The sequence below is a fragment of the Paenibacillus sp. N3.4 genome (assembly GCF_008017805.1).
Classification (GTDB): domain Bacteria; phylum Bacillota; class Bacilli; order Paenibacillales; family NBRC-103111; genus Paenibacillus_E.
Genome location: NZ_VRTT01000022.1, coordinates 1 through 57,671, shown reverse-complemented (window position 1 = coordinate 57,671; position 57,671 = coordinate 1). Strand labels below are relative to the sequence as shown.

General features: G+C 42.0%; 41 protein-coding genes and 2 pseudogenes (1 of these 43 running past the window's edge). 35 read left to right on the top strand and 8 right to left on the bottom strand.

Features of this window, described 5'->3' with window-relative positions; translation table 11 throughout:
- Window positions 1–408: the 3' end of a hypothetical protein gene (locus tag FU659_RS13375; RefSeq protein WP_147948033.1), read on the top strand. The gene continues 423 nt to the left of window position 1, outside the view; 408 of the gene's 831 nt are visible here — the last part of the coding sequence; the start codon falls outside the window, past its left edge; it ends in the stop codon at window positions 406–408.
- Window positions 409–1,053: 645 nt separating this feature from the next.
- On the opposite strand, the gene FU659_RS13370 is transcribed toward FU659_RS13375, so the two are convergent.
- A complete protein-coding gene (locus FU659_RS13370) occupies window positions 1,054–1,293 on the bottom strand; it encodes a hypothetical protein (RefSeq protein WP_147948032.1) in 240 nt (79 codons plus the stop codon).
- 74 nt (window positions 1,294–1,367) lie between these two features.
- Complete coding sequence (locus FU659_RS36355) at window positions 1,368–1,553, bottom strand: hypothetical protein (protein WP_222708542.1); 186 nt, start codon at window positions 1,551–1,553, stop codon at window positions 1,368–1,370.
- Window positions 1,554–1,561: 8 nt separating this feature from the next.
- Between FU659_RS36355 and FU659_RS13365 the strand changes: the two genes are divergently transcribed.
- From FU659_RS13365 to FU659_RS13345, 5 genes are all read left to right on the top strand, one after another.
- Window positions 1,562–1,840: a hypothetical protein gene (locus FU659_RS13365; RefSeq protein ID WP_147948031.1), complete on the top strand. Its 279-nt coding sequence runs from the start codon at window positions 1,562–1,564 to the stop codon at window positions 1,838–1,840.
- A 723-nt stretch (window positions 1,841–2,563) separates the two neighbouring features.
- The gene (locus FU659_RS13360) at window positions 2,564–3,970 is read left to right on the top strand and encodes an Eco57I restriction-modification methylase domain-containing protein (protein WP_147948030.1); all 1,407 of its coding nucleotides are present in this window, start codon (window positions 2,564–2,566) and stop codon (window positions 3,968–3,970) included.
- A gap of 144 nt (window positions 3,971–4,114) precedes the next feature.
- Complete coding sequence (locus tag FU659_RS13355) at window positions 4,115–6,265, top strand: sensor histidine kinase (protein ID WP_147948029.1); 2,151 nt, start codon at window positions 4,115–4,117, stop codon at window positions 6,263–6,265.
- The gene (locus tag FU659_RS13350; RefSeq protein WP_147948028.1) at window positions 6,258–6,857 is read left to right on the top strand and encodes a hypothetical protein; all 600 of its coding nucleotides are present in this window, start codon (window positions 6,258–6,260) and stop codon (window positions 6,855–6,857) included. Before FU659_RS13355 ends, FU659_RS13350 begins: the two co-directional genes overlap by 8 nt.
- Window positions 6,847–7,506, top strand: coding sequence for an HNH endonuclease (locus FU659_RS13345; protein WP_147948027.1), 660 nt, complete (start codon window positions 6,847–6,849; stop codon window positions 7,504–7,506). The genes FU659_RS13350 and FU659_RS13345 overlap by 11 nt, the downstream gene beginning before the upstream one ends.
- Before the next feature lie 242 nt (window positions 7,507–7,748).
- Here the strand turns inward: FU659_RS13345 and FU659_RS13340 are convergent.
- Window positions 7,749–8,025 (bottom strand): annotated as a pseudogene (locus tag FU659_RS13340) (transposase); the annotation flags it as partial.
- A gap of 613 nt (window positions 8,026–8,638) precedes the next feature.
- Between FU659_RS13340 and FU659_RS13335 the strand changes: the two are divergent.
- From FU659_RS13335 to FU659_RS35450, 5 genes are all read left to right on the top strand, one after another.
- Window positions 8,639–11,302: an MrcB family domain-containing protein gene (locus FU659_RS13335; protein ID WP_187274131.1), complete on the top strand. Its 2,664-nt coding sequence runs from the start codon at window positions 8,639–8,641 to the stop codon at window positions 11,300–11,302.
- Window positions 11,274–13,679, top strand: coding sequence for a restriction endonuclease-like protein (locus tag FU659_RS13330; protein ID WP_147948025.1), 2,406 nt, complete (start codon window positions 11,274–11,276; stop codon window positions 13,677–13,679). The genes FU659_RS13335 and FU659_RS13330 overlap by 29 nt, the downstream gene beginning before the upstream one ends.
- Window positions 13,680–13,981: 302 nt before the next feature.
- The gene (locus FU659_RS13325) at window positions 13,982–14,368 is read left to right on the top strand and encodes a GIY-YIG nuclease family protein (RefSeq protein WP_147948024.1); all 387 of its coding nucleotides are present in this window, start codon (window positions 13,982–13,984) and stop codon (window positions 14,366–14,368) included.
- 528 nt (window positions 14,369–14,896) lie between these two features.
- Window positions 14,897–17,476, top strand: coding sequence for a lipase/acyltransferase domain-containing protein (locus FU659_RS13320; RefSeq protein WP_147948023.1), 2,580 nt, complete (start codon window positions 14,897–14,899; stop codon window positions 17,474–17,476).
- Window positions 17,477–17,766: 290 nt separating this feature from the next.
- Window positions 17,767–18,066, top strand: a complete 300-nt coding sequence (locus FU659_RS35450) for a hypothetical protein (RefSeq protein ID WP_187274130.1) — start codon at window positions 17,767–17,769, stop codon at window positions 18,064–18,066.
- Between the two features lie 275 nt (window positions 18,067–18,341).
- Here the strand turns inward: FU659_RS35450 and FU659_RS13310 are convergent, their stop codons facing one another.
- Window positions 18,342–18,689, bottom strand: coding sequence for a helix-turn-helix domain-containing protein (locus FU659_RS13310; protein WP_261807811.1), 348 nt, complete (start codon window positions 18,687–18,689; stop codon window positions 18,342–18,344).
- Between the two features lie 260 nt (window positions 18,690–18,949).
- On the opposite strand from FU659_RS13310, the gene FU659_RS13305 reads away from it, so the two are divergent.
- From FU659_RS13305 to FU659_RS13290, 4 genes are all read left to right on the top strand, one after another.
- Window positions 18,950–19,207 carry a hypothetical protein gene (locus FU659_RS13305; protein ID WP_147948021.1) on the top strand — a complete coding sequence of 86 codons (258 nt, stop codon included), beginning with the start codon at window positions 18,950–18,952 and terminating at the stop codon, window positions 19,205–19,207.
- A 408-nt stretch (window positions 19,208–19,615) separates the two neighbouring features.
- Entirely contained in the window at window positions 19,616–21,298 is a 1,683-nt protein-coding gene (locus tag FU659_RS13300) for a leucine-rich repeat domain-containing protein (protein WP_222708541.1), read from the top strand.
- 21 nt (window positions 21,299–21,319) lie between these two features.
- Window positions 21,320–21,964, top strand: coding sequence for a DUF7986 domain-containing protein (locus FU659_RS13295; RefSeq protein WP_147948019.1), 645 nt, complete (start codon window positions 21,320–21,322; stop codon window positions 21,962–21,964).
- A 219-nt stretch (window positions 21,965–22,183) separates the two neighbouring features.
- A complete protein-coding gene (locus FU659_RS13290) occupies window positions 22,184–23,320 on the top strand; it encodes an MORN repeat-containing protein (protein WP_147948018.1) in 1,137 nt (378 codons plus the stop codon).
- Between the two features lie 132 nt (window positions 23,321–23,452).
- Here the strand turns inward: FU659_RS13290 and FU659_RS13285 are convergent, their stop codons facing one another.
- A complete protein-coding gene (locus FU659_RS13285) occupies window positions 23,453–23,791 on the bottom strand; it encodes a hypothetical protein (RefSeq protein WP_147948017.1) in 339 nt (112 codons plus the stop codon).
- Between the two features lie 334 nt (window positions 23,792–24,125).
- Here FU659_RS13285 and FU659_RS13280 point away from each other — a divergent pair, with 334 nt between their 5' ends.
- The 5 genes and pseudogenes from FU659_RS13280 (at window position 24,126) to FU659_RS13260 (ending at window position 29,084) form a co-directional block, all read left to right on the top strand.
- Window positions 24,126–24,305, top strand: coding sequence for a hypothetical protein (locus FU659_RS13280; protein WP_147948016.1), 180 nt, complete (start codon window positions 24,126–24,128; stop codon window positions 24,303–24,305).
- Window positions 24,306–24,666: 361 nt separating this feature from the next.
- Window positions 24,667–26,743: pseudogene (locus FU659_RS13275) on the top strand (TerD family protein).
- 602 nt (window positions 26,744–27,345) lie between these two features.
- Window positions 27,346–27,441, top strand: a complete 96-nt coding sequence (locus FU659_RS13270) for a topoisomerase DNA-binding C4 zinc finger domain-containing protein (protein WP_261807810.1) — start codon at window positions 27,346–27,348, stop codon at window positions 27,439–27,441.
- A gap of 48 nt (window positions 27,442–27,489) precedes the next feature.
- The gene (locus FU659_RS13265; RefSeq protein ID WP_147948015.1) at window positions 27,490–28,407 is read left to right on the top strand and encodes a DoxX-like family protein; all 918 of its coding nucleotides are present in this window, start codon (window positions 27,490–27,492) and stop codon (window positions 28,405–28,407) included.
- Between the two features lie 2 nt (window positions 28,408–28,409).
- A complete protein-coding gene (locus FU659_RS13260; protein ID WP_147948014.1) occupies window positions 28,410–29,084 on the top strand; it encodes a DUF4166 domain-containing protein in 675 nt (224 codons plus the stop codon).
- A gap of 47 nt (window positions 29,085–29,131) precedes the next feature.
- Here the strand turns inward: FU659_RS13260 and FU659_RS13255 are convergent, their stop codons facing one another.
- Window positions 29,132–29,368: a hypothetical protein gene (locus FU659_RS13255; RefSeq protein ID WP_147948013.1), complete on the bottom strand. Its 237-nt coding sequence runs from the start codon at window positions 29,366–29,368 to the stop codon at window positions 29,132–29,134.
- 335 nt (window positions 29,369–29,703) lie between these two features.
- Here FU659_RS13255 and FU659_RS13250 point away from each other — a divergent pair, with 335 nt between their 5' ends.
- The 13 genes from FU659_RS13250 (at window position 29,704) to phnD (ending at window position 54,620) form a co-directional block, all read left to right on the top strand.
- Window positions 29,704–36,027, top strand: coding sequence for an S-layer homology domain-containing protein (locus tag FU659_RS13250; RefSeq protein WP_147948012.1), 6,324 nt, complete (start codon window positions 29,704–29,706; stop codon window positions 36,025–36,027).
- A 984-nt stretch (window positions 36,028–37,011) separates the two neighbouring features.
- Window positions 37,012–40,113, top strand: a complete 3,102-nt coding sequence (locus tag FU659_RS13240; protein WP_222708540.1) for a hybrid sensor histidine kinase/response regulator — start codon at window positions 37,012–37,014, stop codon at window positions 40,111–40,113.
- A gap of 2 nt (window positions 40,114–40,115) precedes the next feature.
- Complete coding sequence (locus FU659_RS13235) at window positions 40,116–40,373, top strand: LytR/AlgR family response regulator transcription factor (RefSeq protein WP_187274127.1); 258 nt, start codon at window positions 40,116–40,118, stop codon at window positions 40,371–40,373.
- Window positions 40,300–41,235, top strand: coding sequence for a BTAD domain-containing putative transcriptional regulator (locus FU659_RS13230; protein ID WP_147948008.1), 936 nt, complete (start codon window positions 40,300–40,302; stop codon window positions 41,233–41,235). Before FU659_RS13235 ends, FU659_RS13230 begins: the two co-directional genes overlap by 74 nt.
- Before the next feature lie 251 nt (window positions 41,236–41,486).
- Window positions 41,487–43,646: an ABC transporter transmembrane domain-containing protein gene (locus FU659_RS13225; RefSeq protein ID WP_147948007.1), complete on the top strand. Its 2,160-nt coding sequence runs from the start codon at window positions 41,487–41,489 to the stop codon at window positions 43,644–43,646.
- A gap of 27 nt (window positions 43,647–43,673) precedes the next feature.
- On the top strand, window positions 43,674–43,850 hold the full coding sequence (locus FU659_RS35445; RefSeq protein ID WP_187274126.1) for a hypothetical protein: 177 nt from the start codon (window positions 43,674–43,676) through the stop codon (window positions 43,848–43,850).
- Between the two features lie 412 nt (window positions 43,851–44,262).
- Window positions 44,263–44,634 carry a hypothetical protein gene (locus FU659_RS13220; RefSeq protein WP_261807809.1) on the top strand — a complete coding sequence of 124 codons (372 nt, stop codon included), beginning with the start codon at window positions 44,263–44,265 and terminating at the stop codon, window positions 44,632–44,634.
- A 14-nt stretch (window positions 44,635–44,648) separates the two neighbouring features.
- Entirely contained in the window at window positions 44,649–49,526 is a 4,878-nt protein-coding gene (locus FU659_RS13215) for a DUF4132 domain-containing protein (RefSeq protein ID WP_147948005.1), read from the top strand.
- A 144-nt stretch (window positions 49,527–49,670) separates the two neighbouring features.
- The gene (locus FU659_RS13210) at window positions 49,671–50,147 is read left to right on the top strand and encodes a GNAT family protein (RefSeq protein WP_147948004.1); all 477 of its coding nucleotides are present in this window, start codon (window positions 49,671–49,673) and stop codon (window positions 50,145–50,147) included.
- Window positions 50,148–50,157: 10 nt separating this feature from the next.
- A complete protein-coding gene (locus FU659_RS13205; protein ID WP_147948003.1) occupies window positions 50,158–50,505 on the top strand; it encodes a VOC family protein in 348 nt (115 codons plus the stop codon).
- A gap of 319 nt (window positions 50,506–50,824) precedes the next feature.
- Window positions 50,825–52,075, top strand: coding sequence for an MFS transporter (locus FU659_RS13200; protein ID WP_147948002.1), 1,251 nt, complete (start codon window positions 50,825–50,827; stop codon window positions 52,073–52,075).
- A gap of 118 nt (window positions 52,076–52,193) precedes the next feature.
- The gene (locus FU659_RS13195; RefSeq protein WP_147948001.1) at window positions 52,194–53,066 is read left to right on the top strand and encodes an aminoglycoside phosphotransferase family protein; all 873 of its coding nucleotides are present in this window, start codon (window positions 52,194–52,196) and stop codon (window positions 53,064–53,066) included.
- A gap of 237 nt (window positions 53,067–53,303) precedes the next feature.
- A complete protein-coding gene (phnD, locus tag FU659_RS13190; protein WP_147948000.1) occupies window positions 53,304–54,620 on the top strand; it encodes a phosphate/phosphite/phosphonate ABC transporter substrate-binding protein in 1,317 nt (438 codons plus the stop codon).
- A 358-nt stretch (window positions 54,621–54,978) separates the two neighbouring features.
- On the opposite strand, the gene FU659_RS35440 is transcribed toward phnD, so the two are convergent.
- Complete coding sequence (locus tag FU659_RS35440; RefSeq protein ID WP_187274125.1) at window positions 54,979–55,125, bottom strand: hypothetical protein; 147 nt, start codon at window positions 55,123–55,125, stop codon at window positions 54,979–54,981.
- A gap of 280 nt (window positions 55,126–55,405) precedes the next feature.
- Between FU659_RS35440 and FU659_RS13185 the strand changes: the two genes are divergently transcribed.
- Complete coding sequence (locus FU659_RS13185; RefSeq protein WP_147947999.1) at window positions 55,406–56,758, top strand: DJ-1/PfpI family protein; 1,353 nt, start codon at window positions 55,406–55,408, stop codon at window positions 56,756–56,758.
- A gap of 321 nt (window positions 56,759–57,079) precedes the next feature.
- Here FU659_RS13185 and FU659_RS13180 read toward each other — a convergent pair whose 3' ends face one another.
- Window positions 57,080–57,280, bottom strand: coding sequence for an SGNH/GDSL hydrolase N-terminal domain-containing protein (locus FU659_RS13180; protein ID WP_147947998.1), 201 nt, complete (start codon window positions 57,278–57,280; stop codon window positions 57,080–57,082).
- Between the two features lie 72 nt (window positions 57,281–57,352).
- Here FU659_RS13180 and FU659_RS13175 point away from each other — a divergent pair.
- A partial coding sequence (locus FU659_RS13175) for a YgjP-like metallopeptidase domain-containing protein (RefSeq protein WP_261807808.1) occupies window positions 57,353–57,671 on the top strand: 319 nt, incomplete at its 3' end.

The window sequence follows — 57,671 nt, the reverse complement described above, 5'->3', positions numbered from 1 at the left end:
GAGTTCGTTTTCAATGCAATGAAAATAGCAGATAATTTAACATTCCAGCAGATGTGCTTGTTGATGCTATTCTCCACAGATAAATATAGAAATTCTCTTAGAGCAGAAGAACACGAAGGCAAATATGAATATTCTGATGCACAATATAATGTTTATAATGAAATTTTAGAATTGGTTCGATTAGGATTATTGTGCTGTGCAACAGATGAGGCTATAGATAATTGGAATAATATGGACCATTGGGATGTAGATCAAGTACATACAATTGATGATATTATTCCACATCGTATGGTTCCTACCTACTTTGGATCATCATTCAATTTTTTATTAGGTTTGCATGATATTAGCGACGATGAAATTAAGAAAGTCATTACGAACGGTGATCTTACTACTATTTTGTTTGAGTAATTTGGGAACGGGCGTTTCATTTCTTCTATTTAGTCATGTTCATAATAACTGTGATGATGAAGGCAAAGTTATCTGATTCAAATATATCCAATAAGACAGGAGAAATTAAATGACCGAGTGGCATATTGAAAAGTATCCCTACAATACGCTTCTTTCGTATTTTGGATGTTTGTGACCTTTTCATGGCATTTCATCTCTGTTATTGAAAATAATAGTGACAAAGTAATAGGAAATCAATCGCTTTATCTATCTAATGAGGATATGGAGTTCTACTCCTAATGGAGAGACTCTACTGAAAAGGGGATTAGCCAAACTATTAAAAACTCGTGAAAGCACATTTGCTTCTAAATCAGACCCAAGTGGTCTATATATCATTGGATGACTCCCTTAACATTTGATTTCTCCTTTATATTTGTCCACTCAGTTCCTACTATGTAGAAAACAAAATTAGTTCGCTCCTGTCCCACAAAGTCTGCCACTGAGCAAAATAAGTTAGCGGAGCCGAGCGAAAATCAGGCATTTGTCCTGATTTTCGCTTTTCTTTGCCCAATCGATCTCCCAATCTGATCCTTAATCCGCAGCCCCTGGAACGGATCTCCTTGATTTAGCCACTGTTGTCCAGCTCAACCACTGGCATTGCTCAATTCATGTCCCTATCAAAATCTTGCTACGTCTGGATTTCTCCCTTGTAGAAAACAAATTTAGTTCATCTCTGTTCCACAAAATTTTCCATTGAGCAACATCGCTTGGCTCTGTCTCTAGTGCGATATTTTTTATATTTAATGCTAACTTCCTTGCAGACCCTGTGATTTTAGATGACGTTTCTTTAGGCTCATTTCTAATCAAGATTTGTAAGAGAGATTTAAAAACATCTAAAACAACCATCCGAAAGTTCTCATATGATTTATTGTTTACAAGTCCTTCCCTTTGATCAAAAAGGTATGGCAAACGATTAGAGTTTATTGAAATATATGCTGCCCAATTATGCTAGTTTTACCCTTTCTAAATCTCTGTTTGTTAAGTTCCAACCAGTCATTGCTTACTTCACCATAAGGAAATCCATCTCTAAAAATCATTGGCCCACCAGTATAGAGATCTAATATTTCCCTAATCCCATTCATGTTTTCAAATCCGTTGATTTCCATTAAGATTTGTGAAACTACTAGAGGCTAATTGGTCTGGGCTTTCTGATAGGATAGCAAAAGGAGAGTGGCCTGTATTTGGCGCTGTGTTATTAGTCTACCTTCGCAAAGAGAATTTTTATTCCAAATTTTTCGAGTTGACTATTTCCGAACTTATGGAGTTCACCAAGTCTGATTTTGATAAAAGCAAACTGTCGGATTTGGCAGGAGCAGCCGCAACGCAAGGCTTGTTAGATTTTGGTGGCGAAACTGTCCGTTTAAAGGACACTCCAACTTTGGAGTTTTACTAGGTTTCAGCGGCAAACTTATTTTGCTCAAGGAAATAGTGGATTGGGAGGGAGAAGGCTTGGATGTCTGGTGGGGTAAGACAGTCTGTAAGAAATTATCACCACAGTGGTTACAATCGTTCGTTGATGTGAAAAAGCTAAATAAACGCCAGTTAGCAAATGGTAATAATTGAACATCAAGAATACTTGAAGATTCCTATGGGACTATAATCCATATATGACATCGAGTAATTCAGGGGATTTGCCGAATTTTGTAAATAAAAGTGCGATTTTGTTGCATTTTTTAGTGATTCGGATATAATATTTATAGAGAAGTAAACTCAATTGCTAGGGTAAGAGAAGGAGCGGAAGGACATAGTCCTTCCGCTTTCGTTTTATGGGAGTGGAATTATGATCGTATTCAGATTAAATAACCCCAGATATAAAGTTTGATTTTGTTTCTGTGATTATTCCTACTAAATATGATTAAACTTCTTTATCTCCTAAGTCTCAAATTAGTCTGTGATCTTATAAAATTTATCGTTTGGATTAATTGAAAATGATATTGTTCGGTAGAGTCTCTAAAATAACTATGAAAAGAAAATATAAAGATATATGAAGATATATGAAGATTGCTAGAATATACATCTTTGTTAAGAGTTCAGAAATATATCAAACCTTTGGTAGAGATGTTGGTATGATATTAAATTGATTTAGAAACTTTATGAAAGTCAGGAGCAGAATACAATGATAGAGAAATGTCAGGTTTTTACTCCTGCACAAATTGTAATAGAGCTTTTAGATGCTGTAGGGTACACAAAAGATTTGTATGGGAAAAAAGTTGTTGAAAATGCATGTGGCGATGGCAATATCTTAAAAGAAATAGTTAGAAGATATATTGACGATTCGCTATGCAACAAGAAGAGTATTGATGAAATTAAACAAGGTTTAGAGCGTGATGTGTATGGTGCAGAAATTGATGAAGTGCATTACGCTAGGTGTTTAAGCAATCTGGATGAAATATCAGCTTCTTTTGGAATTAACAATGTTAAATGGAACATTTTAAATATGGATTTCTTAAAGCAGAATTTAAAAAATAAATTTGATTATGTAATTGGGAATCCTCCATATATCACCTATCGAGATTTGGATGATGAAACAAGAATTTATTTAAAAGAACATTTTGCTTCCTGCAAACAAGGGAAATTTGATTATTGCTATGCGTTTATTGAGGCAAGTCTTTCGTGTCTAAACTCCTATGGGAAGTTGGCCTATTTGATACCAAATAGTATTTTTAAGAACGTCTTTGCGCAAGAGTTAAGAAATATGATTTTACCGAAAGCTATAAAGATTATAGATTATACTACGCAAAAATTATTTGAACAAGCACTTACTTCATCGGCCATTTTGGTATGTGATAAAGGTGAAGTTTCCAAGAATATAGAGTATCAAGATGTTGCAAACAGTACAAGTTTTACGATACCGAAGACTAATTTAGATAGGAAATGGATATTCGCTGATAACAAGCTAGAAAGCAAACCCAAAAGAAGATTTGGAGACTATTTCTCAGCAGCTATCAGCATTGCAACCTTGTTGAATAAGGCATATCTTTTAAAAGAATTTAAAGAGGAAGGAGATTATATTATTGTTAATAATTTTAAGATAGAGCGTAACGTAATAAGAGAAGGCGTTAGTCCTAGATCATTAAACTACAAAAAATCAGAGCTTATTCTATTCCCATATAGGTATAATGAAAATACTTTAGTAAGATATAGAAGTGATGAATTCGAGAAAAACTGCCCGGAAGCCACTAAGTATTTAAAATCTTTTGCAAAAGAGTTACATGAGCGAAAATCAGACAAGAGTATTGAGTGGTTTGAATATGGCCGTACTCAAGCTTTGGCACATTTGAATCAGCCTAAGCTTCTTCTTTCGACTGTAGTGACAAAAGAAGTGAAAGTATATGAGTTATCCAAAGAATGTATACCATATTCCGGAATATACATATTACCTAAAAAAGATTTTTCTTTAGCGAAAGCAAAAGAAATTTTAGAAAGTGAATCTTTTTACAAATATGTTCAGGGAATTGGAATTAATGCGAATGGTAGTTCCCTGCGTATCACTGCTGTTGATATTAAAAACTACGAATTTTAATTAACACATAGTAATATTGTTTATTGTAATAATTCCCGAATTTTGTTCGGTTATTTAATAGTACATATTATATAAGTTAGGGATAACGCCTCTATATAGCAAAATGTTTTTGATTTTTAAAATCAATTAAAGAGGAGGATCTACATGGAAGAACTTAAATATGTAATTGATGATAGTACAATTGTCGAGCTGCTTGGTGTTCAAAACTTTACAAATCAAGAATCTGCTATTCTTGAACTAGTAAAGAATGCTTTTGATGCACATGCTACGAAGTTAGACATCATATTTAATAATAACAAGCTTGTCATTAAAGATAATGGGATTGGTATGAATTACAATGATTTTAAACAACAATGGATGCATATTGGAAAAAGTGATAAGGACTATGAGATCATAGATAAAAATAACAAAAAAAGAGTTCTCGCTGGTTCAAAAGGAATTGGAAGGTTTGCTTTATCACGTCTAGGATTAGATGTACGACTATACTCTCAAAAAAGTATTGAGCATAAATCTGTGTTATGGACTACCAATTGGAATCGAAGCACATTGGAAGAAATGGACGCTTTAGATTCTTCTGGAACAACGATAGTTATTAATGGACTAAGAGATAGATGGAACAAATCCAACGTGGTAAAATTGTCAAATTATTTATCCAGAACTTATAATGATAATCTGATGAAGATCAGTATCACTTTTGATGATGACACTACATTGGTTCAAAAATATTTTGTTGAACCTAAATTAGCTTATAACTGCACAAGCAAAATAAATATACAATTTTTGTCCGAAAAATGCCATTTAGTTTGCAATGTTTATTCGGATGAATTCAAAAGTGAGGCAAAGAAATATTGCGACGATATTGATTTATACAGTAATGAAAGTACAATAAATTGTTTAAGTGTATTAGAAAATGATAAAGATATATCCTTATCAAAAGATGAATTAAAACAGGCGTTGAAAACACTTGGGGACTTTTCGGCTGAATTTTATTTTAGCCTTAAAGAACCTAACCGAAAAGATGTGGAAAAATTTCTGTATAAATACAGTATCCTTCCTGAAAGGTATGAAAGTGGAATAATTCTTTATAGAAATTCATTTAGTATTTCTTCATATGATGGCACTAAGGATTGGCTCGGTTTAGGAAAAAGATCTAGATTATCACCTGCTGCAGCTACTCACCCAACTGGATCATGGAGAGTTAGAGAAAATCAGTTGGCTGGAAAAGTGCAAATTGATAAAAAAGCTAACAATATGTTAAAGGATTTATCAAATAGACAAGGGCTGGATGAAAATACATATTATCAAATATTTGTTAAAATTTTAGATGAAGGTATTGCTGAATTTGAGCGATATCGTCAATCAATTATACGCAGAGTAAATAAAAAAAATAATATTGTTAAAGACGATAAAATGGTAGTGGATAAGGTAATCAAAAATCCAGCTACAATAAAAAGTCTGTCAAAAGAGGAAGTTAACAAATTTATTGTAGAAATAAAAGATTATAAGAAAGAAAATTCAGATTACAAAAAAGAAATTCATAATACTGAAGAACGGTATAAATATGATATTAGAATTTTGAATGTGTTGGCAACTTCTGGCTTGAAAGCTACTGCAATTGCTCATGAAATGCATAATGATAGGAACAGTGTTGCTCAAAATTGTGATAGTATTATTGAAGCTATGGAGGAATATGGAATATGGGGGTTTGTTAATGAGAGTGAGCGAACTAAATATGCTTATTCCAATATTCCAGAATTACTTGATAAAAATAAAAGAGTAAATTCTAAGATAGTGTCATTTATGGACACTATGTTAGCAGAAGTGGAAAAAAGCAATTTTTTTGCAGAAGAACATATTATCCTGGAATTGCTAGAGGATGTTAAGAGAGTGTGGGAGAGGGACTACGCATGGGTTAAAATAGAATTAGATTTATCGTCCACAATTCATTATGTTTTAGCGGAAGATGTTTTGAAAGTTATATTTGATAATTTAATATTAAATAGTATACAGCATAATGAGGATAGAAATCATTTATCGATTTATATTCAAGCTGTTCCTAACAATGGTGGGTTAGAATTCTTATATACGGATGATGGAAAAGGATTGAATCATAAATATATCGATAATCCTATGAAAATACTTGAAGTTCATGAAACTTCTAGAAAACAAGGTCATGGTTTAGGAATGTGGATTGTTAATAATACAGTTGTAATGTCTGGTGGTAAAATAACCAAAATAGAAGGTATTAGTGGATTTAGTATGCAATTTACACTAGGAGGTAATTTAAATGGATAAAATAAAAATAGTTTATGTAGATGATGAGCCAGATTTAAACATTTCAAAATATCTGGACAAAGAATACGAACATGAGGATTTTCTAAAAGAATATGGAGAAGTTTGTTTTAGAAGTAAAGAAGGATATGATAGTCTAGTAAATAACTCATTGATCAAAGAGGCAAATATTATTTTGATTGACTCAAAACTCTTCGAAAACGATAGCGCTGTTACTGGAAAATTTTCGGGTGAAGAGTTTAAAATGATATTAAAAAAAATGTTCCCATTTATTGAAGTTTTAGTTATAACACAGAATGATCTCGGAGAAGATTACGGAACTATTCAAAAATATAGAAGAGATTTGCAAGAGACTCCCCAACAATATTATGCGATGAAATTGAAAGATGTATTGGATGCTGCCATTCAAAATATCAACATTTATCGAAATATAGCCAATAAGCTTAAAGAAAATGAGGGTATTGATAAGGTTTTGATTGAAAAAATTATGAATTCATTAGATGGAACTTCTCAATATGATGAGTTAACTACTAAGGATATTGATGATCTTATATCAGCATTTCGGGAATTGCAGAGGGATATAGATGGGGAATGATTATAGAAACACCACATACTGTTCTATATTGCAAGAATTGAATTTAAAAAAGAAAACATTGAATGATGAAATATGTAAAAATCATACACGTTTGAAAATTGTTTATAATAAAGTCAAAGATACTGATAATAGCTACAAAGGAAAGTTTATGGCGATATATAATTATAAGTGCAGCTATTGTGGAAACTCTATAGACAATCTAAGCTCAACTCTTTTTGAAGTGGATCATTACATATGTGAGTCATCATTCGAGTCAAATGAAAAAGCAGGCAGAATGGAGAATTTAGTATTAGCTTGTTATGACTGTAATCGAGCAAAAAGTAGTTTTTTGATTAAAGAGGAGTATAATAATCTTTTAAATCCGGATTTAGAGTATATCAAAAATGTTCTTTGTAGAGATGACTTGTACTATATTCAAATTTCTGAAGATTATAAAGACGATGAATTCATAAAACAATTTTATGATAAGATGAAATTAGAATATCAATCTAGAAGACTGGACTTTCTACTTATGAATATAAACGGTTTATGCAAAAAAAATGATGGAAAGCCTCAAGTTGAAAAATTGAATATTGTATTAAGAAAATTGCAACACAAAAGAAACCTGACAAGTTGTAAAGAATTGAGCAAGGAATCCGTATTGGCTTAAGTATGAATTAATAGACGAATAGTGAATGATACATAGAAAAATGGCTAAGAAATGAGAATCTAATGAAAGTAAATAGTATGCTAATTATAGACGTGAGAGTATCGAACTTTCATGTCTTTTACCGTTGTTCGGAAATACATGAGATAGTACAATTTAAATAATGCTAATGTTAAAGCAAAGTGTTGTGTGGGTCTGTCAATAACTCTTTTATAAGAATCTCCCCCTAGGGGGAGATCAGCCCATTAAGGTAAATGCTGGCCAATTCGTTCCGGGTAGAAGACGGGTAACTGGAGGAGGATTTGCCCCCGTTCAGCACACTTTACAGGTCCATTTCATAAGCACATCCATTGTGGCCAGGAACAGTTTTTTGAGAAGCGCCTTGTCTGTCGTGAAGATGCGTTTGCCCTTGGTGACTTTGCGCAGCTGACGGTGGTAGTTCTCAATTATGTTCGTGGTGTAGATTAGCTCGCCGATCTGAGGCGGATATTTGTAGAACGTGGCCTCATCCCAGTTATTCCGCTAGGAGTGTTCAAAGAATAGGTTTTTTTAGTCAGAAGAAGTCAAATATCGTCGTTCAAAAATTACTTTCGAGTCATCTAGAAATAGGGGACTTTAACCAAATTGGAAAACTATTTGTCTCTGATTCATCATTACAAGAAAGAGGATATATTTGCATGTCCTTAAAAAGTATTGAAGCATTCATTGAGAACCATCTAAGGAAATATGCTAGAGACAAATTTGGAGCCCGTCACTTGTTTCCTTCAGAGCTTATTCAATATTTGGCATGGAAAAATAGGGAACTATAAAAAATAGAGAGATACTCGCAGATAGAATTTGTACAATCTTGAAGCCAATAGAGCAGTTCGAAGAATTCTGAACTGGCTCTATTTTAGTTTATATTTCATGTCTAATTTCTTTTGTTCCTATAACTGTTAAAACTTTAAAAAAGCAGGGGTTTATTGCCTTTTTGTCGAATGGATAAGACATACGTTGACTTTTTATGATAAATTTTTTCAAAACTCGATTCACGAAATAGGTGAAAAATTTGGCTGTCCCTACAGAACTCTCAAATATATTTTCTAATAAACAAAAGTCCTACAAAATGGTGCTAATTTTAGCACTCTTAACTGAGATGCAAGCAACCGGACTGAACGTGGTCACACTAAAGAATTTAAAACAACGCTTCCTCTCGCTACTTCAAGAAAGAGAATCAAACGGACTAACTGTCGATCACCCACCTGAGAAGGCAGGAACCAGTTGGAATAGTATGTCTGTGAATAACGTGCAATCTGTCATTGCTACTCCAATTTCAGCACTCTCCTCCATATTGGATCAAAATAATGAAACCATTGGCTTTAAGAAAGATCAATACGAGTCATGGTCCGATGATGTACTAAGAGAACTTTATAACTACGCTCAAACTGAGCTAGAGAACTATTATAATCAGCAAATCATGGAGGGCTTCTCCTTGAAAGAAGCACTGTCAGATATTCTATCCACGTACTTGCAAGCCAAAAGGGAAACCTTTGCTGGACATAGGCTAGGCAATCTTGTCCGTCAAGCAATCCCCACTGAACTTAAGAAACTCCCATTCATTCACTCAGAATTAAAGATAACTGGGTCTATTGGACAAGGCAACTGGGCAACAATTCCGTGGATCGCCATTATGGATAAACGAATCACCGAGACAACACGCCAAGGCGAGTATTTAGTTTACCTTTTCTCAGAAGATATGAAGTCGGTTTATCTTACATTTAATCAAGGGGTAACAATCCCTAATGAAACAAAAGGTAGAGCAGCAGCCTACCAATATTTTAAACAAAAAGTTCAGGAGATACGTGACCTGCTCCCACTTGAGGGGATGGTCAAAGATGACGCCATCTACTTAACATCTGGGGGTCTAGGCCAGGATTATCAAGTATCTACGGTCGCTTATTACCATTACGAGCTGGAACATCTTCCAGATGACGAACTGCTAATAGCAGACTTAAACAACGCTGTTACTAACTATAACGAATATGTAACTAAGGTACTTAAACCAAATGATGAACGCGAGCAATTGATCAGCTTCAACTATACGATCAGCCATCTATACGCTGGGCAAGGCATTTTAAAGTACTTACATGATCAAGGATCTTTTGCTGCTGCCTCTTTAGATGAATTGATCACAAACCAAGGCACAGTTCTTCTATCTGGAGATGATGTGAAGCATCCAAAGGAGAGAGTCAGACATCTGGGACGAGCCTTGCAAGATATGGGCTTAATATCTATAAATGAGAATCAATTCTCATTAACTGATCTAGGTCAGGAGTACGTAAACCATTTTAATGAGAGTAAATGGGTTTTAAGTGATACGCAAGTTAGGCTAATTCGCGACCAGTTAAATAACGAAGGGCAAACCCCTCTTATTAGAAGCATTAATAAAGCAATCGAACTTTGTATTGAACTCAACACGTTCACATTAGATGAATTCGCACCTCTCTTCATCGAAGCTCTAGGTATGCTCCAGACTTGGGGAGAAGTTACCCAAAAACAACGGGCTATTTTTATGCTCAACTGGCTAGAGATACTGAAGTTTATTACGAAATCCGGCCAGCAGTACACGTATATACAATGGGAGGAGACACCTCTTGTGGATTCACTAACAGTAAGTGTACGAATAGCCACGATCAAGAACTTCATCGCCAACAAAGGATTCATGTATCCCGACCATTGGATCGAGAACTTCTTCCTATCCCTAAAAGCAAAACCATTCGTCATTCTGGCAGGGGTTTCGGGCACGGGGAAAACGAAGCTCGTCAAACTATTTGCAGAGGCAGTAGGAGCAACGACTAGTAATGGTCAGTTCACTTTGATCCCAGTTCGACCTGATTGGAGTGATCCGTCGGATCTATTGGGCTACAAGGATTTGTCGGGTGCTTTTCGACCAGGGAAGTTAACGGAGGTTTTGGTTGAAGCTTCTAAGGTGGGTAACCAACATAAGCCCTATTTTATTTGCCTGGATGAGATGAATTTGGCTAGGGTTGAGCATTATTTTAGTGATTTACTGAGCGTGCTGGAGACGCAAGAGTGGGATAATCATCGGATCGTAACAACGTCGCTCATTCATAGAGACTCCCTGCAAAATGAGTCAGATAAGCAAGTGTACGGCAACCTACATTTGCCAGACAATGTTTACATGATTGGAACAGTGAACATGGACGAGACGACGCATCCTTTTAGCAAAAAGGTATTAGACCGCGCAAACACGATCGAGTTTAATTACATTGACCTTGGTCAATATCCAACTGGTGATGGCTTAACTGTTAATGAAGGCGCTGCTGTTCCTCCTAATTCCTTGTTGCGAAGTGAATATTTGCAATTGGTGGATGTTTATCGTGACTATAAGAAGTTAACGGAAGAGACGACTGAGTTATTGGTGAAAATCAATGGGATCTTGGAGCAAATTCATTCGCACGTAGGGTTTAGAATACGGGATGCGGTATGTTTCTATATGATTTATAATGAACGGTTTGATTTGCTCAGTAAGGAAGCGGCATTCGATATGCAATTGCTGCAGAAGATTTTGCCTCGTATTCAGGGAAGTCATTTGTCTGTGAAGAAAGCATTGCTTCAACTGATGCAGGTGGCTCAGGATCGAAGCTTGCCGATTTCGGAATATATGGAAGATGCCTCTAAGGTTTATCTCTCTATGGAGACGTTGGCAGCGTCCAAATATCCACAAAGCGCAAGGAAAATCGCCTTCATGCTGCGGAGGTTAGAAGAAGATGGATTTACCTCATACTGGATCTCTTAGTCAAAGCATGGAATTGCTGCGGATCGAGACAAATTTGTTCAATCTCTATATTCAGGGCAAGCCGTTCCATCCGACGGTTGAAACTTTGAATCTTCATCGTAATGGGGATGAGAGGTGGGTAGATGCGCATTTTCACGCTGCACCGCTCGTTAACTCGTTGGTTATTGAGTCTATTTCGATTTTCTCTCATAAGCACAGGGAGATGGCGAGTTGGAGTCCGGGTGATGCATGTACGCCGAGTTTTTATGAAACGCAGGCCTACGAACTGGTCATCGAAAAAAAGGCGGATATCGCCTTATCCTTTCACCACGACAATATCCATGTGCGACAGGCAATTAAACCAAAGGGGAAGATAATTTTATCAGGTATTCTTAATTTTCAAAATGAAGTCGGACTCTCTGAGCTTGAGCTTCGGTTGAATGGTGAGGCTATTTTTCGTCTCCAGTTGGAGATCTTCCCATCGAAAATAGATTATAAAAATGACTACCAAATGATTCTTAATGATGTTAACGAACAGATTTATAATCTATCCTTTGATTTTCTGCGTAAAACGTACAATCTGACAGGGCTGAAAGAAACGAATCATCAGAGTTTGACGGAGTATTTTACGATTTTGCAACATGTATTTACGCAGCTTGTGCAGGCTGTTGAGAGGATTAAGCTGTCACCTCATTCGAAACTTCAAAGTGAGAATCGCATGGTAGACGCCGCACGTGTGAAAAGAGCTGGAAAAGAGAACATTGCCTATTTAACTAAGCGTCCTCATTTGCTAGTTTCTGATCCTGTGAATGGTGTTATAGAGGTGGGAAGTCAGAGATTTACTCCAACACAAGTAATAGAAACTAAACGCCATGTCAATTATGATACGGCTGAGAATCGCTTCGTGAAATGGGTGCTTGTACGGGTTGGTCAAAAGCTTAAGGACATAAAAACACGTTTAGCTCAAAAAAGTCGTACGGAAGATCCCGTGCTTACGAAGAAGCTTAATCTCATGCAAAGTCAGCTACAGCGGCTTTTACAGCATGATTTTTTGAATGTTGGAGAGATGAAGCAACTGTCTATATCTCTGGTTTTGCAAATGGCGTCGGGTTACCGAGAGGTGTATCGATATTACTTAATGCTGTTAAAAGGTTTGTCGATCCAGAATGATCTGTTCCGTTTATCGATGAAAGATTTGGCGCAGCTCTATGAATACTGGTGTTTTTTGAAGATTCATCATCTTTTAAGCAAGAAGTATGAACTGCTCAAACAAGACATTATTAAAATCAATCGCAGTGGACTGTTCGTCACACTGGATAAATCACAGCAGGCGAAGATAGTTTATAAAAACCCGGTGAACGGGGAGATTTTTACGTTATTTTATAATGCGCTGCCAAAGGGTGACCGGAGTCCAACACTGGCTCAGCGGCCAGATAATGTCCTGACTTTGAAGAAGAATGACGCCGCGGCAGAGTACAAGTATATATTCGATGCTAAGTATCGCATTAATCCTGCTTATGAGGGGACGCCTTACTTCGAGCGGTACCGGATGCCTGGGCCGGAAGAAGATGATATTAATACCATGCATCGCTATCGGGATGCGATTGTGTATTCAGAGGGACAGGGCAAAGAGTACGAACGGAGCATGTTTGGGGCTTACGTGTTGTTTCCCTATCATGATGAAGAGCGGTTCCAGCAGCATAAGTTTTATAAGAGCGTGGAGCTGATTAATATTGGGGCATTTCCCTTTCTGCCCAACTCGACGATCTTGATGGAAAAGTTCTTGGACGAGATTATTATGGATAGTCCGGAGAAAGCCTATGAGCGAACGACGAGACCGCGGGGGACGAAGGAGTATTACAGGAACAAGTTGTCTGGGAAGAATGTGTTGGTTGGTGCTTTGAGTAAGAAGTCGCAATTGGAAGCTGCGCTGGAGCATGGCTTTTATCATACACCGTTGCGGAATATTACGGATCATAAGGTATTGACTCGAATAGAGTATATCGGGCTTTATCAGTCGATTCGTTTATTTGGTGCGGAGGAAGCGGGCATTTCCTGGTATGGAAGAGTGAAAGATTGGAAGGTTGTTCCACGCTCTGCGATAACGGCTATCCCCTCCAGTAGAGGTGCTACGGATGAGCTCTATGTGGTATTTGAGGTGGATAAGTGGGTTAAAAGGGAGACAGCGATCGTTCCCGCGGGACATGGGATTTATCGGATTTTGTATACGACAGATTACATGTTTAATAGGGCTAAGGAAGTTTCTGAACTTCGTTTGGAAACAGAAGAGGAACTGCGGGATTGGCGGGAGAAGCGGCGTACGGGCAAGGTGCGCGTGATGCTGGATCGGGAGCATTTGGATTTGGGGAGTAATGTTTTGGGGATTGGGTTGGAGTAGAGAATGATATTATTGTTAAATTGAGTACAAGAGGTAAATATTTTGTTGGAAAATTCAAAAAGTATTAAATGTAATTTTTAATCCGTGGTTAATATTAATAATTGCCTTTTATTTTTTGGCAACAAAATCAGATTTGATTGTGTATATATCTTTAGTTACATATGTTAAATCTACTATTAGTATGGCGTAACGCATCGACCATATTTTTTCAAATTGGAATGAATTCAAAAATTAAGGTTCCTAACTATAATAAAAGTATGAATTATTAATGTTGATTATCAAATAGAGGAGGGAAACATTAAGTGGAGATATTAAGAGAAACTGCTGAAAAAATTTATGAATCAATCGAAAAAGACTTAAAGATTGTTTCAAAAGAGGAGATCATAAACACAGATGGGAAGCTAAGAATAGGGCACGAAACAGCTAAAAAAGGATCCTTCGTATACATGCTATTTAATGAAGTAAACACATTGTTATATGTAGGGGAAACTGGAACTAGCATAAAAAGACGAATGATCTCTGATGGTAGCGGAGCGCATAAGTTTAAAAATCCAAAAATGTTCAACGAAACAGTCTATATTAAATACTTACTATTAGATCATAGTAAACTGTCTGAGAATGAGAGGAGATTTATAGAACAAGCTATATCAATTCATAAACAGCCTAAATATTACAGTAACACAGAATAATATGCAACAGAATTTCGGAATAGGACATTTGAATAAGAGAAATTGCCATTTCGTGTGAAGTTAGGGTGTTAAGTAATACTGGTCTATTACTACTAGAAAGGTTTCGGTGGAATTTTGGTATGGGGACGAAAGCATTATTTCTGGGTGAACGGCAACCAAAAGGAACAATGATCTAATAGAGAAAACCCTTATAAATCAAGTCTTTATTCCGCCGTAGCAGATTCGAACCAAATAACCTATATTCCTGCACACGGTGCACGCTGAATCGGTAGTTTTGTTATTGAAGGATTAAATAATATGAAAATACAATGTTTCAATCATACATGACGACTTTGCAAAGGACCGATTTTTTATCTGTAAATTAGAAAGTTTTCTAACAAATTGGTGAGACGAAATGTTTGAAACTTTAGGTGTCATTTATAGAAATATTAATTCTAAAAAAAATATGAAAATTAGTATTTATTTGTGTTGATAAATTATGATAGATTACTCTTAAAGTAAATATTTGGTATATTGGGGGAAGACTAGATGAGACATATGATTATAATTCCTGGAATTATGGGTAGTGTGCTAAAAAAAGAAAAGACAACAATATGGCCTGTTCTTTCACTGGTACATGAAGTAGAGTATAATTTCTTGTATCAATTAAGATATAGTAAATTTAATAATGAACTTAAACCGGATGCTACATTTAAAAGGTATTATAGACGGATTGAGCAAAGCTTAAAATTATCCTTTAAAAATGATTTGGTGACTACTTTTCCCTATGATTGGCGAAAAGACAATTTTGATCAAATAGAAGATTTAAAAGCAGAAATCAGTACTAATGCTGATGAGGTTATCATAATTGCTCATAGTATGGGTGGTTTAATCGCAAAAATGCTTGTTAACGAACATAAAGAATCTGAAGAAGTGAAAAAAATTGTTAAAATTATTACATTAGGTACACCTTGGAATGGATCACCTTATGCCTATAGGGCCCTAAAATATGGAGTTGGTGTTCCAGAGAAGCCTTTCCCTTTACTGATATCTCAAAAAACATCCAGAATGCTGGCACCTACATTTGACAGCATTTATCAATTATTGCCATCTGAAGAGTATCATTTAAGATGTATAACTGAAAATAAGTCGCCATTTCTTGAGTTTGACGGAGAAATAATAAAAAATTGGAGCGATATATTAGGAAGATACTATTTGCCATTATTTATTGATAAAAATAAAGATTTTGATGAGATTTATTTAAGACTTAGAAAATCATTGGATAAAGAAATGGACTTAGAGCATCATGAAGTTATTGGTTATGGTGTGGAGACAATGTCGGTTATAAGAGAAAATTCAATAAATGAACCAGAGGGAACGTTTGATAATGGCGATGGAACCGTGCCGATAATAAGCGCAATCTCTCCTCAATCTATTAAATATTATATTAATGAAGGTCATCAGGATCTTCCACGAAATAAAGAGGTTATATCTTTAGTGAAAAATATAATTAATGGAACTGAAAAAGTCTTTGTCTCCCAGAGTAATTTTAAAATTAACTATGATGAAGTAAAAGATATTTCATTTAATGGTAAAGTACTCAGGATTGCATGCCCAGTAATCGTTTCTTTGGTTGATGAGAATGGTGATGTTATTTACGGTAATATTGAAATATTGGACGAGTCAGACCTTCTACATATATTAAAGAGTCAAAAGTATAATGTGAGTAGTTTGGGTTCTACAACATATATTATTTTAAAAGAAAACGAAGAAATTCCAGAAAAGGTTATAATAGAAGCATATGGTGCAGGATCAACATCTATTTCGGTTGAGGAATACCATAATGGTACAATAACTAATCTTGGGTCATTTGATACTTTTAATATTAGTCCTGATACAAGTGTTGAATTAATTCTTAGCAAAAATATTAAAGAAACGAAACTAATTAAGTATGTAAAAGATAAGGTAATAAATGAAGATATAGTAACTAGTAGTAAAAAATCAAATCAAATTGTTATTTTAAGGCCAGATATTCAAATCAATATTCAATCTGATGATCAATTTAAGGAAATAGAAAATGATGTTTTCGTCACTTTAGGTAAAGCTACATTAGAGCTAACAGAACTTATTGAAGGCACTTATCCAGTGTCTGGAACATATTATTCAGTTAATTCTACTCTTGATTATAGATTGATAACTAGTAATGAACCTCAACTTCTTGATTTGAACGCGGGAGTAAATACAATACGCATTTATTCGAGGGATGTATTTGGTAATACTAGTGATATGAAAAGCATTGAAATATATTATCTGAATGACCTGCTACCTCATATTAGTTTCGAATTTTATGAAGACACATATAAAGTAAATGTGCAAAATGTAAATGAAGAGTTTTATAAACAATATCCTGCCTTTGAAGAGAAAAAAACAAAAGTTGACTTTAAGGATAAAACCGAAGTGTATGATAAAGAAGTTTTTTATAAAGATTTGGTTAGAGATTTAACAATTATAAGTGAAAATGTTTTAGGAGAAGAATTAAAAATAGATTTAAAAATTGATGAAAAACTTGTCCGTAGAATATTTAATGGAACAATTTCTGAAGAAGAATTTTATAGTTTTTTACTTGGCATTGGAATTTCTCGCCCAATACCCAAAGTAATAATGACAAAGTATGATGGGAAAGGAGCATATAGCAAAGTAACTAAAGAGCATATTCTTAAATCAAAAAGAATACATATCGAAAAGAATAACATTATGCTTGATATTTATAAAGATACAGATCTTATAATTTCTTTCCAAAATTTAACCCAGGATATATTGATAACTGAGGCAAATGAATATTTGTTTGCCTTTAAGGCAATAAATGTAAAAAATAAAAATGAAATTAGGTCAATGGAATTTTCAGCGTTGTTTACAACAAAAATTAATGATGAAAGTTTTGTATCAGATGACATCAATGTTTTATTTAATGAGGAAAAAAAATATTATGAGGGTAGATTCCAAGTACAAGAATTGCGAGATTTTATAGCAAATTTTTGGAATCCAAAAGGTCTGCAAACTGTGCAATTAGTGGTTAAAGAAAAAGGAAGAAACAAAGCCATAGAAACCGAAAGTATTACAATTAGATAAACAGGAGGGACGAGAAGATGGATGGAATATTAATTCTTATCAATGTTTTCTTAATACTTTTTTTGTTATTATTTTACTTGATACTAAAGTATCTAAACAAAAAAAAATACATAAGATTTAGTATTTTATTTTTTGATTTTTATTTAAAACTTCTCGTCCCTTTTCTATTAATTTCGTTTAATTTGATCTTTCAATGGCGCAACAAATCGAATTATTTAAGTTTGATATTAATCACTATTTGTATACTTTCAATAAAACTAATAAGAGATAAAATAATTGAAACTAAGACCATGAAACATCAAAATAATATACTAAATACTGTAACAACAATAATTGATGAAGGTGAAAGTAAAGAGTTTAAGGAAGTTAAAAAAGGACTAGCAAATATTGATGTCATAGTTAGTATAGATAAAAAGGAAATAACAGGGAGAATTACACTTACCATTAATGAAAAAATAGACATGAATTATAAAAATATATCAAATACCATTGTGTCGAAAACTGAAAAGCAATATCCTAACCTTAGAGCCGTTATCTATTTCCGGTACCTAAATGTAGATGATCTAAAAAAAAGGAAAAAAATAAAATAGGTATACCTTTGCGTTTGTTGTAATCTTAGTATTGCTGTTGATTCTATTATTGAGAAACAAACACAACATATCAATGCAGTAGTTGAAGAAAAAGTGGAATCGGTTTTTTGTGCAGAATGCGGCAAGAGGGTCAATAAATAGGTAAGGGAATACTGATTGGAAAGTGTGTATAAATTTGCGGGACAGATATACTGCTACGGCCATCACAGAAAACAATTAACCTATAAAACAAAAAGAGCGACCTCGAAAACCAATTCGACGTCGCTCTTTTGATTTCATTTTTTTGTAAGAAGAATATCTCTAGATATTTTATGTATCAATTTAATTTCATCAACGCTTCTATCTTCAAGAAATTGTTTATGAACCTCTAACACTGCTGTTTTATCAAAATCATTGGATGTAACATCAATTTCATTAAAATTAAAGAAAGCTCCAAGATCCGTATCAAGAGCAGCAATAATTTTATCCAGTGAGTCGAGAGAGATGTTCCGAGCGCCTCTTTCGACATCCCCAATATATGAATTCTTCAATTGAGCCAGTTCTCCGAGTTTTTCTTGTGAAAATCCTCTTTGTTTTCGTATCATTCGGATCCGTTCGCCAACTAATTTACGTAAGTTACCCAAAATAACCACCTCAGTAATAGAGTAGGTTTTAAATAATGTAGCAAACAGACCCTTTATAGTGTATATTATTAATAATTACACTTATAAGTTATAATATTATGCAAAGAACACCGATTTATTAGATTTACAAAGGATGATATAGAAAGGAGATCATTTACTCATTTTCTTAGGAGCCTGCGTGATACTATTTTGTGCTACTATACTTAGCATTAACAGAAAAGAAGTTGGATAAACATTGCCTATCATCGGAGGTGAGCCACATGAACGATATCCTTGCCAAATACAATGAAGCCATTAAAGAAGAACAAATACTCATTCAAAGAATCAACGTGTGCAAAGAATTCATAGACGTTATCCTAACGTACATCTCCGAGAAGGCAGATTCTATTCACTTGCTTACAGCAGAGGACATTGTTACTTCAGTTCATACCATAGGTCAGGATCTGGATACGGAATTGCTCCATTTGAGGCTGGAGAAGGGGATTTTGGATAATAAGCTCAAAGGATTAATGGAGTAACAGGATCTACACAACCTCTCAAGATGGGAGGTTTCTTTGGTTTTTACCGATTTCGTCAAGTTTAGTTAGTAGAACCGATATTTTGCGTTAGCTCATAAAGAAGGGTTTTTAATAGTGTTAAAAGAAGGATTATGTTAAGGTATCTGTGACCTGTTAAATTTTTTGTAGGAGGGCTGGAATTGTTATTTAATCGAGGTTTCATTTTCAAAATAATCTTAATATCAGCTATATCTGTATCAGTAATGACACCATTTACAACCATCAAAACCACGTATGCTGAATCTGCTAGCGTTACTTTCGATGACCCGGCATTTGAAGCTTACATACGCAAGCAATTGCATAAACCGGAAGGAAACCATAAAGGGTCAGGATATGCAATCCCTTACTGAACTAGCCTCGGCAAGCTGGTTGGGAATCCGAAGCCTCAAAGGGATTGAATTTGCAACGAATTTAACACGATTAAGTATTGAACAGAACAAGATTGCTGATCTTTCTCCACTTGCAGGTTTGGTTAAACTGAAAAGAATTACTTTGGATTACAATGAAATAACTGATTTAAATCCACTTAGCAACTTAACAGAAATAACTGATTTGAATCTTTATCAAAATAAAATTAAAAGTCTAGAGCCGTTAAAAAACTTGAAAAAGCTAACCAATCTACAAGTTTATTGTAATGAGATCGAAGACCTCTCGCCATTAAGTGGACTTACTCAATTAGAGGCGCTTGGTGCCTATATCAATCATATTCGGGAAGTCACTCCTCTCGCCAATCTGGTAAATCTGCGCTCTATTTTTATAGATAATAATAGGATTAAAGATATTTCCTCTCTAAACAAACTTGAGAATCTTGAAGTACTTTCGATTGGTCGGAATCAAGTAACTAACATCCATGTTATTAGTAACATGCCGAAACTAAATATGGTAAATCTCGATAATAATCCGATCCAGGATCTTTCCCTTCTCAAGTCGCTTAAAGAGATACGTTCACTGGATTTGGGTGGATTGAAGCTCGAGGACATTTCCTTTTTGAGTAAGATGAGTAAGTTAGCTAGGCTAAGGTTGGATCATAATCAAATTGTTGATATTACGCCTCTAGCTGAATTAACTTCCCTTACAGGCCTTGAGATTGGAAATAATAAGGTTGTAGATATTACCCCAATCGCTAGGCTTGCCAATCTTGAAAACATTCACTTAGAGAACAATAAAGTTGCTGATATTTCATCACTATCCTCTTTAAATAAACTTTGGATGTTAAGTCTAGATGGCAACCCTGTCTCTAATCTAAAACAGTTAGTATCCCTAAAAATGCTGCGATTTCTGACATTAAACAATATGCATCTTTCAGATATAGGATTCTTGAGCGATTTAAAGAATTTAACCTACTTAGGATTGGACAACAATCAAATTACTGATTTAAGTCCATTAGCTAGGCTGCAACGATTAGATGGATTAAACATATCAGGGAATGAAGTAAATGATCTCAAACCTCTGCAAAGATTAACCTCATTAACAAGTCTTACTTTAAGCAGAAATAAAGTTGAAGATATCTCTCCCCTTTACACAATGTCTAAATTAAAAAGTTTAAATCTCGAACATAATCGTGTTTCGGATATTAGTGCCCTTCGGGATCATACGAATCTCTGGGAGATTAACCTGATTAATAATCCTTTGACTGAGCAAGCTATTGAAGCTGTTAAGGAAAAGCAAAAATTAGGTGTTGTTGTTAAGTATGGGGATCAGATAGCTTTAATGTTAAATGATAACTTATTGGACTTTTCAGCGGATGAGGAGCCTTTGTTGAAGGACGGAACTGTTCTTGTACCTATGCGCCGAATTTTCAGCGTTTTGGGAGCTCAGGTGTTTTGGGATGGGGAAATGCAAAGCATTACAGCTGAAAAAGGAGATATAAGCGTTAAGTTAGTAATTGATTCAGATAAAGCTTTTATTAACAATAAAGAGGTAAGTCTAGATGTGGCACCGCGGTTATTAAATGGTACGACATTAGTTCCGGTGCGCTTTGTCAGTGAAGCTCTTGGCGCAGAGGTAAGCTGGGATGCAGGAGAACGTGTGGTTGTTATTAAAAGGGACTGAATTTAGAATGGAGGAATAACTTTGAACAACATTGAGCGGTACAAGCAATATAGACAAACACAAGTAGAACTGCATACAAAAATTTTGAATGAGTACGTTCATGAAGTTGATTTCAAACAAGCAGCTTATACTCTGGGTATCCTTAACAACCAGAATAAGGTGGTTATTGAAAATGAGGCTGATTATGAGGCTCTATGTGACTTTAATATTTATGAGAAAATCCGTGCTGGAAAGAATACATTATCGCTGTTCGCAGAGAACTATCCCTCAGAGAATCAGGTCGAGAACGAATTGATAGCAGCAATGCTGCAATCAAAGGCCTCCTTATACGAGGTCATACACGTCGATAAGATAGAAGGGGTGCTTATGCTAAATGACATTTTGGGTGACTTAAACAAGTCTGTTAAAATCATCGATATTGGTTTAAGCAATAGCATAATAAGCAGTGCCCTGATCTACACACGAGTGCTCGATCTTGAGGGATTTAGCATGACATCTGGCTTAGGATTTGTTTTTTTCGTTAATCATAAAGATTATATTTTGAATCGAAGCCGGAAAATGATTAAGAAACTGAAAAGCGGCGATACCTCGGTAGACAACTTTATCACATATTTTCATTTGAATCGCTCGGACGGGCTTTCAACGAGGTTTGAGAATATAAAGTGAATTGAAGGAAATCGCTTTGAATAGCATGTAGGAGATTAACAGGGTTTTCACAACCTCTCAAGATGAGAGTTTTTTGCTGAACAGAAAACGTCCCAATGATACTTTCAAAATCACCTCTAGTATGCTAACGTAGAAAAGAGGTCATTGTCTATATAGGAAATATATGTATTTGCGTTATGTAGATGATATCCAAAATTAAATAATCTTTGAGGTGACTTCATGAAGAATGTGCTTGCTATTTTGTTGTTAGGTTCTCTTCTTGCTATTAGTGGAACATTGGGCTACAAACTGTATGAGAAAATCACGGACCAGCCTGTCTACGTAAAGTCTGAACCATCTTCCTCCATACCTCCTGTTCAGAACGCTTCACCTGTCCTTGCCAATGAACCCGTGCCGGGTAGCACCTCCAAGGCTGGAGAGAATGGAGCGGCAACTGCCGGCATGCCAGCGACTGCATCGTCAGTGCCTGCTAAAGTGGATAAGCCTAGTGCGGTTGTGAAAGAAACGACGGTCAAAATGTCTGATATAACATACAAATACATAGGTGAGGTAGTAAATGGTGTGGCGCATGGACAAGGGGTAGCGTACTACCCGAACGGACAAAAGCGTTATGAAGGCGAATTCGTGAACGGAAAAGTAATTTTGGTCGGCAAAACGTTTTTCGAAGACGGGAAACTGCGCTCAGAAGGAAAAAGAGTTAATGGAGTCATTCAGGACATAGGCTACAACGAGGATGGCAGCTTGTATTCGGAAATGACACGTCCGGAGAATAATAAATTGGGGGATGCCAAAATTTACGCTCCCGAAGGCTATCTGCAATACGCTGGGCAGGTCGCCCCAGATTCGGTCATTCCTGAGGGAACGGGAGTTGAATACCATTTGAATGGAAAAACAAGGTACACGGGAACGTTCAAGAACGGTAAATACAACGGTACGGGCACATTTATTACCGACGATGAGCGGGATAAGTATGTAGGCCAATTCACATCTGGAGTCATGTCAGGGAAAGGCAAGTTCTACGAATACGGAACGCTTTATTATGAAGGAGAACATCAGGATGGTATTTACCAGGGTAAAGGCAAGTTTTATATGAATGGCGCGATTGCATACGACGGAGATTTCGTGAATGGAAATGCCAACGGAACCGGCAAGATGTACGATAATGGCAAGCTTGCGTATGAAGGAGAAGTTGTAGAAAATATGCCAACGGGTAACGGAACAAGCTACTTGGGAAGTACCAATCTGAAGATCAGCATCACGATACGGAATCCTGGCGTACAGCAGTCCTCCGGCGTATCTTCCTTTAATATGCCCCAGGGAGTCCGTATTCCGACAAAAGGCGATATACTGAAGTAACTCTTCTTAGGCGGATTGACAGGAACGACGTATGCTAATCTATATATGTACCTATCACCAAGACCAAATGGAAATTATTAAAAACAAAAAGGAGATTTGCATGTATTGATGCAGTCTCCTTTTTACTACTTATCAAATTTTCTCACTAAAGAATCTAAATTTGGTTCCAAGTAAATAAAGAATTGGTGTTAATAAGAAAAGGTTGAATACACTTGGAATCTTAGCAAATCCAAAATATAAGCACAATGGCAATGTAATAATTGCAGCAATAATGGCTACCAGTTTCTTATTCATAAGAGAGAACAAAAGACTCACAATCGAAGGCAAAATGACCAAGCAAGTAAGTAAAATAACAAGTTCTAAATTTATCTCTTCTTGTTTGTAGGGATTGAAAAACAAAAAAATAATAGTCAGTATGATTGCATTTATTGTAGCAACGAGATTTAAATAACCGCTAATTTTTTTCTTCATTGTGTTTTCTCCTTTAGACAAAGGTGAGAATAAATCAACAACTAAATAATAACATTTATACAATTATATATAAAATTATCGGGAAAATAACGGATTCAAATTAATTTTCGCAAGGTGAAGGTTGGATATCAAGAGATTGTTGCTAGCTTAAAACCCTGAACGTGAATTTTATGTCTTTCACACAAGTAAACAAGAAATTGAAGTTATTGAGGATTACTTTACAGGAATTCGAAAATCATGATGGAGCTTAGAATTGATGACGGTCTTCCATTAGTTTCATTGTCATTAACAGAACTGCCAAAAGAATGTATATGGTGTTGGTGGAGCAAGTGAGTTGTGTTATGAGCAAGTGGTAGAAGGCTTACAAATTGGAAGTATAAATTTACCGTTTTTTAAACTTCAATTAGGTATGACAAGAGAGCCTTATGGTTTTGATGGAATATTAGGTATAGATTTTATGACTGCAGTTGGTTTAAAGGTGGACTTCAAAGAATTGAATATTAAACATGATTAGAATCAATCATTGGAATCAAGCATGATTTAGTACGAAATCCTCTTAACTATTAGTTAAGGGGGTTTTGTTTTTAACTGTTTTTCAACTAAATTTAGGAAAGACATTTTCAACCTAAAAATGGCTGTTTTACCACCGTCGCCATACTTCCACCATGTTCACGCCCTCCAAATTATGGGATGATAACGTTACTTCAGGCCATTGCCATCCTTCCTTCTACAACTACCCTGATCCTAGGGCAGCAGCTTTCCTTGAAGTGACAACGAATCAGGCTATTGCCTCTCTTCCTTCTAAATCAATGGTCGATATAGAGAGGCAAGTTTCCTGAGTGTATCCAGAACCTATGAGGAGGCGTTATGCCGTAATGAGAAATACCATTTATCTAAAAAGAAATAGGAAGATCATGGTACATCCTGGTCATAACCGTCTTCCTCTCACATACATCGCAACAGCAATGAAAAATGTAGAGTACTTAGGATTTACCTTTTCGAAAGCTGATAGACGTTCTTCAAACGTTGTCGGTTCTAGGCATGTATCATCCGTTGGTGGAGGATTTGAAGTCGCTGGTAGGGGCGAATGTCGTGTTCAGACCTATGTATCCGAATTTTCCGCAACAAGTGATGATGGTAAGTGAAGCGGAGCTTTATTTGCAAGCGATCCATCACTATTTAACGTTGGGATTGCCCGAATACGTTGCGCTGGAGAGACTTCCCTTGTTGGATCAGGTTGATTTGGAGATGATTGATCTAGGTAGTTTGGAAGATTTTGATCAAGTCATTCGGAATCTGATTGGAGCGAAGAGTTCGATATCCGAGGCGGACAAGGAAGATATTCATTCGGTTATTGCTTCTTATGAGGATCTTAGTTCCGTGCTGCCGGACGAGATTCCTTTAAAAGAAAATGTGGGATTCGTAGTGGCTGCGCTACTTAAGTATGATAAGGCCAACATCAAGCTCATCGGAAAACACCTGAAAACCGCAACGGATATCCTGCGATTAGCTGCTGCGCTGTCGGATGGGGATGTAAGCCTAGCAACGAATACGAAGTTCCGCAAGTTCAGGCGCCCAGAGAGGCGATTGCTGTTGGAGTTGCTAGAACAATGCGGAAACAAGGTTGAGGATATGCTGCGCTATAAAAATCGCTGGATCCGTCTCGGAGAAATCCTGCATCCGGCTGAATATAAGCATAAGTTTGAGGGCTGCAAGGAGGCTTTTGACATCCTGCGAAATAATAAACCCTATGCAACCTTCGGTGGCAAAGTGGAGAATGCGCTCCGCCAGATGGATGCAGGATTAGCTGCGGATCTATTAAAGAATCGCGCTGGGGAGTTCGCTAGACGACTAGATCATTTGCTCAGGATCAGCGAGAATGCCCTCTCAATGGTTGAGAAGTTCACAGAAATTGCTGCGGAAGTGTCAACGCCCGTGCTGCTGCAAGTTATGGCTCATTTTCAGTATCGGAATGAAAGGCAGGAACTGCGGACATTTTTCCCAAAAGGAAATGTAGGCAAAGCCGTAGCGATCAAGAACACGCTGCCAGATATTGAAGCCGGGACTTGTGAAACGATTGTACAGATATGCCAAAGTACATTAATAAAGCGGTTCTCCGAACTACCTTCACTGGGAGACGTTTATGTCGATGAGAGTTTGAGGCGGTATGTCATGCCTTTTGCTCAAAGGTCGGCGAGTAAGGCACTGCGTACCATCGTTCGCGGCAGTCGGCTGGAGATGCCGGAAGGGGACACGATCCGCTTTTTCTTATGGTGGAAGGAAGGGACTGTTAACGGAAAGCATACAGGAAGAGTGGATATTGACCTCTCGGCTGTGATGTATGATGAGAAGTGGCAGTATGTCGAGCATATCTCCTACACGAATCTGCGCTCCGATCGATATAAAGCTGCTCACAGCGGGGATATTACCTCAGCTCCTCACGGCGCTTGTGAATTCATCGATATGGATATTCCTTCTATTGTGAAATATGGTGGACGCTACATTGTCGCTTCGCTGAATTCGTTCACGGAGCAGCCTTACTGTGAGCTTCCGGAATGTTTTGCGGGTTGGATGATGAGGAAGTATCCGAGTTCGGGGGAGATTTTTGAACCTTCGTCTGTGGTGGATCGCATTGATCTTGCGGCGGATACGAGAATTGCGATTCCCGTTATTATGGATTTGGTGGAGCGGGAGATCATCTGGTGCGACTTGGCCCTGCAAAAGCATCCTCACTACTACAACAATGTAGAGGGCAATCATAATGGGATGGTATTAATGGGAAAAGCCATGACCTCCTTAAAGAAACCTAACCTGTATGATTTGTTCATGCTGCATGCTGTGGCTAGGGGGCGAGTCGTGGAGCGGGCAGAGAGCGCACAGACGGTGTTTTCGGTGAGTGAGGGAATTACTCCTTTTGATATAAGTAGGATTATGGCTGAGTTTATTGCTTGATCACTAAAAGAAGTATTAACTTATCTTGGAATAGGTTTGCATGATTGTCATAAAGAAACAAAGGGAAAACCTTCAAGTCTGCTGAAGGTTTTTTCCTTTTTCGAGTCTACCTCCTGCATTGCCTAAATCTCCCCAGGGTGTCGTCCCATAATCAATCCAAGTAGTCCAATTTGCATAAACCTCATCAACCTAACCTCCTAGTTTTATATTTACTTGTGTATGTTACAAAGTTGGAAGGCGTATGTAATTCTATGTCGAATTTATCTAAGCAGATCCACTGACATCGTACCTCAAGACTCAGAATGGAATCTATATATAATGAATTAATGAACTAATTCAATTGGTGATTCAAAATCTGTTTACTCCATTAATCTTTATTGTAGGTTGTATGGCTCTATTTTCGATAGCAGGGGGTATTCTTTTTACCGTTTTCTAAGTAAGTGGGTTCCGGAGAAGCTTGCAACTGTTATTTGGTTTTTAGGAGCTGCTGTTTACATTTTATTTACTTGTGTACATCATTTTGATGATATAAAAAATGTGGTTCAATCTGAAATTCAAAAATCTCAAACATAAACAGCTATAACTGAAAAAGTGATTTGCAAATGCGGAGCTCCGATGTTTCGAGAAAAGGTAAAGAGGGAAAGGCATTCTTGGGTTGTTCCACATTTCCTAAGTGCAGGCATACGAAGTCAGTTTAGGATAGATCACTTTTATGAGAAAATGGCTTTTGAAAAGAGGAGATCTTCTTGCCTAGAAAACCGATATATGTGGAAATTATGATTCAAACGGATATAGAGTCGTTGTGGAAATATTCACAGGACCCGGTGCTGCACGAGAGTTGGGACTTGCGATTTTCTGAGATTCAATACTTGCCAAAGAGTAAGGAGTCCGATCTCCAACAGTTTAAATATGCGACTAAGATCGGATTCGGGATGCGCATAGAGGGCTTAGGGGAAACGTATAGCACATATGAAAAAGATGATGTGAGAACTTCGGTTTTAAAATTTAGTTCAGATCAATCACTATCTCTGATTCGTGAGGGGGCCGGTTTTTGGAAGTACATCCCTACGGATGGAGGGGTTCGGTTCATTACCCGATATGATTATCAAACGCGATTCGGCAAGGTGGGGGAATGGTTTGATCAATTGATATTTAGGCCTATGATGGGATGGGCAACAGCTTGGAGTTTTGATCGCTTAAGGCTGTCGCTCGAAAAGGAGATCTCACCTCGAGTTTCCTTCAGCCGTTCTCTGACAGACTTATTGTGCATAAGTATTCTTTCAGTTGACTGGATATATCAAGGTCTCGTTCCGAAACTTCTCGTTCAGAATTCTGGTGAAATGGATATTTTGCAGAGCACGGGGCTCTTTCACGGGTATGAGTCGATTGTTCTGGCTGTAATGGGGATTTGTGAAATCAGCTTTGGTCTTTTTCTTTTATTACTTGGTCGAAAATGGAGAAAGATCATGTACCTGTTAAACCTGATTCTCATGGTTTTGCTTGGTATTAGTGCAATTGGGCAGCCTCATGTCTATGTCGAGCCTTTCAATCCAATTTCACTCAATGTCAGCATGATTGCTTTATCCCTTGTAGGGCTATTGCAACTGCATGATTTGCCTGATGCCAGTCGATGTAAGCGCACAGTACATGGGAAGGATGAATAGTGATGGGGTCAATTTATCAAAAAGTGCTTGGAGCGGAGTTCTCAAAGCTGCATCCTGAAATTCAGAAACGGTTTGGTTTCAGTAGCAGCGATGGCATAGCGGCTATTGGCCGTGGAACAATGGACAAAGTTTGGTATGGCAAGTGGTTTACGCTGCCATTTTTATACATTGGGACGTGGCGTAACATTATGTTTCCGCAAAAAGGTGAGAACATTCCATTCACCATACATAACTATGCCTATATGGATAGTTTTGGACGAGAGACTGTTACTTGGGTGCGGAGCTTTGATTTTCAAAATCGGATACGTAAATTTGATGCTACGATGATTTACAGCGAGCAGCGTCAAAAAATCATTGATTACTTGGGCACACACCAGCATCTTGTCGTAGAGATCGACATGTCCGTTGCGGACAATGGCGGCATCAAGCTGCGCTCAGGCAATCAATATTTTTATGAGGGGCTGCTGAGATTCCGATTTCCAATGATAGTTTCGGGCTATGCAGATGTCTGCGAATGGTATGACGATGTAGAAGGGAAGTTCCGGATTGATGTTCAGGTTCATAACAAAGCGTTTGGGCCTCTGTTCGGTTACAACGGCCGGTTTGATGTAGAGTATGTGAAGGGTGAACCCATACCTGCTGAAGTGAAGCCTGTCAGAGAAGAGAAGCGGGAGTAGGGTTAGAAAACCACGATGGAGATTAGAATTGAGAATGGTCTTCCGAATCAAAAGAGCGACCCCGAAAACCAATTCGATGTCGCTCTTTTAAATTGACGGTCAATTTCAAGCACAGACTGTTTATCGAAATCACTGGATGTAACTTCAATGTCATTAAATTTAAAGAAAGTTCCAAGATCCGTGTCAAGAGCTGCGATTCCCATCACCCGCTTAACATAATAGAGATAGTGAAATAAGCACATTCGGGCAATACCATCAGTGAGACCCTTAAACGATCCGTTCAAGGGTCTCCTCTGATATCTGAGAAGCAAGGGTGATATTCTGAGTTAAAATCCTAATTGGCGAGGGGGAGTAGTTCTCGAGGTTGAAGATATATGCTGATTGCTCTGCCCCGACATTAACTATGTAAAGAGGTTACACAAAAAGGTAAAGATATTTCGCGGTCTTATTTGATATATATTTGTATCATTAAAAGGGAGTAAGTGTCTTTTAATGAGGTTAGCGTTGAAAGAATTACATGGAATGATTGAAATAAGAGCGCTTTCTTTTTAAGGAGGGATAAAATACGCCTACAAATCGTATAGTGTAGCTTCACATACATACAAAGGAGTTGTGAACAATGCAATTTATTAAAACGTTAAAACGCACTGTATCTATCGGTGTTGTTTCACTTTTGGTTGTTAATGTGGCTAATTTTTCTGTAGGAAGCAGTAGCAATACAGCCTATGCGGCAGTCATTCCATCACCATCGGCCATTCCCACGGTAGTTAGCACCTATGTTGTTGCTGACAAATCGGAGATCGTGACGCTTGGCGAGCAAGTGCAGTTAAAAGTAATGGCGCACATGAGCGACGGATCTGATATCGAGTTGAAGAAAACCACTGCTTCCAACTCAACAGCTCCCCAATTGAGCAGCGTTCATTATTCTTCAACCGCTCAAGGCGTAACGATCAATGACGCAACAGGCATTTTGACATACGATGGCTCTGCGGGCAATGTCCCTGTTGATGTTAAGGCTGACGTCAAGTATCTCGATGTGAAATATTTTGAAGGCTTTGAAAATGGGAATTTAGGCAGCTTTACTTATGACCCGGGAGCTACTAACACAACAACTACATCGGTAGTTGCCAAAACAGGTGCTGGCGTTCCAGCACATAGCGGCTCGTATAGCGCTAATCGCTCAGGACCAACAACTAATACCGTAAGGGTAGATATGGGCACAGCCTTGAATGGTATCGTTACGGCATGGTTTTATAATGGTTCCGCTGGCGCTGTTTCCCCTGCTGACCAATCTAGAAACAATATTTATGTAGGTACTCAAACCACCTCTGGGGCTGTAAATGTCTCAGCCGGGTTACTCCTGGGGGAACATTGGGATGGCAGTACGGGATCGGGGACTAAATTCACATCAAGACTGATGTCTTCCTCTTTTTCCGCTACATCAGTAAATCGTGGAACAGCGCCAGCCTGGCATGAGTTCAAATGGGATCTGACCTCGGGCACGGACGCCAAAATGTACATAGACGGAACTCTGGTTGGAACGACAACTGCCGAAACCAAATACCAATATGTTGCTTTGCTCGGAAATTGGCTGCCTAATAATTCCGATACTTATTATGACGACATTAAAACGACCAAGCTTGGTACGAGCCTATCTGCTACTATATCGATTCCCGTTACGACTGCTGATTTACAAGGTTTAACCGTGTCCGGTCAAGGCAGTGCAGCTGCCATTACAGCAGATGCAGGTACACTGCAAATGACAGCAGCTGTAAATCCTGCCGGCGCACCTTCTATGGTTACATGGAAAGTGGAAAATACAGACGGCACTCCGACAAACAAAGCTGAAATATCTGCAACTGGTTTATTGTCTGCAAAGGGGAATGGGACAGTAAAAGTAACGGCCACCTCCACGGTTAAGCCGGAAATTTCCAACAGCATTCTGATTACGATATCTGGGCAAACCATAAAGGCAGCAGGCATCACGATACAAGCGCCATCGGGAGCTACAAGCTTTAACACACTTGATCCTGTTCAGCTTAGCGCTTCAATCGTACCGGCTGACACGGCAGATCCATCCGTCACATGGGCTATTGTGCAAGGAACAGACGTTGCTACGATATCGCACACAGGTGTTCTAACACCAGTCAAAGCCGGAACCGTGCAAATTCAAGCAACGTCCAATGACGCTGGCGGCGTAAAGAGTAATAAGCTGCAGCTGACATTCGATGTTAAAATTTCATCTCTGACCGTTGCAGGAGCAGGCGGTGCAACAGCAATAACTTCGCGCGCAGGTCAACTTCAAATGGGAGCGACCGCTCAGCCTGGGGGAGCGGCAACGAATAACGTAGCCTGGACGGTAGAAAATGGGACGGGAAGTGCGTCGATCAGCAGCACGGGCTTATTGACGGCCATTTCAAATGGAATCGTGACCGTAAAAGCAACTGCTCAGGACGGCAGCGGTGTCGTGGATCAATGTACAATCACGATTTTAGGACAAGGAAGCCATACCTTCTATGTCAGCTCATCTTCAGGAGATGATGCGAATGATGGGTTAAGTGCGGCTACACCATGGAAAACACTCAATAAAGTCAACGGCACAACATTTATCCCTAGCGACAAAATTTTGTTAAAAGCAGGTGATTCGTGGAACGGTCAATTATGGCCCAAAGGTTCAGGAGCAGATGGCAGTCCGATCGTCATCGACCAATACGGCACGGGCAACAAGCCCGTCATCAATGGACAGGGCAATAATTTCGATACTACGATTTACAATTCGACGACAACCTACAACACAGGGGCCGTTTTTCTGAAAAATCAGGAATACTGGGAAATCAATAACCTGGAAGTAACGAATGACGACGACTTTACGACCGAGAACAACAACGCTGCTGCTCTTAGAGCGGGTATCTTCTTTACCATTGATGCCAATGAAAGTGATCGGGTGTATAACCACATTTATATCCGAAACTGCTATGTGCATGATATTGACGGTAACAACAACGCAGGCCCTAAAGAAAACGGCGGAATCATCGGTGTTGTGAAAGGGACGGCTCCGACGAGCCAACCGACAACCGCCAGATTTAATGATGTGAGGGTTGAAAATAATACGATTCGTAAAGTGGATCGCGTTGCTATTCGCGTTGCGGCTCATACGAACTATGTGAATGACGATTCGTTTGGAACAACAGCCACTTATAAATTTGGTAATTGGAACACGAATTTTTATATCGGCCACAACACCATGGAGGATGTCGGCGGTGATGGCATTATTTTGCGCGATACCGATGGGGCCGTGGTGGAATTCAACTACCTGAGCAAATTCGGCACTCGGGTGGCAAGCAGTAACGCCATTGCAGGGATTTGGCTGGCTGTCGCCAAAAACACTCTTCTTCAATATAACGAAGTTACCGGAGGACCTGCTAGTAATCAGGATGGCTGTGCCTTTGACTTTGATGAATACCTGATTAATACCGTATACCAGTACAATTACAGCCATGACAATCCGATGGGCTTTATGCTCCTCATGGGAACCAATGATAATGATGTACTGCGCTACAACGTGAGCCAGAACGACGGTATTATATTCAGACATTTCGCATTTGATGAGAAGACGACGGGTGCCATTTATAATAATGTGTTTTATTATGATGGCAGTAAGAACCAAATTATGGGTTCGGGCAATACGGTGAAGAAAGGTTACAGTTTCTTTAATAATATTTTCTATAACACGAACACGACCACCCCAACCAATTGGTTGAATAACAGCTGGAGCAATGCCTTATTCAGCAACAATGTGTTCTATGAGGCGGGCGGCGTTCATCCAGCAGCTGAGCCTAGCGATCCGAACAAAGTTACTGCCGATCCAAAGTTTGTGAATCCGGGCGGTGCAGGAACAGGGCTGCTGACAGCAAATGCTTACGAATTGAAGCCGGATTCCCCGGCGATTAATGCAGGAATTGTGATGAGTAATAACGGCGGCAAAGACTATAAGGGTAATCCATTGTATAAAGGATTCCCGGACCTCGGAGCATTCGAATTCCAGGGCGATACACCGGGAATTAATCACCGGCCTTTGATCTCGAATGCGAAATACAGTGTGAAAGCAGACCGCACGGTAACCGGGACACTGTCTGCGAGTGACCCCGACGGCGATCAGCTCCACTTTTCGATCGTTAGCAACGGGTTACTAGGGACTGTTCAGCTAATAGATAGCGGTACGGGCGCTTTCGTATATACGCCAAATCCGGGAGTGACAGGGAACGACAGCTTTACGTTCAAAGCATCGGATGGCTCGTTGGATTCTGGCGTCGGCACAGTAACCGTAGCGATTGCTCAATCAAATCTGCTGCAAAACGGTGGATTCGAAGCAGGTACAACCGCGCCTCCTCCTGGCTGGTCTTCGTTCTATGGTACTGGCGCCACAATCATTAGCGAGCCGGCCAATGTGCATTCCGGCAGCAATGCTGTGAAGTTTATTAGCAATAATTCAGGTGCTGAACAAGTGGTAAGCGGTTTGACACCGAATACTAACTATGTAGCTAGAGGTTGGATCAAAGTTATGGATGCCGGAAATACCCAAAGCTTTGGCGTCAAAAATTATGGTGGTACGCAAATTTCGAAATCGATAGGCACATTGAGCTTTTCAGAGGGAAAAATCATTTTCAAAACAGGCGCCACGAACACATCTGCCAATATCTACTCATGGAAAAATACAACTGCGAGCAACGATGGAAAAGTAGCGTATATAGACGATTTTTCACTCTCTTTATACGAGAACCCTACGGCTGTAAGCGCAGTTGTGAACACAGTGCAAGACGCTGTATATAGCGGAAATTTGGCGGTTAGCCGTTATGATGGGGATGCTCTTACGTATACGATTACAGTCAATGCTGCGAAAGGAACGGCAGTTGTCATAAATCCAGCGACAGGTGCGTTTACGTATACGCCGAATCCGGGAGCAACCGGTACGGATACGTTTACGTTCATGGCAAACGACGGTATTGCTGATTCTGATGCGGCTGTGATTACTGTCAATATTCAGACTTCGAATCATGCGCCAGTTGCAAGCGATGCGGCATTCAACGGGCCTCAGAATACGGCAATAAGTGGCACACTGAGCGCAATCGATGTGGATGGAGACGCGCTGTCTTACAGCATTGTAACGAATGGAACTAAAGGAACGGCAGTGGTTACGAATTCGGCAACAGGTTCGTTTACGTATACGCCGAATCCGGGAGCTACAGGTACGGATACGTTTACGTTCAAGGCAAATGACGGTAAAATGGAATCCAACCTTGCGAGTGTAACGATCAACATAGCCGCTAATGCTAGCGCCCAAATCGTGGCCGATTCCATCACGGCATTGATATCGCCAGTGAAGGACGCGACGAAGTTGACGCTGCCTAGCGTACCAGCAGGCTATACCGTAGCCATTAAGACATCTAGCAATACAAGCGTCATTGCGTTAAACGGTACAATCATACCGCCGAGCGCGGACAGGGCGGTGAATCTCGTGCTGGAAGTAACGAGATTGAGCGATAACTCGAAGGCGGACACGGCAAGCATCACCGTCACTGTTCCGGCGAAAAGCGTCGTACAACCAACGGCGGCAGTAATAAGTGTAAGCGTAAGTCCAACAACAGCGAGTGTTGCCCAAGGCGAAACTCAGCAACTGACAGCTACAGTAACGGTGGTTGGCGGAGCGGCACAAACAATAAGATGGGCAAGCAGCGATGAGAGTTCAAAAGTAACAGTTGGTGAGAATGGATTAGTAACAGTAGCAGCAAATGCAGCGACAGGTGACTATACCATTACTGCAACATCAACCGAGGATTCTAATAAAATAGGAACAGCAACAATTACAGTAACAGCATCGCCAAAAATACCAGAGACACCAGCAGAACTTACAGCGCCAACAAACCTTGTTGCGAAAGCTGGAGATTCACAAATCCTTTTAACTTGGTCGTCCGTTACGGGAGCTACTTATTATAATGTCTATCAATCACAAGATCATTCAACCTATCATTTAATCAGCACTCCTACTACAGTAACAGCAGCAGCTTATCAGGTGACTGGATTAACAAATGGTATTGTGTATTATTTCAAAACATCTGCAGCAAACACAGTAACGGAAAGTACTTATTCTAATATTGTAAGTGCAACGCCAGTTGTAGCAGAAGGAACAGGAACACCAACACAAACAGGAGGAACGCCAACGACGACAGTTCCGCCTGTAACACCTCATCCGACACCGACTCCTGAACCTACGCAACCTACGGTTGATGTATTCAAGAGCAGCATTGTTAATATTGTAAACTTAATTAATGCTTTCGAGTCTATGGTTGCAGAAGCTAAGAAAGCTAATGTCAAGATTGAATTAGCTGATATTAAAGGCCACTGGGCTGAAAAGACGATCGATACGTTCGTAAAACTGCACGTTATCGAAGGTTATGGAGATGGGACGTACCATCCTGACGGCAAAATCACACGTTCGGAGTTCGCGACGCTCATCTCTCGCGTATTCGATATCAGCGGTAGTGCTAATCATTCTATTGTACTGAGCGATATTGGCAGTCACTGGGCCAAAGATGCTATTGAAAAACTCGCTAATGCAGGAGTACTTGGTGGTTATGACGATGGAACATTCAAGCCCGACCAAACGATCAGCCGGGAAGAAATCGTCATCATCCTATCCCGAATTGTGAACTTGGATCGTGTGAACAAAGATGCTTCCAAAGGTAAATTTACGGATATTTCCCGTGCAAGCTCTTATGCAGCGAATTCAATTAAGGATGCAGCAGAAGCAGGTATTATTAATGGCAAGAAGGATGGCGTATTTGATCCGCAGGGCAATGCCACACGCGCTGAGGCTCTGACGGTATTACTGAATGCGTTGAACCTCAATCCTCAAGTGAAAATACTCATAGATAGTTTGAACTAAATCTTCACTACAAAATAAGCAGACCTGTCTGGTACTTGGACAGGTCTGTTATTTTTGTGCGCTCAATGTGATCCATTTTGGACAAATAACATGATTTTGCTTGGATGACAATGGATTTGAGCTAGTGCATTCCGTTACAAACGCGAAAAGACAAAAGACCTAGAATTGGTGTTTTTTTCGTTCTGTATTGTTAAACTCACCCTCGGCACTACCATCCACAACAAGACCAATGATCTCCCGAATATCTTCAATATTCAAAGCCTCAGCAATTCTAATAATATGGTTAAAATTGATGTTCTCCCTTTGTCCATCCTGCCGGAATAATCCGGAAGCTCGGACTTTTTTTGGAAAAATGCAATCATTTTTCAATAAGTGTAAAGGAAAATTTCATCCTCAAGGGTGGATTGTACTTATATTCGGTAACACAATTCAAATCCAGACCAACGAGAGATATGGATTTCTCAGGCAGGCCGTCTATGAACGGTTGTACTAATAGTATGTGATGAGGCTGCATGATTTTATCGGGCGTGGTCCTAATACGATGATGATCTTCTTGGAGGAATTGAAAGGGGCTGTAAAGGCGTAAAGGGACCGCTCCAGCCTTGGAAATCTGACTATGAGAGCGAGCCGATCGAGAGCTTGAAGCCGTGAGAATGTGAAGAAAGGCGACCGCATAAGTTCCTGCTTATGGGTCGCCTTTTTCATTTCTCTTCTATGGCTCCTGTGAAAGAAACGGCCGCTCTTACCTTCGAAAACAAGTGAAATAGCAACTGAAACACAGCGAGCGTAGGGAGGTCAAAAGTTTTGCGAATCCCGGCTTCGCAAAGGAGCTTGTCGATTTCAAGCTATCTATCGTTCGACAATCCAATAGCGCAGTATTCGACCGATGCTGTACAATAGGGCTACATAGATGCTGAGAATCGGAAGGCATGTCGGGTGGTGAGAGTGTTCATGCTTCAGAATCGTGGAAATAGAAAGGTGTCTTTGGCAGCCATCGTCGTCGCGTTGATCGCGGCGTTGACGCTGTCTATCTTCGGGTTGGCTTCCGGAAGCGCCGAGCCGAGAGCGCAAGACGGCGTTCTCGATCTAAGAGATTGGGCTTTGAACCAAGACGGGCCGATTAGGTTGAACGGCGACTGGATGTTGAGCGGCGGGCGGCTGTTGCCGGAGGACGAGGGGGGCGGAATCGACAGTGTAGGCGAAGTGAAATCGGGTACACTCGCGGAGGTGCCTGGTGTATGGACTCGCTACGGGATGAAGGGACGCGGTTACGCAACCTACCGGCTCCGAGTATTGACGCAGGGCGATACGGGTCCCCTTGGTTTGTGGATTCCTGCGATCGCGCCTGCCTATAAGATTTATGCGGACGGGCAGGAAATTGCGCGCTCGGGATCATTCAAGACGGACGGGTCGGACACTGTATCTGAGTACCGGCCGCAGACCGTCGTTTTTAACCCCAAGTCCGGTGCGTTCGACTTGCTCATCCAAGTCTCCAACGACATTTATCCGGAAGGCGGCATCTGGTATAGCCTGACGTTGGGTACGGAGCGGGACATGCAGCATATCAGAGAGCGTAATTCCTTCGTGGACATGGCTGTGTTCGGCGGATGCGCGCTGCTCGGCTTGTACCAGATCGCGGTTTATCTGCTGCGTCGTAACGACCGATCGACTTTATACTTCGGCATCTGCTGTTTGCTCGGAGGAGTTCGCCAATGGGTCGTGGGCGGAATCTATCTGGTCGAGGTGTACCCTGGGGCGGATATCAAGCTTGTCATTATGCTCGAGTATCTGACCTACTACGGCGGCGTTACAATGGCGGCGTTATTCGTCCGAAGTCTATATCCGAAGGAGTTTAACGGCAAGATCATCAAGCTCCTCGTTGGAATCGGCTTTGGATTTATCGGAACTGTCTTGCTGCTGCCTACGGAGTTGTACACCAATTGGATCGGGTATTTCAAAATGGTATCGCTGTTCGCGCTAATCTACTTCATTTATGGCTTCGCGCTGGCGTTGTGGCGTGGCCGCGCGGGGGCGCTGTTGCAGTTGTCGGGCTGGCTTGCGTTCGTCGCTGCCGCCGTTCACGACATTTTGTACAGCGATGGCTGGATTCTCTGGATCGATCTGCAGCTGGTGCCTTACGGTTTCATTCTTCTGGTCTTCATCGAAGCGTTAGAGCTTGCCCGGCGGTTCACGAACGCGTACCGAACCATCGGAACGATGACGGAGGAATTAATCGCCATGAGCCGATTGAAAGATGAGTTCCTGACCAATACCTCGCACGAACTGAAAACGCCGCTGCACGGCATTCTGAATCTCACCCAGTCCATGTCGGAAGGAAAGTCCGGCCCGCTTAGCGAGACGCAAAGGGAGCAACTTGAGGTCGTCGTCTCGGTGGCGCGCCGCATGTCCAATCTGATCAACGACATTCTCGACTTGTCGCTGCTGAAGAATAACGGGATCCGGCTGACGCTAAGGAGGGTCGACGTTCGGGCGGTCTTGTCCGCGCAGGAGGAAGTTTTCCGCCACTATATCGGGAAGAAGCCCGTCCTGCTGAGGCTCGACTGGCCGGATTCGCTTCCCTATGCGCTGGCTGACGAGAGCAGGTTGTTGCAGATCGCATACAATCTTATTGGCAACGCGATCAAATTTACGCCAGAGGGCCAAGTTGTCGTCTCGGCCCGAACAGAAGGCGGAATGCTGCATATCGCCGTGGCTGATACCGGCATCGGGATTCCGGAGGATATGCAGGAGAAGATATTCCTCTCGTTCGAGCAAGAGGGAACCTCCGTCGCGAAGGAATACGGAGGAGCGGGGCTTGGACTAGGAATTACCAGAAGGCTGGTCGAGCTGCATGGGGGCAAGGTTACGGTTGCCTCTAAGGTGAACGAGGGCTCCACCTTCACGTTTACGATTCCGATTGCGGAAGGAAGCCCACTGGTCTCGGGTGTAAACGGTTCTGAGGCGGCACCGCCATCGGTCATGGCGATCGACGGATTAGCGGAAGCACGCCTGCGTTCAGCCAAGCTGGAAGCCATCGAAGCTCCTGGGCCAAGGGGTAAAGGAAAGACAGGGCAGACGATTCTCGCAGTTGACGATGACCCGGTCAATCTTCGGGTGCTGCAAACGGTCCTCTTGGACGAGCCTTACGAGATTATCACCGCGGCTAGCGGTCTGGAAGCTCTGAAGCTGTTGGAGAACTCGGATGACCGGATTGGCCTGGTCATACTGGACGTGATGATGCCCGGGTTATCCGGCTACGAGACCTGCCGCCGCATGCGGGAGAAGTATGCGTTATCCGAGCTTCCGATTCTATTGACGACGGTAAGGAGCGAACCGGAGGATCTGATGTATGGATTCGATGCGGGCGCGAACGACTTCCTGACAAAGCCGTTCCATCCGCAAGAGCTGAGGGCGAGAGCGCGTACCTTACTGGAGATGAAGCGTTCCGCGGAGGAAGCGATCCGTTCGGAGATGGCGTTCCTGCAGGCACAGATCAATCCTCATTTTCTCTATAACGCGCTGAATACCATTATCTCCCTGTCGTTGGACGAGCCGCAGACCTCGCATGATCTCCTTCTCCACCTAAGCCGTTATTTGCGGGGGAGTTTCGATTTCAAGAACAAACAGAAGTTGGTTCCACTCCGCAAAGAACTGGAGCTGGTCGAGGCCTATCTGCAAATCGAGAAGGCTCGATTCGGAGATAGGTTGCTCGTTCGCTATGAAATCGAAGAGGGTACGGACTGCTGGCTCCCTCCGACGACGCTGCAGCCTCTGGTCGAGAATGCGGTTAGGCACGGAGTGACCAAAAAAGAAGAGGGTGGAACGGTTACGTTATCGGTTCGAGCGGTTGGCTTGGATATCGTAATCTCCGTCGCGGACGACGGAGTGGGCATGCAGGCTTCGATACTATCGATTCTCGTGAAGGAGGCCGAAGGCGAAGGGGGCGTCGGCTTACGCAATATTCATCAGCGTTTGCTAAGGGTGTACGGCAAGGGGCTCGACATTGAGAGCGGGATCTCTTGCACAAGTGGGACTATTGTGACTATTCGGGTACCTCATAGGGGTTGGGACGAAGGGGGAGTTTGAGGGTGATACGGATCATCGCTGTAGACGATGAACAACCTGCTCTTAGAAGAGTAGGCAAGCTTCTGGAAGCTATGGACGGCGTTCAAGTGGGCGGTTTGTTCGACAGCTCGAAGCTATTCTTAGAGCATGCTTTAACGACGGCGGAGCCTATTGATCTGGTTTTTCTGGACATGGAGATGCCCGGATATGATGGGCTGGAAGTGGCGAGAAGGCTGCGAGCCGCGGCCGGAGATTCATATTGCGTTCCTGACGGCCTATGAGGAATACGCTCGCGAAGCTTTCGAGGTGGAGGCGATCGATTATTTGCTTAAGCCGATTGCGGACGAAGATCTAGCCAGAACGCTGAGGCGTTTGGAGAAGCGGAGCCATACAGGTTCGGCTTCGGAGCGAAGGCTGGCTATCCGCAGCTTTGGGCCTTTTTCCATATTGACGGACAAAGGGGAGACCGTACGCTTCCGCAATTCCAAGGGGAGAGAGCTGCTGGCCTACCTTCATCATTTCGGCGGTAAACCAGTCGGTAAGGCACGGATTGTGGAAGAGCTCTGGCAGGGGAAGGACTCGGAGCGATCTCAGGTCACGCTGTACTCAACGATCTATCAGTTAAGAAAGGATCTTGAAGCCTGCGGCCTGCAAGGAATCGTGGAGCAGTCGAAGACTTCGGGAGGAAGCTACAGTCTGCGATGGTTTGCCCTGGTAGACGATGATGTTACTCGGTACGAGCAAGCCGTTCTGGAGTATAGGAGCACGCATGAATTAAAGCATGCGATGCAAGCCATTCAGTTGTACGGGGACGGATTTCTGACCGGCAGCGGCTATGGATGGGCGGCTCCCCGCCAGGCAGATCTTGAACTTAGCTATACAGAGATGCTGGAGGCAATAGTAGGTGCCTATGTCGGGCAAAAGCGCTACGAGATTGCGCTAAACCCGTTGCAGAAATTGGCGCAGCTGTTGCCGCTGGAGGAGCGGGTGCATGCCAAGATGATCGCTCTGCTGATTCTCTTGAACAGGGAAAAGGACGCCCGCAAGTATCATAGGATGTTGTTGGACTTGCTCGATTATGCCGAGGAATCCGCCGTATTGGACTATTCCCGCTTGCTCTCGGACCCGGCATCCTTTTTTTAAACGAAGGTCATAGCCTGCCATCCCCGCACTTGCGGGAAGAAGCGCTTCTCCAAATAGGGAGAGGCGCTTCTTCTTTTTTTTCGACATAAATTTCGATCAGTCTTAAACAAACCTGACATGAAGCGCTTTCTTTTCAGTAAAAGAGCATTTCTCCTAGATATAATAAAGGATAAACGATGAAATCCGCCCCTATCCGCATTGCGGTACAAGGGTGCTTAAATTTAGGGTTGCCGAAAGAAGGAGTCTAGCCGATGCTGTTCAAGACAATTGCCGCCTATGTAAGGTCGTCTCCAATCTTGTTCTCGCTTATTGCCGCGGGAGGGCTGTTCGAGCTCTTATTTCATTATTTGTCCGCGCTCAGCTACAAATATTTAATCGATAAAGCTTTGATTCCTAAAGATGCCAAAGTGCTGGCTATCATCGTCGGAGCCTTGCTGCTGATCGGTTTGCTGAACGTCTTGTTCGGAATCGCCGGCGATTACGCCAAGGCGAAGCTCGGAAGTAAGATGGTGTTCGAGTATCGCATCAAATTGTTCAAGCATATGCAGATGCAGTCGCATCGCTTCTACGAGAAGTTTCGTCTAGGCGATCTGCTCGCTCGGTATACGGAGGATATTCCGGCTATTCAGCTTGCGACGATCCAGACGCTCTCTTCCGGACTTGTATCGGTTCTAAGCGTAATCGTCGGACTTGCGATTCTGTTCTCGACGGAATGGAGGCTGACGATGATAGTTATCGGGGGTTCTGCTCTGCTGTTCTTGCCTTACCGGCTGCTTAAAGCCCGCTCGCTTCAACTGAACGAGGCCTACCTATCGGAGCTTGGTCAATTCACCGGTTCAATCGATGAGAATATCAAAAGCTACAAGGTCATCCGTGGATTTAACCTTGGGCAGACCATGCTGGCGAGAGTGGAGAACCATCTCCGCACCATGCTATCGATCGGCGTGCGAAGGAACTTCGTCAACTCGAATTTGAATCGTCTTCCGCTTCTGGCGATCTCGATCCTCGGTGCTATTGTTCTCGGTTACGGCAGCTATCTCACTTTCGACGGGAGTCTCTCGATTGGTTCCTTTATCGCCTACAATTCCATCTTCATCATGGTTGGGCAATCGCTGTTTGGCGTAACCGCCCTAATTCCAGCTATTTTGGCTTCAAGGACGAGCATTCAGCGTTTCCAAGCCGTGCTGGATTGGAGACCCGATGTGGAGGAGCAAGGTAGGCTCGAGCTCCGGGAGGTTCGTCGCGAGATCTCGCTTCAGGGCGTATCCTTCGGGTACCATCCTGGGGAGCTTGTGCTGCGGCAGCTCGATCTCTCGATCCCGGCAACCGGATATACGTCGATCGTCGGGGCCAGCGGTTCGGGCAAGAGCACGGTGCTTCAACTGCTGCTTCGGTTCGAGGATCCGACGGGCGGTGCGGTGTTTTACGACGACGAGAATATTCGCCACGTCGATTACGCTTCGCTGCTCAGGCAGGTCGGCATCGTGTTTCAAGATTCGATCCTGCTGCGGGGGACCATTCGCGACAATATTCTCGTAGGCAAACCCGACGCTGAGGAACGGGAGATCGAGGAGGCTGCCAAGGCGGCCGGCATTCACGATGCAATCGTCGGCTTCCAGGATGGGTATGACACGATGATTCACGGTCAGGGAGATAATCTGTCCGGCGGACAACGCCAGCGGATTGCGCTTGCCCGAGCCCTTATTCGCAAGCCAAGGATTTTGTTTCTCGACGAAGCCACTTCGGCGCTGGACCCGGAGACGGAACGTTCGGTCAATGAGACGATCCTGTCGCTCGCGCGAAACCGGGCGGTCGTCTCTGTCACACATCGTTTGGCGTATGCGGCCATGTCCGACCAGATTATCGTGCTCGATAAGGGGCAGGTAGCCGAGTCGGGCCCGCATGATGAGCTCATGCAAGGTCATGGCTTATATCGCCGGATGTGGGACAAGCAGCAGGGATTCGTGTTGACGAAGGGCGGCAACGTTCACGTGGAATGGAACCGGCTCGGCCAGATGCCTTTCTTCGGGGGACTCGAGCCGGACGCGCTGCAAGAGATCTCCCAGTCTTTCGCAACGGAGAGATTCGAAGCCGGCGTTCTTGTGGTCGAGCAAGGCGATGAGGGCGATAAATTCTACATTATCGTTCGCGGAACGGTCGACGTCCTCATCCGCGACGCCGAGACGGGAGAGAGCCGGAAGGTCGCCGCGCTTGAGGACGGGGATCACTTCGGAGAAATCGCGTTGATGTATAACGTACCGCGATCCGCAAGCATAGTGACCCAATCGCCCTGCATCTGCCTGGCATTATCTAGGGAGGACTTTCATCCTCTCATGACACGCTTCCCGTCGATTCGGGAGGCGCTTGAAGCAACGCTTCGGATACGAAATCAAAGGAGTGCAGCTCAATGATCATCTGGTCGGTCTCAGATTAAAGAGATGAACGAAGCAGTAAAGGAAGTGCGGATTCCGGCTGCGGTAGGCAATTTCTACACGAATAAGCTGTACAGGAAGATCGCCGAACAGATAGGGGTAACGGAAACGCGCTACGGCTCCTTTCAAGTCTATTCAACTTCATTTGAATCCTTCGCAAGGTTCTGCCAACGGTTTACTTGAATGGTATACATCCTTTTAACTACCTTTTAGGTCGCCCAGTTATATAGATACGGAAGAACGAGTCTTTATAGCTACCGGCAGATTTATGAGTAGGGTGATTCCCAGGTGACACTTCTCATGAGTATATACAGGAAAGACCCTCAGCTTAAAAAATGCTGCGGGTTCTTTTTTTTTATAGAGCATATTTGATTCGCAGCAAGCTATTCATAGAATAGCTCTCACACAGTAGAAAGCTTACTCAAGTAAACAAATGGTATGTTATGATGGATTGAGTGGTATATTTACCCATTTACCCGACTGATTGGCAAATAAAATGTAATTTAACAGACGATATTGCCAAATCTCTGGCAGAAACGGAGTTGCGATGAGAATTTTTTTTACCGTAAAAAGTATCGGAAAGAGAAAGCCTTTTTTGATAAAGAAGGAATATATTCTCTCATCTGTCCCATGTACGCTCAGGGAGTTAATTACCGAAATCGTCGCTAACCATGTACAAAAATACAATGAGCGGACTGAGAATAGCCAGCTTATATCATTTTTAACTGAAGAAGACATTAATGCCAGAGGGATCGAAGGAAAAGTAGGTTTCGGCTCAACGTATGACGACCGACAGGCGAATGAACAAGAATCTATTCAAACTGCGCTTTTAGCCTTCGAGGATGGATTATTTCGGGTGTATCTACGCGAGGAGGAAATCTCCGATCTTAGTACCAGGATTGACATACAGGATGGGGATGACATCATATTTATTAAATTTACGATGTTAGCGGGCCGACTTTGGTAATGGAGGGAACCTAAGTGCTATTTTTTCAACGAAAAGACGGAGCAACTAAGCAATTGGAAAAACTGATGTTGGCGAATATGGATAAGGCGCCTCATGAAAGACGCATGACTTATCAGGAGATCGACGAACTCCTCGACCAAATCCATGAGCAAGGTAAAGGGGGTTCTTATTTTGCCCCTTTCGTTTCCATCATCAAACAAAAGGCTGGTGACTATCCGGCCGAGATTATGAGGTATTTAACCACATATATAACCGAGTACCCCTACAGCATTGGCTATGTACGCCGGCCATTCCGGACGAAGAACCCACGTGTTCATGTAGAAAGTATGGTTCGCAAGCTGTTCGCTCTCTACGATTTCTCCAGAACCCATTTTTCGCTCATAGACTACCTCACGACACCAGTCCATCAAGCTGACAGCTCGATGGTTTCCTATGTGCTTGCCTTCGAGTTAGACCAAAACAATCGGAAAGTGTTTGATGCCCTTAAGGAGATTTTGTTCGGGGATAATAACACCGCTCTTCTGAATCGGGCTGTAATTAGAGGCATCTTCTTCTGCCACCAAGAAGAGGCTCACCAAATGCTAGGCCAGATGCTGATCGCTGCACGGCTGCAGGAGGGTCTGCGCCAAAGTATCGTTGAATCTATGGACGAAGGCACGATTGAAGCCTTTACCTATTTATTAAAGGTCATCATCGATCATGATTTCATTCGATACAGCTCCGTCATTCGGGCACTGGATGTATGGACCGGTCTTGCACTTGAAGCAGCTAATACCAGAGTCGTCAAGCAATGCATCGAGTACGCTCACACCTGTTTGAGCGATGAGGGTCTGCGTCAGGAGTGGGCGGAAAGCAATGACGTCCATAAGCTTTACTTTTCCATATGGGCTACCGCCGTCAGGGAAGAAGAACGTCTTCATGATCCGCTCCTGCACATTATGGATCACGGGGCCATATACCAAAAAATCACGGCTCAATATTTCCTGACACAAAGTCAGAATAATGAGCTTCGTTTTTCCCTTTCCATTCCCTATATTGCGCAATCCGATTTGGAGCTGCAGTCGCTCATCATTTGCAACTACGTGTATCAATGGTCGAGCATTTGGAGAGCTCATCCGGATTATGAAGCCCTAAAGAACAAGCCGATCATCGAACGAGTGCCATTGCTTGAAAGGAAAGAAGAACGGGTTCGGCAATTCGAACTATTTAAAACGATGCTGCTCCAAATGTCGAAGCTGGAGCTAACGGAAAAGTCGAAAGTCTTTGATTGGATGACGTATTCCCACACCACCGATTCGATCGCCCATAAAATGCTTTATCTCACGGCATACGATCTGGACCCTGAGTTGATCGCCCAGGTTATTGCCCTTAAGGATCGTGTCAGTCCTGATCTGCGCAGCGCTTTGATCCGTGCGTTTACGAGCGATTTAACAAATTCGGTGCAGAGACAGTTTCTTTTCGATTCCTTATCCGATAAAAGTGTTTCCAATCGTGAAGCTGCATTGACGCGTATTGATGAAATGACACTGACCCCGCAGGATGTGGATATGGTTCAAGGGCTTCTGAAACTTAAAACCGGCGCGCTTCGGCAAAGCGTCATTAAGATTTTGCTTAAGCAGGACTCGGAGCAGCTCGATCAATCTATTGAAACTCTTCTTGAAAGTCGGGTGGAACTGCAGCGTTTAGGCGCTTTGGAGATGCTCTGTGTGCTGAAGGAAGATGGGAACCGTGTTGATCATGAGCGAATTAAGCATCATATTGCGTCCATCAAGGAGCCTTCGGACAAAGAGCGTATGCTGGTCGATCGCCTGCAACAAAAGGAGCAGAAGGGGGAGCACAACGGATTTGTTTTATTCGATCCGAATAAGGGTGAGGAGCTCCTCAAGCTTCCCGACTACTCTGATGTTCGCGTAAAAGACTTTTTCAATATGCCGATCGCAAAGATCAAAACGTTTCTACAAGGTTTGTCGGATTTGGTTCATATACATCGGGACTATGAATATACATGCGAAAGGTTTGCTGGCTATAAGGAGAACTATTTGCTGGGAGCAAGACTTGAACGCTTGAAGGGGTACCAAAAGGAGGAGCATGAAAAAACGCACTTGGAAGGCTATCCGCTAGCTGAGGTATGGGAGCGTTACTTGCGGGAGAGCGGCTTTACTCCTCAAGAGCTCAGTCAGATCGTTTTTTATTTCACGTCCGATTCCCTCTACAAGTACGATGCAGATAAACTTTCAAGTTGGGAAGCTCATCGGTATAAGCCTTTAAGTGATTGGGGAAAGAAAGTTTTATCGGATTTGTATCCGATGAAAACGATCCATTCCTTCTTTGAATTAATCCCCAGTCTTACATACTTGCAGCAAGTACGGCAAATTGTATTTGCCTACTTTCATGATAGCGACATGAAAGAGCGGTTCACTATGTCCAGCAAAATATTAAATAAGATCATTGTCGCTTTGCAAAAGAAGGGGCTTGAGGAAAATTCGAAAGCGTGGGGAGTCCTTTCCACGCCGTGGGATTCCTGGGCAAGCAGCACCACTTACGACGATCGTTCTTTCCTTGAATATTTCACGATGAAGCTCAATCTCGATAAGCTCACTCATTATGAAGACTTTCATCCGGAGCTAAAGGAGTTTGTAAGAGCGCAGGAGCTGTGCCTTATCGATGATGATGAACTTTATAAAGAGCTCATGATCAGGAAGCGAAGGAGCAGACAGCACATTAGTAGGATCACCGGGAAAAGGGTGGACTTCGTTAAGCAATATCCAGCCATGCAGCGATTTAAAGACAATGTTATATCCGTCATCCTGGAACTTGAACTAAATCGTGGAGACTTACCTACAGATGTATCCGAACTCGCCATGGGTATCACCTATTATGAGGGGTTGGATTATTTTATCGCGATTTTATCTGGTCTTAACCAGGAAGCTTTTGTGCGCGGATATATATACGGCAATGGGACCAAGAAAGAAGCGCTCAGTCATCTGCTGCGCGTGTGTCACCCCAAAGAAGGAGAAAATGTTCAGAAACTCTCTGAGATGCTGGAGGGGAAAAACATTTCTGAAAAGCGGCTGCTTGAAGCTGCGATGTATGCTCCGCAATGGATTGAGCTCATCTCCGAGCATCTGAAATGGGATGGACTTCGAAGCGCAGCGTGGTATTTTCATGCCCATGTCAATGATAGTTTCTCCGCAGAGAAAGAAACGATTGTCGCCCATTATTCGCCGATCTTGCCTGCGGAATTTAACGATGGGGCATTCGATGTCCGTTGGTTCATGGATGCTTATCAGGAATTGGGCGAGAAACGATTCAATGTGCTGTACCAGTGCGCCAAATACATTTCCGCAGGAGCCAATCACCGCAGGTCTCAGTTGTTCGCCGATGCCGTTCTTGGCAAACTGGACCTGAGTGAAATCCGGGCCTCTGTGGAGGCGAAGCGGAATAAAGACCATTTGCTCAGTTACGGTCTCATTCAGATTGGGGAGGATCGCGATCGGGATGTGCTCGAAAGATATGAATTTATTCAGCAGTTCCTCAAAGAAAGCAAGAAATTCGGGGCGCAGCGCAGTGCCAGCGAAGCAAAAGCTGCGGCCATTGCCCTCGATAATTTGTCTCGAAATGCTGGGTACCCAGATGTGATTCGGCTCAAATGGGATATGGAAGCACGGAAGATTGAAGAGATCCTTCATCTGCTCGAGCCGATGGAGATTGATGATATTGAAGTGAAGATCGTTATCGCTGAGAACGGCCGAGCCGACATCGAGGTAGCCAAGCAAGGAAAAATATTGAAATCCTTGCCGTCCAAGTACAACAAGCACCCCTACATTGTTTCTTTGAAAGAAACCCTCAGCAGCTTAAGGGATCAATATAAGCGGGCGAGGAGCGAATTCGAGAAAGCTATGGAATCGGAAAGCACCTTCACCTATAAGGAGCTTTCGAATCTGATGAAGAATCCCACGATCTCTCCTATTCTTCGCACGCTTGTCTTAAAAGCAGGAGACAGACTGGGGTTCTATGAAGACGGCCATCTGGTCAGCACGGTCAATGAATCGTATCCTCTGTCCACTGAGGATGTTCTTTGCATCGCGCATCCGCTTCATCTGTATCAAAGCGGGGAGTGGAGCCTGTACCAGAAGTTTCTATTCGATCAGCAGCTGAAACAGCCATTCAAACAAGTATTCAGAGAACTGTATTTGCTCAATAAAGATGAGAGGGAGAGCGGCTCGATCTCGAGACGATACGCCGGCCACCAGATTCAGCCGAAGCGGGCTGCCGCTCTGCTGAAAACCCGGCTTTGGACCGTCAGCTATGAAGAGGGACTGCAGAAGGTATACCATAAGGAGAATATTATTGCACAGGTGTATGCCTTGGCGGACTGGTTCTCTCCATCGGATATTGAGGCGCCCACACTTGAGACCGTATCGTTTATAGATCGGAATACGTATAAACCGCTTGAACTCGGCAGCATTCCCGGTATTATCTTCTCTGAAATTATGCGAGATGTGGATCTGGTCGTGAGTACGGCACATGCCGGCGGGGTTGATCCGGAAGCGAGCCTGACAACGATTGAACTGCGAAAAGCAATCGTCACGGAATCTTTGAGGCTCATGAAGATTGCCAATGTACGCTTGGAAGGAAACTTCGCCCGCATTGTAGGAACTCTTGGGGAATATGGTGTTCACCTTGGAAGCGGAACTGTGCAGAAGCAGGCGGCCGGTACCCTGTACATTTTGCCGGTCCACTCCCAGCATCGCGGCAAGTTATTCCTCCCGTTTATGGATGAAGACCCAAAAACATCGGAGATATTGTCCAAAATCGTCATGCTCGCACAAGATACGAAAATCAAAGATCCGCATATTTTGGAACAGCTTATAGGAGTGCAGCACGTTTAAAAAATATTGGAGCGGGTTGAAGTTATACCCGCTCTTTGTGTTATAAAGGGCAGTGAATGCTGCAATGGGGAGTCCTTAGCGGTAGGGCGTGTCTATGTATGGTATACTTCCGTTAGCGACAACATTGTGAAAAGGAGCTTTTAAATGCCTACAATTACAACAAGACCATTCTATCAAGAATTCCAAACCATATTAAGTGAATTACAATCAGGCTATCATGCCGGAGAATTGAGTAAGAAGGAAGCTGCTGAACTGCCTGCAGAGGTACACCTCATTGAAGATGAAAATATGATGGTGGGGTATGGCGTGGTTTGGGCATACACGAGTGCGAAACAGTTAATACAGAAAGCGGAAAAAGATTATTTTACTGAAGATGAAAAATATTTAGAAAAAGACTTTTACATTGATATTAAAAATAAAACAGATTTTGTTTTTATAGAAGCCCTGGATGTATTGAAAGATTTTGAGGGCAAGGGTTATGCAGCTTTCTTTATGGATTGGCTTAAAATGAAATATCCAAATAAAAAAATGTATGTATATTCGATCACAAAATCTCGAAATTTTTGGTATAAACAGGGCTTTGAGGTCGTGGGTAATACGGTATGGATGTCGTATAATTAAATGGTATTGATTGTACAGCAGCACAATATTTAAGGAGTTCGTCGAAAGGCACGGCTGGGGTGAAGGCGATAGTCGCATTGTCCTACTCGATTCCGGGGATGGCAACTACATAGAAGTTTTTGCAGGCGGCACGGGTGAAACGAGACCGGAAGGCTCTTACTTTCATGTTGCTTTTCGCAGCAACAATGTGGATGCGGCCGTTGAAACGGCTGTTGCTGCAGGAGCAGTTGTGACTGTAGACCCTAAAGATGTTATTTTAGGCAGCAATCCACCGACACCAGTTCGAATTGCTTTTGTCAAAGGATTGAATGGGGAAATCATTGAGTTTTTCGATAGCACAGGTGAAAATAAGCTGTAAAGCGTTATAGATAAGAGTAAGACCTAGAAGCGAGCTTCTAGGTTTTTTACTCGTTTCATCCTGATTTCCCCTTGTTGACGCTAAAGTTCAGTTATGACAAAACTTTACCTAACGTTCTTAACGAATCGCCATGTATAATGCAACTAATTACTTTCGGAGGTGTTTGACGATGTTAAAAATTCGAATTCTTGCATGGCATAGGGAATGTCGACAAGGTGAAATGAGCGGCAGAACGAGGTTTTCGGTTATACCGAGCTACTGTAGTTAGGGATAGCGAGAATGAATGGATCTGCCCGCTTTGACGGAGAGGCGGATCAGGATGAATCCAATGTTGGATGCACCAAAACTATTTATGGTTATGAAATGGATGACATCGCTTGCGAATGCAGCGATGTTTACGACCTATGCGGTATATCAAGTTATCGCGATGGGATTAAATCCTCTCCAGCTTCTGCTGGTAGGGATGGTTTTAGAGGTAACAGTGCTTGTTTTTGAGGGCATTACAGGTGTAATTGCCGATACGTACAGCAGGAAGCTATCTATTATTATTGGTATGTTCGTTCTTGGATGCGGGTTTGTCCTGGAGGGTAGTGCGATGTGGTTGGGAGCAGCAGCTCCGCTGCTTTCAGCGTTCATGTGGCTGCTTGTTGCGCAAATTATTTTTGGGTTGGGGGCCACTTTTGTCAGCGGTGCTGATACGGCTTGGATCGTAGATGAGGTTGGTGTGGAGTGCGTAGGGCGAGTATTGTTGCGGGCTGGACGCATCGGATTGTCTGGCACTCTTGTGGGCATCGTCCTGAGTGTAGGATTATCGGCATTAGCACCTAATCTGCCATATGTGATTGGTGGTTGTATTTATCTCGTATTGGGTGTAATCCTCCTGATCTACATGAAGGAGACCAAATTTAAAAGGTTGGAACATGCTGAATATAGCTCTCCATGGAGGCGAATGCAAGTGACGTGGCTGTCCGGGGCGAAGGTGATTCGGTCGCAGCCTGTTCTACTTAAGATGGTGATCGTGACTGTTTTCAGTGGTGCGGCTTCAGAAGGGTATGACCGTCTTTGGCAGGCATATCTGATTTCGAATGTGGGCTTTCCACAATCGCTCGCATTCTCGGCTGCGTCTTGGTTTGGCATGATTGCGTTGATATCCACGTTGCTCAGCCTATGCGTGATGGCTGTTGCTGAGAAAAAATTAAACATGGGTAGTGAGCAAGTCGTCATGCGTGGCATGTTTCTACTTACCATTGCGCGAATTGGCGCCATAGTGTCGGTTGCATGCTCGCCTAATTTGGTTTGGGCAATTGTCTCCGTCCTGTTCTTCGAGTTAGTAAGAGCATTAAGCGGGCCGTTCTACGAAACGTGGCTAAATTTCAACATGGACAGCAAGTCGCGAGCAACTGTCATATCTATGTTGAGCCAATCGGATGCGCTCGGTCAGACAGCCGGTGGGCCACTGGTCGGCTGGATCGGCAAGCGATACTCACTACGCGCATCGATGGTTGCTGCCGCGGTGCTGCTATTGCCTCTTATGGCTGTTTACGGCAGAATGGTACGCCGTCATAAATGACAAAAAAGCGTTGGCGAGAGGAATCTGCCAACGCTTTTTTATCTGTAATATTTTCCATAGTCGGTATATAATTTTGGTAAAAGATGGGACGAAGGGACGATCGACATTGGATATCCTTATGAGCAGCATAGCATGGATTGATAGAAGCGAAAGCTTGGACGACCTCTTACATCAAGAAGCCTCATTAACCCTACATCGCATAGAACAGGGATTCGAAGCAGAAGTTGTAAAGATAAGCTCAGATAAAGATAGTTTTGTCTTGAAAACTTGGAGTAAAAGCTCTAAACCAGATATTGGTTTTCAATTTCGTTTGCTGCAAGCGTTATATGAACAAGGGGTATCTGTCTCTAAGCCCGTCGGTTGGGGGATGAATCCAAACGGAGATAAAGTGTTGTTAACTACTTTTGACGGAACGTCCATCCACCAAGTGAGTGAGAAGAAAATGGCGGATATAGCCCGTTTATTAACCCATATACATCAAATTTCCGCTCAAGAGATTGAGATTGCGGGCATTCCCAAGTACGAATTCATCGACTACTTTTTGCGCGGAGCCAAAGATCATCCAGACATCTATTCGGTACTAGCTGCACTCGTGCAAAAGGCGTCAATTCAACAAGATTGCTTCATTCATGGAGATTTCCATTTAGGAAATCTGGTGGAGGAGAATGGACGATACACCGTAATCGATTGGACGAACGGACAATTAGGGGACGCCAGATATGATTTTGCATGGGCGTTTATTTTGCAGCATATCTACCTATCTGAAAAGTATGCCAAGGCGTTTCGTGCGGCGTATTTGCTGGAATCAAACATTCAGCAGGAGGAGCTTGCTGTATTTGAAGGTTTGGCTTGTCTAAGATGGCTATTGCTTCATAGAAGCGGTGGCGTACCCATGAGGCCTAAGACCCTAGAGAGGGTCAGGGTTTTAATCAGCAGGAATCCATTTTTCAAAAATGTGGAGTTTAAGCATTTTTCAATCAAACAGAAATAATGGAGTGGTGACGGCATGAATGTTGAAGCATTGTTTGGGGAGTTTCCTATTGGTTAAGAGCATGATTAGGCATTTTGAGAGAGATTCTATGAAAAAGACGAGGATCAAGTGGGGAGTATTCGCCCTTGCGAAAAGCGATTTGCGTGAGGGTTATGCATCAGGAGAATGATTGTGGAGCTGCTAATGAAGTTCGGCTAAAATACGATAAAACACTGGATTGGCCATAAGGAGGCAAGTATGATTTTTAAGAAAGTAGTACTAAGCTTTACTGCGATTCTAATCAGCATGTTCTTTTGTTTAAATGAAGCAATGGTGATGGCAAGTAATGACGACAAGGCAAGTATCCTAATAGATAATCAGACCTTGAACTTTGAAGTTCCGCCTGTAAATAATAAAGGTACTATCATGGTGCCAATGCGAGCTGTATTCGAAGAGTTGCATGCGAATGTAACATGGCATGAAGAGGATCAGAAAGTAACTGCTGAAAAGGAAGGTATTTCTATTGTACTCATTCTTGGTTCACCGTTCGCTTATATCAATGATAGAGCTGTTGTCCTAAGCTCCAGCCCATATGTGTCAAAAGAGAACGCAATGGTTCCAGTTCGATTCATAAGCGAAGCCTTTGGGGCCAAAGTAACATGGAATCAAATGAATCAAAGGGTCACGATCACCACCAAACAAGATAGCGTTGAAACATTGCCACAGAATAATACAGCATCCTCCGCTACTTTTGTACCCAATGCACTATCTATTCAATTCGTTCCCTTTCAAAATTCCGAAATTTTAGAAGCTAAATCAAAGCCACTTCAGAAAATGCTTGGTGACTTACTCGGAATTCCCGTTAAAATTTCGGTCTCTACCGATTATCGCGATGTAGTTAAAGCGATGACGGATAGGAAGGTAGACCTCAGTTTTCTGCCGCCGGCTCAATATGTTACTGCTCATGATAGCCTTAAAGGCGTAGATTTACTAATGCAAGGGTTGCGGTATGGAGTTGATGCTTCAACGGGAAGGCCAACTCAACGTCTTGTTGACTTTTATCAAGCTATGTTCGTTGTTAGAGCAGATTCACCGATTCAGAACATTGAGGATTTAAGAGGTAAAACCATCGGGTGGCAGGGAGTAACCTCTGCGGCCGGTTATGTTCTTCCTGGACTAGTACTAAAGAAGATTGGAATTAATCCCGCAGAAGATGTTAAAGGGATCCATTTCCAAGGTCATGATAAAGCGATTCAAGGGTTACTCAATAATCAAGTTGAAGCTGCTGCTGTTTTTCAAGACATTCGGACAATGATGCTAAAGGATCATCCTCATGTATTGACTGATACGCGTATCCTTGCATTCACAGATAAGATCCCAAATGATACAATCTCGGTCCGTTCAGATATGGATCCAGAGTGGCGTAAAAAGATCCAAAGTGCTTTTATTACGATAGGGAATGATACCGATGGGAAAAAGCTTATTCATGATGTGTTTGGGTATGAATGTTACACAATTTCTGATGATAGAAAGTTCGATATTGTTCGGGAAGTGTACAGATTAATGTATGATTAGTAAAAGTCTGCTTCGTACTTCTAAACCTTCATTAAAGGTCCCTTAAGAAAATCTAAACGGGTAAAAGAAAGACCGAAACCATCCTAAATACAGGTGGTTTCGGTCTTTCTTTACCGTTTTATAGAATTCGACGTAACAGTATACATGCAGGCCGGCGATGGCTATTTTTTAACTAAGGGATTTCATACCCGCCAAACATTCACTTTCTCCTTCAAGTAGGCGGAGGGCAGTGTTCCGGTTGTTCGTTTGAACAATTTGTTGAAGTAGGACTGCTCGCAAAACCCCAAAACTTCGGTATGCCATGCGAGTGATTCGATGCCGAGCGAACGATGCCTTGGGGAATGAACAATATGTCGCCTTAGTGCAAGGAATAAGGCTGACTCTCGATGGTGTAGACCATTGCCCCTTCCGTCACCGTAAGGAGGATATAATTATTCGTCACGGCCGCAGGGATTTGCCAATTGGGCTCGCAATGCTCGTAATAAACGGTAAGAGGCTTAATCATCGCAGAGGCTTCTTCTAACGAAAGAATTGATGAACTGCATGGTAATACGAATCGTAAAATTACTCGAAAAATAGGCTCAATCCCGAAGTTAGTGCTTCTGTCCATGGAGATTTTATTATAGCCCTATCGAGTCATGTAAAAAAAATAGAATAGTCTTGGGTCCAGCAGCCGTTCCAACATTGGTCGAGCTCCTCTAACGGACCATAAACCGATGATAAATTCATCTTAGGTTGATATATTTTATTTGGTAAAGAATCTAGGACTAAAGGAGAAATGACAAGTGAAAGTTGTTTTACGCATCACGATTTATTTCATCGTTTTTGTTGTTGTCGTGGGAGGGGCAGGTGCGATCGGGTTCATCAACACAATGAATAACGGAATGTCGATTTACGATAAAGCCGCCCCCGCATTAACGAATGTGCAGGTACCGAAATATGATGTCGGCAAACCGACAGTAGCTGTTCTGCTGGCGAACGAAGTGACGGAAGTGTTCGACTTTCTCGTCCCGTACGAGATGTTTGCGATGACTGAGGCTTACAATGTATATGGCGTTGCCCCTGACCACGAAATTAAATCCCTAACCGGGGGACTCGATGTTGTCCCACATTATTCATTTGATGAAATGGACGCGATGCTAGGCAAAAGTCCGGACATTATTGTCGTTCCGTTTATGCCGATTTTGGATAATAATAAATATGCACCTGTCCGGGAATGGATTCGAAAACACTCGGATGCTAATACGACATTGCTCACTATTTGCAACGGAGCAGAAAATCTGGCGGATACTGGCTTGCTGGACGGCAAATCAGCGGCGACGCACTGGGGAGATATAAACCGGCTTATCAAAAAATATCCAGACATTCAGTGGGTGAAAGATCAGCGCTACGTTCCGCAAGGCAATATCGTATCTTCTGCTGGTCTGACATCGGGGATCGACGCAACGCTATATGTTATCTCCCAGCAGTTGGGTGATGCGGCTGCCAGAAAAGTAGCGGAAAATATGAATTATCCTTCTTACGATTACGTGACAAATCCGAAAATGAAGCCATTTAATGCCGGGTTGAGCGATATAACGTACGTACTGAATAATGCTTATCAATGGAATAAAGTCAAAGCGGGCGTGCTTCTCTATAACGGCGCAGATGAACTGGATCTGTCAGCCGCATTTGACACGTATGCCGCTTCCGGTACGACAACCACACTAACGGTTTCCAGCAAGAATGAACCCATCGTAACGAAACACGGCCTGAACCTGATCGCGCGTTATCAGACAACAGTAGTGCCGAAGCTCGCGAAAATGATTGTCGTCGGTGCCGATGCCGAGTCTAAAGCTGCTGAGGACATCAAGCAGTGGAATAACAGAGGCAATAGTGCGAAGCTGCTGTTCTTGCATCGTGATATGTCGGGCCGGTTTGCAATGGACCCTGCATTCGAGGATTTGGCAAAACAGGAGGATATCCAGACAGCAGAATTTGCCGCTAAGCGACTTGAATATCGTGCCACCGAACACCTGAAGCTGGAGGGCCGTCCTTTCTCCTTTGAAGCGTTTGGCATACCGATTTTGCTCGGTGTCCTGTCTTTGCTTGTCGCTTGGTTCATCGATAGGCGTCTTATCAGCAGGAAAAAAGGATAGATCGCTCATCGAGTGTCCTTTTGCCATCCGAAAAGGGCGCACCTACAATACGGGCATTCATAACTTGCGCAGCGAAACACTGTTGGACTGTCTAGTCGAAAAGCTTGATGAACTTCGGGTCAGAGAGGTAGGCTCCCAGCTTCGAAGAATAAGAGGTTATGATCATCAGCCCCAAAAAGCTATTCTTAGGTGACATAGAAGGCACGACCCAACCCCAAACAAAGGAGCTAAGCACGGACAAGCCGCTTAGCTCCTTTTTCCATTGTTACTTTTGCAACAGTTTAGCTACAGCAGGTTTCAGCCCCTCCGCTATAAGGAGGTTCAGCGTGATTTCCCGCATACTCGGGCCGGCATATGGTACATCGTTGCATTATCGGCTAGCACAACCCTTACTGCCAGCTTTGAAGAATCGGTCTGGAAGTGAAATTGTACGCCAGTCGAATAATTAGCGAGCCGATCTATTTCCGTTCGAATCGAGTGGCTGGGGTGTATCGGCAGTCTGCGATAAACGCCGGGCTGCATATGTAAATGATAAGGGTGTTTCGATGATATGATACAATAGGGAAAGAGCGAGATCAAAATAACCTAGAAACGATGATAACGATGAAAATCACATTTGAAAACCATACGATTGAATTTAACGTTCAATATGGAAGCAGAAAAAAGCTTTCGATACATATAGACTCAGCAGGCTTTATATCCGTCAAAGCGCCTAATAATACGAGTAAAGAGAGCATTATGAGCGTTGTGACCCAGCATGGGGCAGTCATTTTAGAAAAATTACAAGCAATCGCCAAAGCCCGAGAAATCCCTAAGACTAGAGAATATCAAGACGATGGCAAGTTTCTTTATCTGGGAAAATATTATCAACTCCATGAATTAATTGAGACGAATGGGCTGAGTGAAGATGAAC

What these genes read in the sequence shown, in the direction of transcription:
- FU659_RS13370 (WP_147948032.1), bottom strand. Translation starts at nt 1,293, where the DNA reads ATGGTTGTTTTAGATGTTTTTAAATCTCTCTTACAAATCTTGATTAGA.
- FU659_RS13305 (WP_147948021.1), top strand. Translation starts at nt 18,950, where the DNA reads ATGAACGATATCCTTGCCAAATACAATGAAGCCATTAAAGAAGAACAA.
- FU659_RS35450 (WP_187274130.1), top strand. Translation starts at nt 17,767, where the DNA reads ATGAAACATCAAAATAATATACTAAATACTGTAACAACAATAATTGAT.
- FU659_RS35440 (WP_187274125.1), bottom strand. Translation starts at nt 55,125, where the DNA reads ATGATTAAGCCTCTTACCGTTTATTACGAGCATTGCGAGCCCAATTGG.
- FU659_RS13180 (WP_147947998.1), bottom strand. Translation starts at nt 57,280, where the DNA reads ATGCAGCCCGGCGTTTATCGCAGACTGCCGATACACCCCAGCCACTCG.
- phnD (WP_147948000.1), top strand. Translation starts at nt 53,304, where the DNA reads ATGATTTTTAAGAAAGTAGTACTAAGCTTTACTGCGATTCTAATCAGC.
- FU659_RS13195 (WP_147948001.1), top strand. Translation starts at nt 52,194, where the DNA reads ATGAGCAGCATAGCATGGATTGATAGAAGCGAAAGCTTGGACGACCTC.
- FU659_RS13355 (WP_147948029.1), top strand. Translation starts at nt 4,115, where the DNA reads ATGGAAGAACTTAAATATGTAATTGATGATAGTACAATTGTCGAGCTG.
- FU659_RS13225 (WP_147948007.1), top strand. Translation starts at nt 41,487, where the DNA reads ATGCTGTTCAAGACAATTGCCGCCTATGTAAGGTCGTCTCCAATCTTG.
- FU659_RS13320 (WP_147948023.1), top strand. Translation starts at nt 14,897, where the DNA reads ATGAGACATATGATTATAATTCCTGGAATTATGGGTAGTGTGCTAAAA.
- FU659_RS13350 (WP_147948028.1), top strand. Translation starts at nt 6,258, where the DNA reads ATGGATAAAATAAAAATAGTTTATGTAGATGATGAGCCAGATTTAAAC.
- FU659_RS35445 (WP_187274126.1), top strand. Translation starts at nt 43,674, where the DNA reads ATGAACGAAGCAGTAAAGGAAGTGCGGATTCCGGCTGCGGTAGGCAAT.
- FU659_RS13335 (WP_187274131.1), top strand. Translation starts at nt 8,639, where the DNA reads ATGCAAGCAACCGGACTGAACGTGGTCACACTAAAGAATTTAAAACAA.
- FU659_RS13230 (WP_147948008.1), top strand. Translation starts at nt 40,300, where the DNA reads ATGATGGGCTGGAAGTGGCGAGAAGGCTGCGAGCCGCGGCCGGAGATT.
- FU659_RS13270 (WP_261807810.1), top strand. Translation starts at nt 27,346, where the DNA reads ATGCGGAGCTCCGATGTTTCGAGAAAAGGTAAAGAGGGAAAGGCATTC.
- FU659_RS13345 (WP_147948027.1), top strand. Translation starts at nt 6,847, where the DNA reads ATGGGGAATGATTATAGAAACACCACATACTGTTCTATATTGCAAGAA.
- FU659_RS13250 (WP_147948012.1), top strand. Translation starts at nt 29,704, where the DNA reads ATGCAATTTATTAAAACGTTAAAACGCACTGTATCTATCGGTGTTGTT.
- FU659_RS13285 (WP_147948017.1), bottom strand. Translation starts at nt 23,791, where the DNA reads ATGAAGAAAAAAATTAGCGGTTATTTAAATCTCGTTGCTACAATAAAT.
- FU659_RS13360 (WP_147948030.1), top strand. Translation starts at nt 2,564, where the DNA reads ATGATAGAGAAATGTCAGGTTTTTACTCCTGCACAAATTGTAATAGAG.
- FU659_RS13330 (WP_147948025.1), top strand. Translation starts at nt 11,274, where the DNA reads ATGGATTTACCTCATACTGGATCTCTTAGTCAAAGCATGGAATTGCTG.
- FU659_RS13210 (WP_147948004.1), top strand. Translation starts at nt 49,671, where the DNA reads ATGCCTACAATTACAACAAGACCATTCTATCAAGAATTCCAAACCATA.
- FU659_RS13200 (WP_147948002.1), top strand. Translation starts at nt 50,825, where the DNA reads ATGAATCCAATGTTGGATGCACCAAAACTATTTATGGTTATGAAATGG.
- FU659_RS36355 (WP_222708542.1), bottom strand. Translation starts at nt 1,553, where the DNA reads ATGGAAATCAACGGATTTGAAAACATGAATGGGATTAGGGAAATATTA.
- FU659_RS13290 (WP_147948018.1), top strand. Translation starts at nt 22,184, where the DNA reads ATGAAGAATGTGCTTGCTATTTTGTTGTTAGGTTCTCTTCTTGCTATT.
- FU659_RS13260 (WP_147948014.1), top strand. Translation starts at nt 28,410, where the DNA reads ATGGGGTCAATTTATCAAAAAGTGCTTGGAGCGGAGTTCTCAAAGCTG.